The sequence below is a fragment of the Exiguobacterium sp. SH0S7 genome (assembly GCF_004337195.1).
Classification (GTDB): domain Bacteria; phylum Bacillota; class Bacilli; order Exiguobacteriales; family Exiguobacteriaceae; genus Exiguobacterium; species Exiguobacterium aurantiacum_A.
In genome coordinates, this window is sequence record NZ_SJVA01000001.1 from 1 (window position 1) to 56,713 (window position 56,713).

At 52.3% G+C, this 56,713-nt stretch carries 60 protein-coding genes and 2 pseudogenes (1 of these 62 cut by a window edge); 34 read left to right on the plus strand and 28 right to left on the minus strand.

The window, feature by feature from the left end; all coding sequences use genetic code 11:
• A partial coding sequence (locus EVJ22_RS00005) for an IS3 family transposase (protein ID WP_145963190.1) occupies positions 1-164 on the plus strand: 164 nt, incomplete at its 5' end.
• On the opposite strand, the gene EVJ22_RS00010 is transcribed toward EVJ22_RS00005, so the two are convergent.
• Positions 165-662 carry a hypothetical protein gene (locus EVJ22_RS00010; protein ID WP_131442798.1) on the minus strand — a complete coding sequence of 166 codons (498 nt, stop codon included), beginning with the start codon at positions 660-662 and terminating at the stop codon, positions 165-167.
• Between the two features lie 392 nt (positions 663-1,054).
• Here EVJ22_RS00010 and EVJ22_RS00015 point away from each other — a divergent pair, with 392 nt between their 5' ends.
• On the plus strand, positions 1,055-1,564 hold the full coding sequence (locus EVJ22_RS00015; protein ID WP_071397497.1) for a PH domain-containing protein: 510 nt from the start codon (positions 1,055-1,057) through the stop codon (positions 1,562-1,564).
• Entirely contained in the window at positions 1,561-3,054 is a 1,494-nt protein-coding gene (locus EVJ22_RS00020) for a PH domain-containing protein (RefSeq protein WP_071397498.1), read from the plus strand. The genes EVJ22_RS00015 and EVJ22_RS00020 overlap by 4 nt, the downstream gene beginning before the upstream one ends.
• A 118-nt stretch (positions 3,055-3,172) precedes the next feature.
• Here EVJ22_RS00020 and EVJ22_RS00025 read toward each other — a convergent pair whose 3' ends face one another.
• Genes EVJ22_RS00025 through EVJ22_RS00035 form a run of 3 tightly spaced genes read right to left on the minus strand, consistent with a single transcriptional unit; the run spans position 3,173 to position 5,548 of the window.
• Positions 3,173-4,237: a sensor histidine kinase gene (locus EVJ22_RS00025; RefSeq protein ID WP_233589539.1), complete on the minus strand. Its 1,065-nt coding sequence runs from the start codon at positions 4,235-4,237 to the stop codon at positions 3,173-3,175.
• Positions 4,238-4,286: 49 nt separating this feature from the next.
• Entirely contained in the window at positions 4,287-4,967 is a 681-nt protein-coding gene (locus EVJ22_RS00030) for a response regulator transcription factor (RefSeq protein WP_071397500.1), read from the minus strand.
• A gap of 20 nt (positions 4,968-4,987) precedes the next feature.
• Positions 4,988-5,548, minus strand: coding sequence for a VanZ family protein (locus EVJ22_RS00035; RefSeq protein ID WP_071397501.1), 561 nt, complete (start codon positions 5,546-5,548; stop codon positions 4,988-4,990).
• Between the two features lie 777 nt (positions 5,549-6,325).
• On the opposite strand from EVJ22_RS00035, the gene EVJ22_RS00040 reads away from it, so the two are divergent.
• The 17 genes and pseudogenes from EVJ22_RS00040 to EVJ22_RS00115 all read left to right on the plus strand — a co-directional run bounded on the left by EVJ22_RS00040 (position 6,326) and on the right by EVJ22_RS00115 (position 19,168).
• Positions 6,326-7,588, plus strand: a complete 1,263-nt coding sequence (locus tag EVJ22_RS00040) for an NCS2 family permease (protein ID WP_016508713.1) — start codon at positions 6,326-6,328, stop codon at positions 7,586-7,588.
• Positions 7,589-7,817: 229 nt separating this feature from the next.
• Positions 7,818-8,393 carry a TetR/AcrR family transcriptional regulator gene (locus EVJ22_RS00045; protein WP_071397502.1) on the plus strand — a complete coding sequence of 192 codons (576 nt, stop codon included), beginning with the start codon at positions 7,818-7,820 and terminating at the stop codon, positions 8,391-8,393.
• Between the two features lie 100 nt (positions 8,394-8,493).
• Positions 8,494-8,727, plus strand: a pseudogene (locus tag EVJ22_RS00050) (alpha/beta fold hydrolase); the annotation flags it as partial.
• A gap of 33 nt (positions 8,728-8,760) precedes the next feature.
• Positions 8,761-9,774 (plus strand): NADP-dependent oxidoreductase, encoded by a 1,014-nt coding sequence (locus EVJ22_RS00055; protein WP_071397503.1) that lies wholly within the window; start codon positions 8,761-8,763, stop codon positions 9,772-9,774.
• Positions 9,775-9,821: 47 nt separating this feature from the next.
• On the plus strand, positions 9,822-10,607 hold the full coding sequence (locus tag EVJ22_RS00060) for an SDR family NAD(P)-dependent oxidoreductase (protein ID WP_071397504.1): 786 nt from the start codon (positions 9,822-9,824) through the stop codon (positions 10,605-10,607).
• Positions 10,608-10,709: 102 nt separating this feature from the next.
• Positions 10,710-11,303, plus strand: a complete 594-nt coding sequence (locus EVJ22_RS00065; protein ID WP_071397505.1) for an Imm64 family immunity protein — start codon at positions 10,710-10,712, stop codon at positions 11,301-11,303.
• A 133-nt stretch (positions 11,304-11,436) separates the two neighbouring features.
• Complete coding sequence (locus EVJ22_RS00070) at positions 11,437-11,925, plus strand: DinB family protein (protein WP_071397506.1); 489 nt, start codon at positions 11,437-11,439, stop codon at positions 11,923-11,925.
• Between the two features lie 35 nt (positions 11,926-11,960).
• Entirely contained in the window at positions 11,961-12,413 is a 453-nt protein-coding gene (locus tag EVJ22_RS00075; RefSeq protein ID WP_158625480.1) for a DUF3916 domain-containing protein, read from the plus strand.
• A gap of 186 nt (positions 12,414-12,599) precedes the next feature.
• A complete protein-coding gene (locus EVJ22_RS00080; RefSeq protein WP_233589540.1) occupies positions 12,600-13,349 on the plus strand; it encodes a hypothetical protein in 750 nt (249 codons plus the stop codon).
• Positions 13,346-14,269, plus strand: a complete 924-nt coding sequence (locus EVJ22_RS00085; RefSeq protein ID WP_016508724.1) for an AAA family ATPase — start codon at positions 13,346-13,348, stop codon at positions 14,267-14,269. Before EVJ22_RS00080 ends, EVJ22_RS00085 begins: the two co-directional genes overlap by 4 nt.
• 2 nt (positions 14,270-14,271) lie before the next feature.
• Positions 14,272-15,339, plus strand: coding sequence for a DUF58 domain-containing protein (locus EVJ22_RS00090; protein WP_233589541.1), 1,068 nt, complete (start codon positions 14,272-14,274; stop codon positions 15,337-15,339).
• A 14-nt stretch (positions 15,340-15,353) separates the two neighbouring features.
• Entirely contained in the window at positions 15,354-16,058 is a 705-nt protein-coding gene (locus tag EVJ22_RS00095) for a hypothetical protein (RefSeq protein WP_131442806.1), read from the plus strand.
• Entirely contained in the window at positions 16,055-16,945 is an 891-nt protein-coding gene (locus EVJ22_RS15600; protein WP_233589542.1) for a barstar family protein, read from the plus strand. The genes EVJ22_RS00095 and EVJ22_RS15600 overlap by 4 nt, the downstream gene beginning before the upstream one ends.
• A 66-nt stretch (positions 16,946-17,011) precedes the next feature.
• Positions 17,012-17,425 carry a hypothetical protein gene (locus EVJ22_RS00105; protein WP_131442808.1) on the plus strand — a complete coding sequence of 138 codons (414 nt, stop codon included), beginning with the start codon at positions 17,012-17,014 and terminating at the stop codon, positions 17,423-17,425.
• 64 nt (positions 17,426-17,489) lie between these two features.
• A pseudogene (locus EVJ22_RS15680) lies at positions 17,490-17,738 on the plus strand (CPCC family cysteine-rich protein); the annotation flags it as partial.
• Between the two features lie 529 nt (positions 17,739-18,267).
• Positions 18,268-18,426 carry a hypothetical protein gene (locus tag EVJ22_RS15435; protein ID WP_158625481.1) on the plus strand — a complete coding sequence of 53 codons (159 nt, stop codon included), beginning with the start codon at positions 18,268-18,270 and terminating at the stop codon, positions 18,424-18,426.
• A gap of 187 nt (positions 18,427-18,613) precedes the next feature.
• Positions 18,614-19,168 (plus strand): suppressor of fused domain protein, encoded by a 555-nt coding sequence (locus EVJ22_RS00115; RefSeq protein ID WP_131442812.1) that lies wholly within the window; start codon positions 18,614-18,616, stop codon positions 19,166-19,168.
• Between the two features lie 46 nt (positions 19,169-19,214).
• Here the strand turns inward: EVJ22_RS00115 and EVJ22_RS00120 are convergent, their stop codons facing one another.
• Complete coding sequence (locus tag EVJ22_RS00120; RefSeq protein WP_199749305.1) at positions 19,215-19,925, minus strand: GntR family transcriptional regulator; 711 nt, start codon at positions 19,923-19,925, stop codon at positions 19,215-19,217.
• Positions 19,926-20,090: 165 nt separating this feature from the next.
• On the opposite strand from EVJ22_RS00120, the gene EVJ22_RS00125 reads away from it, so the two are divergent.
• Both EVJ22_RS00125 and bglA read left to right on the plus strand, forming a co-directional pair.
• The gene (locus EVJ22_RS00125) at positions 20,091-21,980 is read left to right on the plus strand and encodes a beta-glucoside-specific PTS transporter subunit IIABC (RefSeq protein WP_131442816.1); all 1,890 of its coding nucleotides are present in this window, start codon (positions 20,091-20,093) and stop codon (positions 21,978-21,980) included.
• 12 nt (positions 21,981-21,992) lie between these two features.
• A complete protein-coding gene (bglA, locus tag EVJ22_RS00130; RefSeq protein ID WP_131442818.1) occupies positions 21,993-23,447 on the plus strand; it encodes a 6-phospho-beta-glucosidase BglA in 1,455 nt (484 codons plus the stop codon).
• An 87-nt stretch (positions 23,448-23,534) separates the two neighbouring features.
• Here bglA and EVJ22_RS00135 read toward each other — a convergent pair whose 3' ends face one another.
• Positions 23,535-23,750 carry a hypothetical protein gene (locus EVJ22_RS00135; RefSeq protein ID WP_035386030.1) on the minus strand — a complete coding sequence of 72 codons (216 nt, stop codon included), beginning with the start codon at positions 23,748-23,750 and terminating at the stop codon, positions 23,535-23,537.
• Positions 23,751-23,868: 118 nt separating this feature from the next.
• On the opposite strand from EVJ22_RS00135, the gene EVJ22_RS00140 reads away from it, so the two are divergent.
• The gene (locus EVJ22_RS00140) at positions 23,869-24,132 is read left to right on the plus strand and encodes an excalibur calcium-binding domain-containing protein (RefSeq protein ID WP_016508727.1); all 264 of its coding nucleotides are present in this window, start codon (positions 23,869-23,871) and stop codon (positions 24,130-24,132) included.
• A 33-nt stretch (positions 24,133-24,165) separates the two neighbouring features.
• On the opposite strand, the gene EVJ22_RS00145 is transcribed toward EVJ22_RS00140, so the two are convergent.
• Positions 24,166-25,038, minus strand: a complete 873-nt coding sequence (locus EVJ22_RS00145; RefSeq protein WP_158625482.1) for an alpha/beta fold hydrolase — start codon at positions 25,036-25,038, stop codon at positions 24,166-24,168.
• A gap of 193 nt (positions 25,039-25,231) precedes the next feature.
• Between EVJ22_RS00145 and EVJ22_RS00150 the strand changes: the two genes are divergently transcribed.
• Positions 25,232-25,990, plus strand: a complete 759-nt coding sequence (locus EVJ22_RS00150; protein WP_131442822.1) for a glucose 1-dehydrogenase — start codon at positions 25,232-25,234, stop codon at positions 25,988-25,990.
• A 29-nt stretch (positions 25,991-26,019) separates the two neighbouring features.
• Positions 26,020-26,940, plus strand: a complete 921-nt coding sequence (locus EVJ22_RS00155; protein WP_071397521.1) for an NAD(P)-dependent alcohol dehydrogenase — start codon at positions 26,020-26,022, stop codon at positions 26,938-26,940.
• Between the two features lie 85 nt (positions 26,941-27,025).
• On the opposite strand, the gene EVJ22_RS00160 is transcribed toward EVJ22_RS00155, so the two are convergent.
• Both EVJ22_RS00160 and EVJ22_RS00165 read right to left on the minus strand, forming a co-directional pair.
• Positions 27,026-27,838: a helix-turn-helix domain-containing protein gene (locus EVJ22_RS00160; protein WP_158625483.1), complete on the minus strand. Its 813-nt coding sequence runs from the start codon at positions 27,836-27,838 to the stop codon at positions 27,026-27,028.
• 165 nt (positions 27,839-28,003) lie between these two features.
• Positions 28,004-28,264 (minus strand): DUF1294 domain-containing protein, encoded by a 261-nt coding sequence (locus EVJ22_RS00165; protein ID WP_071397523.1) that lies wholly within the window; start codon positions 28,262-28,264, stop codon positions 28,004-28,006.
• Positions 28,265-28,472: 208 nt separating this feature from the next.
• On the opposite strand from EVJ22_RS00165, the gene EVJ22_RS00170 reads away from it, so the two are divergent.
• Positions 28,473-29,255, plus strand: coding sequence for a LysM peptidoglycan-binding and 3D domain-containing protein (locus tag EVJ22_RS00170; RefSeq protein ID WP_035386025.1), 783 nt, complete (start codon positions 28,473-28,475; stop codon positions 29,253-29,255).
• Positions 29,256-29,425: 170 nt separating this feature from the next.
• A complete protein-coding gene (cls, locus tag EVJ22_RS00175; RefSeq protein WP_071397524.1) occupies positions 29,426-30,892 on the plus strand; it encodes a cardiolipin synthase in 1,467 nt (488 codons plus the stop codon).
• 49 nt (positions 30,893-30,941) lie between these two features.
• On the opposite strand, the gene EVJ22_RS00180 is transcribed toward cls, so the two are convergent.
• The 5 genes from EVJ22_RS00180 to EVJ22_RS00200 form a co-directional block, all read right to left on the minus strand.
• Positions 30,942-31,919, minus strand: coding sequence for a hypothetical protein (locus EVJ22_RS00180; protein ID WP_131442826.1), 978 nt, complete (start codon positions 31,917-31,919; stop codon positions 30,942-30,944).
• Positions 31,916-32,944 carry a DUF58 domain-containing protein gene (locus tag EVJ22_RS00185; RefSeq protein ID WP_131440713.1) on the minus strand — a complete coding sequence of 343 codons (1,029 nt, stop codon included), beginning with the start codon at positions 32,942-32,944 and terminating at the stop codon, positions 31,916-31,918. The genes EVJ22_RS00180 and EVJ22_RS00185 overlap by 4 nt, the downstream gene beginning before the upstream one ends.
• 1 nt (position 32,945) lies before the next feature.
• Positions 32,946-33,854 carry an AAA family ATPase gene (locus EVJ22_RS00190; RefSeq protein ID WP_131442828.1) on the minus strand — a complete coding sequence of 303 codons (909 nt, stop codon included), beginning with the start codon at positions 33,852-33,854 and terminating at the stop codon, positions 32,946-32,948.
• Between the two features lie 96 nt (positions 33,855-33,950).
• Positions 33,951-34,646, minus strand: a complete 696-nt coding sequence (locus tag EVJ22_RS00195; RefSeq protein ID WP_016508715.1) for an amino acid ABC transporter permease — start codon at positions 34,644-34,646, stop codon at positions 33,951-33,953.
• Between the two features lie 6 nt (positions 34,647-34,652).
• The gene (locus EVJ22_RS00200) at positions 34,653-35,501 is read right to left on the minus strand and encodes a transporter substrate-binding domain-containing protein (protein WP_131442830.1); all 849 of its coding nucleotides are present in this window, start codon (positions 35,499-35,501) and stop codon (positions 34,653-34,655) included.
• Between the two features lie 605 nt (positions 35,502-36,106).
• Between EVJ22_RS00200 and EVJ22_RS00205 the strand changes: the two genes are divergently transcribed.
• Both EVJ22_RS00205 and EVJ22_RS00210 read left to right on the plus strand, forming a co-directional pair.
• On the plus strand, positions 36,107-36,502 hold the full coding sequence (locus EVJ22_RS00205; protein ID WP_084812889.1) for a hypothetical protein: 396 nt from the start codon (positions 36,107-36,109) through the stop codon (positions 36,500-36,502).
• Positions 36,503-36,583: 81 nt separating this feature from the next.
• Positions 36,584-37,126 (plus strand): GNAT family N-acetyltransferase, encoded by a 543-nt coding sequence (locus tag EVJ22_RS00210; protein WP_131442832.1) that lies wholly within the window; start codon positions 36,584-36,586, stop codon positions 37,124-37,126.
• A gap of 153 nt (positions 37,127-37,279) precedes the next feature.
• On the opposite strand, the gene EVJ22_RS00215 is transcribed toward EVJ22_RS00210, so the two are convergent.
• Genes EVJ22_RS00215 through EVJ22_RS00225 form a run of 3 tightly spaced genes read right to left on the minus strand, consistent with a single transcriptional unit; the run spans position 37,280 to position 39,091 of the window.
• Positions 37,280-37,729, minus strand: a complete 450-nt coding sequence (locus tag EVJ22_RS00215; RefSeq protein ID WP_016508735.1) for a GNAT family N-acetyltransferase — start codon at positions 37,727-37,729, stop codon at positions 37,280-37,282.
• Positions 37,730-37,747: 18 nt separating this feature from the next.
• Entirely contained in the window at positions 37,748-38,464 is a 717-nt protein-coding gene (locus tag EVJ22_RS00220) for an MBL fold metallo-hydrolase (protein WP_070327246.1), read from the minus strand.
• A 15-nt stretch (positions 38,465-38,479) separates the two neighbouring features.
• Positions 38,480-39,091 (minus strand): NUDIX hydrolase, encoded by a 612-nt coding sequence (locus tag EVJ22_RS00225; protein WP_071397532.1) that lies wholly within the window; start codon positions 39,089-39,091, stop codon positions 38,480-38,482.
• A gap of 173 nt (positions 39,092-39,264) precedes the next feature.
• Here EVJ22_RS00225 and EVJ22_RS00230 point away from each other — a divergent pair, with 173 nt between their 5' ends.
• Complete coding sequence (locus tag EVJ22_RS00230) at positions 39,265-39,672, plus strand: DinB family protein (protein WP_370246296.1); 408 nt, start codon at positions 39,265-39,267, stop codon at positions 39,670-39,672.
• A 173-nt stretch (positions 39,673-39,845) separates the two neighbouring features.
• Here EVJ22_RS00230 and parC read toward each other — a convergent pair whose 3' ends face one another.
• The 3 genes from parC to EVJ22_RS00245 form a co-directional block, all read right to left on the minus strand.
• Positions 39,846-42,251, minus strand: coding sequence for a DNA topoisomerase IV subunit A (parC, locus tag EVJ22_RS00235; RefSeq protein WP_131442834.1), 2,406 nt, complete (start codon positions 42,249-42,251; stop codon positions 39,846-39,848).
• A gap of 2 nt (positions 42,252-42,253) precedes the next feature.
• On the minus strand, positions 42,254-44,221 hold the full coding sequence (gene parE / locus EVJ22_RS00240) for a DNA topoisomerase IV subunit B (protein WP_131442836.1): 1,968 nt from the start codon (positions 44,219-44,221) through the stop codon (positions 42,254-42,256).
• A 132-nt stretch (positions 44,222-44,353) separates the two neighbouring features.
• A complete protein-coding gene (locus tag EVJ22_RS00245) occupies positions 44,354-44,758 on the minus strand; it encodes a CoA-binding protein (protein WP_016508698.1) in 405 nt (134 codons plus the stop codon).
• A gap of 352 nt (positions 44,759-45,110) precedes the next feature.
• On the opposite strand from EVJ22_RS00245, the gene EVJ22_RS00250 reads away from it, so the two are divergent.
• Positions 45,111-46,163 (plus strand): GGDEF domain-containing protein, encoded by a 1,053-nt coding sequence (locus EVJ22_RS00250; protein ID WP_071397536.1) that lies wholly within the window; start codon positions 45,111-45,113, stop codon positions 46,161-46,163.
• Positions 46,164-46,177: 14 nt separating this feature from the next.
• Positions 46,178-47,188, plus strand: a complete 1,011-nt coding sequence (locus EVJ22_RS00255) for a tyrosine-type recombinase/integrase (RefSeq protein WP_071397537.1) — start codon at positions 46,178-46,180, stop codon at positions 47,186-47,188.
• Between the two features lie 58 nt (positions 47,189-47,246).
• Here EVJ22_RS00255 and EVJ22_RS00260 read toward each other — a convergent pair whose 3' ends face one another.
• The 3 genes from EVJ22_RS00260 to EVJ22_RS00270 form a co-directional block, all read right to left on the minus strand.
• Positions 47,247-48,386 (minus strand): hypothetical protein, encoded by a 1,140-nt coding sequence (locus tag EVJ22_RS00260; RefSeq protein ID WP_071397539.1) that lies wholly within the window; start codon positions 48,384-48,386, stop codon positions 47,247-47,249.
• Positions 48,383-49,594, minus strand: a complete 1,212-nt coding sequence (locus EVJ22_RS00265) for a hypothetical protein (protein WP_071397540.1) — start codon at positions 49,592-49,594, stop codon at positions 48,383-48,385. The genes EVJ22_RS00260 and EVJ22_RS00265 overlap by 4 nt, the downstream gene beginning before the upstream one ends.
• 70 nt (positions 49,595-49,664) lie before the next feature.
• Positions 49,665-50,837 (minus strand): MalY/PatB family protein, encoded by a 1,173-nt coding sequence (locus EVJ22_RS00270; protein WP_131442838.1) that lies wholly within the window; start codon positions 50,835-50,837, stop codon positions 49,665-49,667.
• Positions 50,838-50,954: 117 nt separating this feature from the next.
• On the opposite strand from EVJ22_RS00270, the gene EVJ22_RS00275 reads away from it, so the two are divergent.
• Complete coding sequence (locus EVJ22_RS00275) at positions 50,955-51,611, plus strand: M48 family metallopeptidase (protein WP_131442840.1); 657 nt, start codon at positions 50,955-50,957, stop codon at positions 51,609-51,611.
• A 49-nt stretch (positions 51,612-51,660) separates the two neighbouring features.
• Here EVJ22_RS00275 and EVJ22_RS00280 read toward each other — a convergent pair whose 3' ends face one another.
• The 4 genes from EVJ22_RS00280 to EVJ22_RS00295 all read right to left on the minus strand — a co-directional run bounded on the left by EVJ22_RS00280 (position 51,661) and on the right by EVJ22_RS00295 (position 55,984).
• Complete coding sequence (locus EVJ22_RS00280; RefSeq protein WP_173647365.1) at positions 51,661-52,566, minus strand: methyl-accepting chemotaxis protein; 906 nt, start codon at positions 52,564-52,566, stop codon at positions 51,661-51,663.
• Positions 52,567-52,934: 368 nt separating this feature from the next.
• Positions 52,935-54,185 carry a hypothetical protein gene (locus EVJ22_RS00285; RefSeq protein WP_131442842.1) on the minus strand — a complete coding sequence of 417 codons (1,251 nt, stop codon included), beginning with the start codon at positions 54,183-54,185 and terminating at the stop codon, positions 52,935-52,937.
• Positions 54,186-54,194: 9 nt separating this feature from the next.
• The gene (locus EVJ22_RS00290; RefSeq protein WP_071397544.1) at positions 54,195-55,496 is read right to left on the minus strand and encodes a hypothetical protein; all 1,302 of its coding nucleotides are present in this window, start codon (positions 55,494-55,496) and stop codon (positions 54,195-54,197) included.
• A 104-nt stretch (positions 55,497-55,600) separates the two neighbouring features.
• The gene (locus EVJ22_RS00295) at positions 55,601-55,984 is read right to left on the minus strand and encodes a DUF302 domain-containing protein (protein ID WP_070327234.1); all 384 of its coding nucleotides are present in this window, start codon (positions 55,982-55,984) and stop codon (positions 55,601-55,603) included.
• Between the two features lie 174 nt (positions 55,985-56,158).
• Between EVJ22_RS00295 and EVJ22_RS00300 the strand changes: the two genes are divergently transcribed.
• Complete coding sequence (locus EVJ22_RS00300) at positions 56,159-56,554, plus strand: Spx/MgsR family RNA polymerase-binding regulatory protein (protein ID WP_070327923.1); 396 nt, start codon at positions 56,159-56,161, stop codon at positions 56,552-56,554.
• Between the two features lie 30 nt (positions 56,555-56,584).
• Here EVJ22_RS00300 and EVJ22_RS00305 read toward each other — a convergent pair whose 3' ends face one another.
• A protein-coding gene (locus EVJ22_RS00305) for a methionine ABC transporter permease (protein ID WP_131442844.1) crosses the window boundary here: on the minus strand, positions 56,585-56,713 show its final stretch. It continues 534 nt past the right edge of the window; 129 of the gene's 663 nt are visible here — the last part of the coding sequence; the start codon falls outside the window, past its right edge — the gene reads right to left on this strand; the stop codon is at positions 56,585-56,587.

The following is a 56,713-nucleotide window of genomic DNA, read 5'->3' on the forward strand; positions in this document are numbered from 1 at the left end:
TCAAAACAGAGTTCGTCAGAAAGCGAAACTTCCCGAACCTAACGGTCCTCGACCGTGAATTACGTGATTACATACATTGGTTCAATAACATCAGAGTCCATGGAACATTGGGCTACCTAACGCCGAGGGAGTACAAACAAAGATACCTCTTCGAAATTGTCTAATTAAGTGTTGACAATCCATTTTCCAAGCTCAGTATCAGAGGCATAGAGAACGATTGGTGTGGTCGTGGACACTGTGTTCATGTTGGCTTGCGCTGACAATGGTCTCTCGTCAGCCGAGGACGGTGTCGCTTTGCGGCGCCGCTTGTCCCACCAATCCCGTACGCGCTTGTAGTACTTGAGAAATAGAATGAGCAAAAGACCTACAGCCGCCCATTTCAGGACGTCTGAAGCAGTATTTTGATTCTCACCGGTAATTTTTTTCTCAAAGCGTACTTTCGACAAAAGATCATCCCATTTCGCTATATCATTAGTGTCCTCTAGATTGTCTACTTTATCAAAGGTTGCCGACTCACCGTCGATATACCTTGGCTTCCCAGACATGTCTTGTTGGGTGGGACGATCTACAATCATTCCATATAGGAAAGTGCCTCCGATCTTAACTAAAGCGACGATGATCAAGGTCGATATGATGAAATAATACATTCTTCTTTTCTGCATAAACCCTCCTTCATTTTATTCTTCGAAAAGGTAAAAGCATAAATCAATCTTTCAAACGAGTTCAGTAGAGTAAGTTAATTTATACTTAAATATTCCATTATAAAAAAATAATGTCAATAATTGAATTTAAATACATTTAGAGGCTGTTAACCACCAACTTTTTAATTCGTCGTATAATAAAGAAATCTTAAGCGATGCGGAGAGAAGCGAATGCAGACTCATTTACAGCATATGATGAAGTTCTGGAACATCCGCGTCAGGTCCGACGAGTCAGACCTCGATTGGGACAGGTTGAACAGTTTCACAGTATCAAGGTGAAACTTTTTTCAAATAAACGACGTATACTAAAAGAGAGACGGACAACGCGTCCGAACGGATAGGGGGAAACACCAATGTCAGACATAGAAACAGTACCAGCATCACTCAGCGGAAAACTACCGATCGAAGCACGGACCGTGTTCCGGTTGTCTAGCGCCATCTTTTACTTGATCGGTCTCGTCATCACCGGCGGTCTCGTCGTCGCCTCGCTCTATTTTGACTGGCCGACGTGGCTTCAATACACGATGTACGCCTTGCTCGCCATCGATCTTATCTATAGCGCGATCGACATCATCGTGTTCCAAAAGTGGAAACAAGAACGCTTCACGTATGACGTAAAACCGCTCGAGATACGATTGCATCATGGCATCATCACGACACACGACGTGTTGATCCCGATGACGAAAGTGCAATACGTCCACGCCCAGCAAGGGCCGTTGCTCCGGAAATATGGTCTGCAGACGATCACGATTGGCACCGCGGCCGGGTCGCATGAGATCTATGCGATCGAAGAGTCGTTCGCGAAGACGCTCCGTGAACAAATCGCGGTCTACGCCCGGATTGAAGAGGAGGATGTCGTATGACGGAAGCGACGCTCACTTGGCATCGTCTACCGACTCGCGTTTTACTGTTACGTGTTTTAGAGGTCATCAAGTCGTTTATCATCCCGCTCGTACTGCTGTTTGTGATCAATAACGACTGGAGTTCGACGTTCGGCATCATTTTGCGCGTCGGGATCTTGCTTTTTCTCTTACTAGACGTGATTCAAAAATTCTTCGGCTGGCGTAATTTCCGCTACGCCTTGGACGACAAGACGATGTATATCATCGATGGGAATTGGATCAAAAAAGAGAAGTCGCTCCCGCTCTATAAAATTCAAAGCGTCCATTCGAACAGCCCGTTCCTTTATCGTCTGCTCAGTGTCGTCGAGTTGACGTTCGATACGAACGCGAACAGTGATGACGCCTCGTTCAAATTGGCCGGGGTGCTCCCACAGGAAGCGCAACGGTTAGAGGACATCCTCGACCAATCGCGGCAACGCAAGACCGAGACCGAACCGACACTCGAAGGCGAAGCAATCGAAGCCGTGACGGAAAAACCGGCCGGCGTCATGCTCTATGCCTTGTCGACACGCGAGATCATCATCGCATCACTGACATCGCTGTCGGTATTCGCCATCTTCCCGGTCGCTTCGACAGTCGTGTCCTCAATCGATGACTTCATCAACCTTGATGGAACGTTCAATCAAATCGAGGACTGGGTCGTCCATGCCTCGTTCATCGCGCTAGGATTATCTGTCCTGACGATTCTGATCATGTCTTTAATCATCGGGACTGTCATCAACTTCATGAAGTATGGAAACTTCCACCTCGAACGAAGAGGTGACCGGGTCCGCGTCGAGAAAGGACTTTTGAACCGTTCAGCGAAAGAAATCCCGTATGAGAAGATTCAAGCGATCCGCATCAAAGAAACGTTCATCCGGCGCTGGTTCAATATCGTCGGTGTCGAGCTCGTCGCAGCGGGCACGATGGACGAGTTAAAAGATGAGTCGTCGACGATTCTTCCGTTCGTAAAACGGAACAAGGCGATGGCCGTGCTGAACGAACACTTCAATCAGTTCACATGGGCCGATACGCTCCATCGTCTGCCGACACGTTCGCTTTGGATCAAGTTGATGCGCATCAGTTGGTTCGGTCTCATCATCAGTGGCGTCGTCCTTTATTTCTTCCGCGATTACGCCTGGTGGCTCGTCTTGTTGTGGGCCATCATCATTAGCGGCCGCGTGTTGAACTACATGACGACCCGCTATGCTCGGAACGATGACTTCATCGAGCTTCGGACAGGTGCGTTCAACGTCCGTTCGTTTTTAACTGATAAACCTCGGATCGAACGGGTAGAAGTGACGCAGACGCCGCTCCAACGCCGCTTTGGATTATGTAACGTCCAATTGTCGACGCGCGGCGGTCTCTTATCCGTCGAGTCGATTGAGGACATCCCGCGCCAAGAGGCGGACGCCATGCTCGCCTGGTTCTCACGCTATACAGTAGAGGCAGACATGAAAACATCGGTTTAACCTCAACTCAGACAAACTAAAAAGACGAACCAAGTCGCAATAGGCGATGTGGTTCGTCTTTTTAGTTCGAACAGCTAATAAAAAAGTATGGCGCGTCTGAGCGCTTGCGCGATGTTTTTCATAAAGAGGACTGTGTGGGGGCTTTGGGAAGCACGATCGTAAACGTCGTTTCCCCCGGTTGACTGCTCACATGAATTTCGCCCTCATGCAAATCGACGATAGACTTGGAGATGGCGAGACCTAGACCTGATCCGCCGGTGTAGTGGGCTCGTGACTTTTCGACTCGAAAAAATCGTTCGAACACGAAGGGGAGATCACGGGAGGGGATCGCCTCCTCCCCATAATTCGTCATTTTGATGAAGACCGCTCTATCCGTATCTTCAACGAACGTATCGATATACGTTCCGTCACGCCCATAACGCATCGCATTCTCGAGTATATTCTCGAACACGCGCACGAGCTTCAACGCATCGCCTTCAACGATGGGCCGTTCGGCTGAAGAACTGAATCTTGCTTCCATCTCAACTTCTAAGAGACGTAATCGGGACTGCGTGATGAGCTGATTGAGCAATTCATCGAGATGGACCTCGCTTTTTTGTAGGACGATGCGGTCGTTTTGTAGAAACGTATAGTCAAAGATATCGTTAATCAAACCTTTCAGATTGCTCGCGTTCTCATGGATCACTTGGATGTAATGACGCAATTCGACCTCGTCCCGGTAACGGTCACTATGAATCAAGTCAAGGTAGCCGGTGATGGACGTGAGCGGGGAACGTAAATCGTGCGCGACGTTCGTCACGAGTTCGTGCTTCAATCGATTTGCCTGAATCAATTCATACTCTGCTTTTGCCGCACTATTCGAGATGCTGCGGACGGTTGCCATCAACCGGTCTAGCTCTGGCGGGACATCTTGTTCAACCGCATCACAGTTGGCGTGGAGTTCTTCCACAAGTGATGTCATCCGCTCAATATGAAACTGTAAATAACGTTTATGCTCATACTGATAGATCAAGACGAAACAAACGGCGACCATTAAACTATAAAACAGGAATAACACACCTTCACGGAAATAGGAAAGGACGATGACAAGACTTTCCACAAATCGTGAAGACTCCTCAAAGTACCAGACGGCAGGCAGTAAGAGAACGCCGCTCAGTGTGGCGACCCCAAAAGTAATCAACACATATAGCAGACGTTTCCACATGGGGATGAACGTTATGACGCGCCATATATTATGTCTCAATTTTATATCCCACTCCCCACACCGTATGAATGATGACTTCATGTGGCACAACGGAATGTAATTTCTCACGGATGTTACTGATGTGAACCATCACGGTCTGGTTCGTCCCGACGCCGTGCTCTTGCCAGACAGTCTCAAAAATCTCTTCTGAACTATATACCCGGCCTTTATGTGTCGCCAGTAAATATAAAATCTCAAATTCACGTGCCGTCAATCGAATCATCTGCTCTTGCATCGTGACGGTGTGGCTGGCTCGATCAATGAGAAAAGGTCCTGCTAATACGCTTGAGGACTCACTGGGTCGATTGTAATTGGAACGGCGTAGTAATGCTTTAATACGAGCCATCAACTCGAGCGGGTTGAACGGTTTGATGATGTAGTCATCTACACCCGTCGTCAATCCCAATATTTTATCCATATCACCAACTTTGGCACTGACCATGAGGATCGGGATCTGACTCGTCTGGCGCACCCGCTTACAAAACTCAAGCCCATCCATCCGAGGCATCATCCAATCTAAAATAATTATGTCAAACGGTTCTTGGTTAAATAAAGCAAGCGCCATCTCCCCGTCGGTAGCCATCGTCGTGTGATACCCGTCATTCTTTACATACACATCAATCAGTTCTGCGATTTGGACATCGTCATCCACTAACAAGATTTTTGTCATGCCTAAAACTCCCTTGCGAATTAAAGTTGGAAATTCTGATACAAACGTCGGAACGGAGCGTATTGGACGACGAAGCGAACGAGTAGAAAGCCTAAGAGTGCGCCAAGCGCATTCGCCAATAAATCATTCACATCCGTGCTTCGTCCACTGCCTAGTATCGTACGCACCAATAATTGTGTCAGTTCAAGGATCAGACTAAACTGAAACCCTCGTTTAAGTATTTCTTGTGTCGTGATCGCCGGTTTCAAAAATGGAAGAAAACAGCCGAATGGGAGGAACATCACGATATTCAGCAAAAATGAATGCAAGTCGATGGTCAAAACCGGAATGAAATTAATCGTTCTCCACCATGGGACTTGGTTCGCGTATTTTCCTAAATTGACGTCAATCGGGAAAAAGACGAAGTGAAGGACACCTAATAAGTATATCCCGAATGATAGAAGCAAAATCGTTTGTGCGACTTTTACATTCTTTTTACGAAACGACCAGACGAGTAACGTGATCAATCCGAGAATCGCGAGCGGGATGAGGACGACCTTTGATTCGATTGTGAACATAATTGAATAATCTTGATTATACATGGTTGTAAACCTCCTAAGAATTTGAACTGCCTTTATCGTAGATGACAGTTCTAAAGATTTCTTAAAGGAGTTATAAATGAAATCTAAAAAAAGGCAAAGCGTCTCGCCTTACCCCAAGGTTTATTGAACAATGGACCAAGAAATGAACTCGGATTGCTATCGGGTGACCCAGTGGTTGTTCGTCACGTCAAATTCATCGTTTTCGTGTTTCTAATACTGAAAACCTGGAACAGATATGGTATGATGCAAGTAGAAAGAGACCGGTGCTCGATACACCGGCCTCTGGCTCACAGGCTACCACTTTAAGAGTGGCCCAGCCGCCACAATGGTTAGTGAATCAGAAAGTGACCCATCTCATTGCGCCGAGGGGGTCATTTTTTTGTGCGTTCAGACTTTGCACGATCGGATGATTGGTAGATTACCAAGTGAACAATGATCGGAGCGAGGATCGGGACGATTACGTAATCGCCGACCCAGGTCCATAGTTGTTCCATCCGCACCACCGCCTTCCTCCATTGCGGAATTGGCGGCTGACCCCACTATTGCTGTGTTAACCTGCCTCTTCATTATAGCAGATTCCGACTAAAATAGATGCTGAAAATAAGAACGCTTGTTCTTATTTTATAAAATGAACCTTTAGATGGAGTCGTCTCAACACTGGGTCCAAAGGTGGAATTGAACTACGATAGTGTTGCATGTCTGAAGTCAGACAGGATATAATGAGTCTCGTGTGTAACCACATGGGTGGGTGAGGGTGCCAACAAAGGATTGATTCCTATGGCAAAACAAACAGAATGGAAAACAGAAACATACGGGGGCGTGCTGAACTTTCTGGCGACAGCATACATCCCGGCCGTACATGCGGCAATCTTGACACAAGCCGGACTCCCGTTCGAGGGAGCGCTCGTCGGAGCGATTTTGACAAGCATCATCGGGACGTTCATCGCGGGACTGTTCAACTTACCGTTGTTGCTCCTACCTGGTATGGGCATCAATGCGTTGTTCACGTACACGCTCGTCTTGCAGATGGGGCTGAGCTGGCAGAGTGCGCTCGCCGTCTCGCTCGTCTCGGGGGCGCTTGTCGTCCTCATGACGGTGACGAAAGTGGCGAGGAAACTCGCGAACGCGTTCCCGCCGATTATTCATGACGGACTGACGGTCGGACTCGGCCTGTTCCTCATCTTGATCGGGCTCGAAGCGGCAGGGATCGTCTCGGGCGGTGGTGGGGCACTGCTCCACATCGGAGACCTTGGGGAGCGACCGGTGCAGGTCGCGTTCCTGACGCTATTCGTTGCGATTCTTTTGTTCTTGAAGATGGGACCGAGCAGCTTCCTCTGGACGATCGCGTTCGGTGTCGGCTTGAGCGCTGTCACGGGCACGCTCGACTGGACAGGTGAGTTCGCGCTCACACCGTTCTTCGAGTCGTTCGGTACCGTGTTCGGCAACGTGTCGTTCGCGCAGTCGACATCACCGATCTTCCTGATCGCGGTCGGCGTGTTGACGCTCGTCTTGTTGATCGAGAACATCAGCCTGATCCAGAATCAGACGCGGGCGATCGGCAAGGACGATCAAGCCCCGAAAGGCTTGATCGCCCAAGGGTTGTCGACGATGGCCGGTGCCATGTTCGGCTCGAGCCCGACCGTCTCGACGGTCGAGGTCGCGGCCGGCATCTCGGTCGGCGCACGCGGCGGCATCTCGTCGTTCGTGACGTCAGGTCTTTACGTCGTCTCGCTCTTGCTGTTGCCGCTGTTCGCGATCATTCCGGTGACGGCGATCGCACCGGTCTTGATCATCATCGGCATGATGATGTTCCAGAACGTGAAGCATCTGCCACTCGACAATTGGGAGCAGGCCTTCCCGGCGATCCTCGTCATTATCATGATCCCGTTCACGTACTCCATCGTCGATGGCATCGGGCTCGGCTTCATCGCCTACACGATGATCGTCTTGTTCAAGAAGGGCTATCGCTCGCTCAGTCCGGTCGTCGGTGTCTTGACCGTATTGTTCTTGGTTTTCTTTTCTTTACCAGTCTGGCTGTAAACATGCTGAACGGTCCCGTTCAGCATGTGCTCTCCAATCGACAGTAGAAACTTATTCCTAACGATTGGAGAGATAATCACGAGAAGAGGAGCGTCGTCCCGGGAGGATGATGCTCCTCTTCTTTCGTGTAATCAACTTCATTCTTTACTAATCGTTCTAGAAAGGATATAGTGAGGGTGTAGTTAGAACGTTCATTCTAAAACTGTGTGGTGACCGAAGGAGGATCGAGATGGCTAGAAGTAAAGAGTTTGACGAAACGATTGTATTAAAGAAAGCGATGGAATTGTTTTGGGAACAAGGGTATGAGAAAACATCGATGCAAGACTTGGTCGACCATATGGGGATTCATCGAAGAAGCATTTACGACACGTTCGGCGACAAACGCTCGTTGTTCTTAGCATCGCTCGGCGAGTATGAAAAATTCATCACGCATGAGATGGAGACGATTATTCATCAACATGAGTCCATCAAATCAGCCATCGAGGACGTGTTCCGCTTCATCCTGCGGTCTTCTGAAACCTATCCAAAAGGGTGCCTATCCGTCAATGCAGCCGTCGAATTGTCGCTCTTGGACCAAGAGGTAGACCGGATGGCGACGACGATGTTCCATCGGACCGAGGACATGTTCCAAGAGTTGATTCAACAAGGAAAAATCAGTGGCGAGCTGTCAACCGACATCGATTCGGAACAGACGGCGCGTTTCTTGCACAACAACTTGATCGGTCTTCGTGTCTTGATCAAAACGAACTACACGCAAAAAGAATTAGAAAGCATCATCGCGCTGGCACTCAGCGTGTTGGACTGACTTTCTTTTTTTACCTGTTTTAGAACGTTCATTCTAAAAAACGTCAACAGGTTTTTATCATACTTAGGGTGCACAGTTACAAGCCGTTGCGAAATGGGCGCAACAAAAGCCGGACGAAGACTATGCATGGCTACATGCGATCGAACAACCGGTCCTTGTGACGAATGGGATTAAAGATGTCATGGTGCCGACTGAGAACAGTTACATTTTGGCCGAAAAAATACCGAACGCACAATTGATCGTCTATCCGGATTCTGGACACGGTCATCTGTTCCAGTTCCCCGAACGATTTGCCGCACACGTCAACCTATTCCTCGATTCAGATGCGATTTGATCATCTGTCGAGACAAACAAAGGAGAGTCAATCATGAACAAAATGATGAAAGCAGCTCAAATCAGTCGATATTCGAAAGTAATCGAAGCGCAAGTGAACGAGGTACGTGTTCCGGACATCGGGGACAATGATGTGTTGATCATGGTAAAGGCCGCCGCCATCAATCCACTCGAGATGTTGATCATGACCGGTAGCGTAAAACTGATTCAAGATTATGCTTTCCCGCTGACAATCGGGAACGAACTGGCGGGTGTCGTCGAACAGGTCGGGAAACATGTGACCGGTTATTCCGTCGGGGATGACGTCTACACGCGTCTGCCGATCGAAAAAATCGGGGCCATCGCTGAATATGTAGCAGTCGATGCATCTGCCATCGCAAGGATGCCCAAAAACTTATCTTACGAAGAGGCAGCAGCTGTCGCTTTAACGGGACTCACAGCCTACCAAGGACTACATGAAGAGTTAAACGTCCAGTCCGGACAATCTGTGTTCATTCCGGGGGGATCGGGTAGTTTCGGTCAAATGGCCGTTCCGCTCGCGAAGTCGTTAGGTCTGACAGTGATCGTCAGTGGAAATGCGGAGTCACGCGAACGGACGCTGAAGCTCGGTGCCGATCAATATTTGGATTATACGACGCAAAACTATGAGGACGTCCTGAAAAACGTGGATTATGTCATCGATACGTTAGGGCCGACAGAATTCAAGAAAGAGCTGAGCATCCTCAAACGAGGCGGACGACTCCTGTCTTTGCGGACAGGACCGAATAAACGTTTCGCAAAAGACCGACAGCTCCCGTTCTGGAAACAAACGTTATTTTCGATGGCGGGTGCGAAATATGACCGGATGGCCAAAAAACATGACGTCGAATACCGCTTCATCTTCGTACGTGCGAATGGGTCACAACTCAAAGAAATCACGAGCGTCGTGGAGGCGAACCAAGTCGTTCCTGCCCTTCATCCGAAACGATTTACGATTGATGAAGTGAACGAAGCACTACAGTTAGTTGCGACGGGTCGGCCGAAAGGAAAGGTCATCATTACGTTCTGAAGTATGTGAGACTACTGCTTGTAGCAGAAAAAGAGGGAGAGACTGCCATGAAAAAAACGGTTCTCATCACAGGCGTGTCAGGTGGGATCGGCAAAGAATTGGCCGATCGCTTTGCCCGGGATGGACATGAGATGGTACTCGTGTCACGGAATGAAGCGAAACTGTTAGAAATCGCTAAAGATTATCGGATCAATCATGGTGTCGGCGTCACCGTCATCGCCAAAGACATCGCGTCACCTGGAGTGCCAGAAGCGATTTACAAGGAGCTCCAGGAGAAGGGGATCCACGTGGACTACTTGGTCAACAATGCCGGGTTCGGTCTGTACGGGACGTTCTTAGAGACAGACATGAACCAAGAGGTGAATATGATTGACGTCAACATCAAGGCGTTGACGGTGATGACCAAATTGTTTTTACCCGGTATGGTTGAACGGAATCAAGGGGGCGTCATGAATGTGTCTTCCATGGTCGGTTTTTTCCCGGGACCATTGATGTCGGTGTACCACGCGACGAAGTCATACGTGTTGTCGTTCTCAGAAGCGCTCGAAAATGAAGTGAGCGGGACGAACGTGACGGTGACCGCTTTATGTCCAGGGTTAACATCGACCGGTTTCGTCGACCGCTCCGGGATGCAGGCGTCAAAACTGTTTCAAACGGGCACGATCATGGAAGCAGGACGGGTCGCGGATATCGGGTATCGCGGTTTCATGAACGGAGAGACCTTGATCATCCCAGGGAGACGGAATCGGCTCGTTGCCTTCCTGCCCCGACTGCTGTCGCGTAAACGAATCACTCGTATGATGCGAATGATGCAGGATGGATCGAAGCAGTGAATGAATAGGGCGTCATTAGCATAAACATCTGAGGCTCAAACATAGCGCGGTACCGTTCCTAACGGTGCCGTTTTTTGTATGATTGAAAAAGGAGGTGTTCGAATGGATCAAGCAGGCGGATTCATTTCCATCGGGATGGCTTATCCGAGCCATTATCCGTTACCTAAACTTGCTCAAAATGTATGTGAGGAACTGTTAAGTAGCGGTGGAGAAATCATAAACGTGACATTCAGTCAGGATGAAGCGGGGAACGATTGGATGACAACGACAGATACCGACTTTGCTCGGATCGGGCATTACGGATCTATCCATTTACGAAGCAACTATTTTGGAGGCGTGGATATGGTGATGACCGTGTCCCTTCAAGTGATGGACACTTATGTCGGGATTCTCATCGATTTGAACTGGGGGGATGTCGTTTCACATCCTGCATCGAGATCCGCGTTCACACAGCTAATCGAACGACTGCTCGTCGACGTGTATCGTCATGTGCCATTCTCCTACGCGATTGCTGGGCACGAACTTGAACTGGATTGGGCCCCTGGGGTATTTCCGACGTCAGCGGACTGGCTAAATGCGTTTTCCCTTTCTATTGTCCCGACGCCAGAAGGCTTAACGGTCACTTACGGTTCGATTTCAATCGACGGGATAACTCCACAATTCAAAAAGAAAGTGTCCATCTCGCTAGATGTATAAGTCATCATTGTGAGAATCAATCGCTTCCGTCAAGCGTTCCTTGATTGACCAAGGATAGAAAAATATGACCGGAACAGAAGTAATCGAACATGATACAATTTCCTTACCTTATGAATTGAGGAGGGACAGATTCATGACTAATCGTTCAAACGTCATCGACGAATTTGCATCCTATACAGATTGGCTAAACACGCTAGAGAGATTGGATGAATCGATGTGGGAAAAGCCAATTGCGACCGACAAATGGTCAATCAAAGCAGTCGTCCTTCACATCGCCCATTGGGACAACCATCTGTTGAACGTCATCATCCCAGCCGTGAAGAACGGGGAAGGGATGATCTTCCCTGAGTTCGACTCGTTTAACGCGCGGGCGACCCAAAAAGCGAAACGTCTCTCGGGAGAAAACGTTCTCCAATTAGCCAAAAAGAGTCGAAGTTCACTCATAGAAGTGCTGCGGTCATTGCGTCAAGAGACGCTGACTTCGCACACGACGGCGAACGGGGTGACCCATTGCCCGCATCAGGGTGTTCCGTATACGCTTACTTATATCGTCACCGAGTTCATCGGACATGACCGGCATCACCAGCAGCAAGTCGACGCCATATTGGGAAGAACATCTTGAAGAGACGAGCGAAAGTGCGCGGTATCAGACGAAGATTGAAACGATTGCGCACGTATATCGACGAACAGACCTATTCGTTCCCGACGACGTTCCATGACGGGTATTGGCACAACAAAATCCCAATTGATCAATCGTTCTTACTGTCGGTGCAGGAGAACAGCCGGATTCAATATGCGGTCATCGAGGCGATGATGGAGGGGGCCTCCCGTCTCGTGCGTCTCCGAGAAGAGGAGCGGAACCGGGTCGTCGTCTTGTTGGACCTTCCGACGCTTTGGCAGTCCGAACTCCTCGTGTTTAAAAATGATGCACGATTGAAGGTGTTTATGAAACGTGACTCACCGGATCAGACATGGACGCCCTTGCCCTTAGATGATGTGTTTCAACAAAAGCTCGTCGCCTCAGCGGATGACGAGGTGCATCGGTTCCACGAGCGGATTCAAGATGAGGATGATATTTATACAGGAGAAGTCTGGTTGCTCGTACAATAAGCGAGCAACTTTTTTTGTTAAAAAACCGAATATTCCATTAATCCATATGCTATAATTCTTTCAAAACCATTTTCCAAAAAAAGGATTAAATGGTATTACCTAATGGAAGGAGCCGTTGAATGAGATGCAGTCCAATCTAAATAGGCATGTACGGATCATCGCATGAGAAAAGCCAAGTTTCTTTTTGTGTCAGCAGTCTTGATTTCCTTTATGCTGGTCGTTCTCTTTTCATTCTCTGGTCAATTCGCTTATACGTATTACAAAGGGTTGGATATCTCAGGGAGTGAAATCACGAGTTGGGTCACGGACTGTCACGACAAGCGAAAGTTGTTTGGGTTCATTGAGGTTGTCGATACGGATTTTTGGTGTGGAGATGGTAGTGAAGCAGATCCCGGGCCCGGTATTTCTGAAGCAGGAGCGATTGTTGGGCCATCAGATGATGAAGGCGGCACACCAAGGGAAGATGAGAATGACTCGTCTCCGTCATACGGTAAACCATCTACAAGCGATTCCGATCGTCTTTCCCTGTTACCTTACATTTCGAGCGCAATCCTTCTTTTGATTGGCATATGGATGTGGCGTAGACGTCGCTTCAACGAAAAGGAGAGGGAAGCCGTTCCGACAGACGAAAGGATCAACTCAAAGCAAGATCCAGACGTAACGTTCGAACAGGCAAAACGCCCCGCTCATCCACTGCCGGATTCTCCGTTACGGCAACATCTGATTCTATTCGAACAAGCGCTGCCGTCGCAACAACGACGACGACCTTTCGAGACGTTATCCGCCTGGGCGAGCCGCATCGAGCTCGACGCCTCACTTTTGAGCTATTTAGAGATTCGTTATGACAAAGTCGCCATCACCCCGCAACGTGAACAAACGTTTAAACAACAGCTTGATGCCTATTTACTTCGCTTAGAAAAGGAGTCTGCCCCATGACCATCAAACGCGTATTGGAACAATTAGACCAGATTTATCTCGGGAAACCTGAAATCACGCGCCTCTGTTGCACGGCGTTACTCGCGAACGGGCACATTCTACTAGAAGACGTGCCGGGTACCGGGAAGACGCTGCTCGCCAAAAGCATCGCGAAGAGCTTTGAGGCCGAGTTCACACGAATCCAGTTCACGGCCGATTTACTACCGTCAGACATCATCGGATCAGATTTCTTTAACATCCAAACACAGACGTTCGAAAATCGGACGGGACCAATCTTCACCAACATTTTGTTGATTGATGAAGTGAACCGGGCCGTACCAAGGACACAGTCGGCATTACTCGAGGCGATGGAGGAGCGTCAAGTCTCGATCGGCGGGGTCACGTATCAACTGCCGGAACCGTTCTTCGTCATCGCGACGCAAAACCCGATCGAGTCGGCAGGGACGTTCGCCTTGCCAGACGCACAACTCGACCGCTTCTTGATGTCCCTACAAGTCGGGTACCCCGAAGCGGGCGAGGAGCGTCAATTGATTTTACAGACGATTTCAAAAACTCGGCACGTCGTCCATGCGCTCATGACAAACGAAGCGTTCTTGACAGCGCAACAAGAAGTCGAGGAAATCCGACTTCATGACGATGTCGTGACATATCTACTTGCCCTCATCCAAGAGACACGGAATCATCCGCTCGTCGAAGTCGGGGCCAGTCCACGCGCGACGCTCGCCCTCGTCAAGGCGTCTCAAGCTTACGCTTATATCGAGGATCGTCAATTCGTGACCCCAGAAGATGTCCAAGCCGTCGCGCTACACGTCCTATCACACCGATTGACACTCACGCTCGAAGGGGACGTGAAATCGACAAAACGAGAAGTCCTCGCTGATGTACTAGAACGAGTCGATGTACCGGTCGAGAAGGTGTGAAGATGCGACAGGTCGAAGTTAGCACACCTTCCTTCTTAGACGATAAGCTATGGTCGGCCTATACCGGAATGCTTGTCTTGTTTGTTTGGTTCCCATACGTTTGGCCGCTCGCTTATCTATGTGGTGCCGTTCTGGGACTGATGGTTATCCGTAAATGGTTGACGAAAACGATTGTCGAGGCGACGAGTTTGTCTTTCTATCAAAAAGAACAGTTGTTGTTCGTGAATGATTGTGTCTCTCTAAGGATGGATGTGACAGCTGTCGAGCGTCTCGAAGAATTAGGGATTCCGACGTCGGTGCGATTGGTCACGGGACACGGCTTGACGTTTGATGAGGATCAGCGCGTGCGTGTCATTCAACTTTGCGATGAATCGACCTATTCGCTTCCAATCCATGCGACAAAGCGCGGGCCCGTTCAAGTCGAAGAATGCAATCTTCAATTTAGGCTCCCGTTTTGGCTCGGCACCATCTTCGTCACGGACCATGCGCTCACGCTTCCATCTTGGACCATCCTCCCGTCCATCACGAAACGGAACAGGTTGGACTCGCGCATGTTGCGGATGGGGGATCGACTCGTCAAACATTCACCGCTCCACGACCCGTTGATGATCCAAAGCTCAAAACAATATGAGCAAGAGCCGGTGAAACAAATTGACTGGGTCGCTACAGCCAAGACAGGGAAGCTACAGGCGAAAGTATATGAGCGCCAAAACCTCGATACGTTCACATTGATGCTTGACTTGAGCGGTCCGCTCGGGAATGGTCTCCACGCCCGTTACGAAGAGTTGATTCAACAGGCCGCTTATCTGGTATCCTATTTGGTGAAGGAAGAGTGTAAAGTCGAGCTGTTCATCAATCGCCTAGATGCTGATAATAAAGTCGATCACCTTCGGATGAGTGACGGTCGTAAGCAGTTGCGCCTCGCACTCGTGCGCCTGGCGTGGATTCACGAGTCGAATCGATTCGTCGCCTCAAAACGGTTTGGCCGAATCATCGAGCGCCAAAAACATCCACATGCGGAACTGATTCGGATTGATGCGTCATTCCTAAAACAAATGTCTGTCGGTTGAAAGGAGAAAGAAACATGTTCCGCCTGATCACAACATTCGCTTTAGCCGGGGTCTTCACGCTCGGTGCTACGTCGGCAGCTGCGGCGCCGACAGAACGATCCGCGGAGCGTTTCGCTGAAGAACATTTCGAGTCAATCGTCCTCGACCATATCGAAGGAGACGACCCGAGTAACTATCACTTGACGGAAAGTCGCACCGTCTCGTTCGGTCCGCTCCATGAAGTATTGATTGCCGCGCAATCCTGTTATTCGTTGGACGAAATGTGTACGTTCGTCTCGAGCAAGGAGTACGTATCAGCCGTCCTACAAGATGGGGAGCCGAGAAACGTCATCGGTACGTGGGAGCAAGAACCGGGCATTTTCGCCTTCTCCACGTTCGGGTATGGCGACGAGTTGGCCATTGCCTTAGCTGATGTGTCCGGCTCACTCGTCCATTCTGCTCAAGAGAATGCCTGGTTTGACTTAAACGGGGAGACGTTGACCGCCATGACGACCGATGCGAAACGGTTCGTCAGCGGAGACACGATCACGCTCGAGATGTATCAGAAACTCTTTGTCGAGACACGTTCAAACGATCAAGGTTCCGCGGAGGATGCCCTCACTAGTGGTTCAGGTGATGTTCAGACGACAGAGCCGACATCGTATCGGATGCTTGGCCTCGCGTTGTTGGCGGGGCTCCCGATCGGTTATCTTTTGTACCGGAGGCGAGGGAAAAGATGAATGTGAAACGTCCGTGGTTGCATGAAGTCGATGCGGCCACGGCTTTCTTTGTGCGTCAACACACGGTGCACACGAATAAATTTGAACAAAAGACGGAAAGGTTATCACGTTCGAACGATGGGACGTTATGGAAAATCGACCGTTATCAATTCGACCGAGTCTATGATCAAAGGCTTGATGAGGTGTATCGCTCGATTCGTCAACAAGACACTGATATCTTTTCGTTTCATTCGGATGATATACAAATCGATGAGGATTTCACGGATGCAACGATGCTACGTTACCTCATCTTGCATCCGTTCACTCAAGACGTCTATGTAGATGTCGCACCATCTGGGGTCGTTGAGACGGTGTATGTCTGGATGCATCCGATTGAGGTGTGTAAACAGAGAGACCAAATCACCCGTGTGACGCTAGACGTCTCAAACATCGTGACAGAAACCGAGTTGCATCACCTGTTAAAAGAACAGTTCCATTTCCCTTCGCATTATGGGGTGAACTGGAACGCATTTTGGGATGTCATCACTGATGAGATAGGATTACCGGATATCATTGAGTTCTACGGTTGGACGGAGTTAGAGCAACGTTTGCCTGAGGCGGCTTACGCGCTCGCAAAATGTTTTACGGACTACGAGAACGAGCCGGACTTGAAACCGAGTCGCATCATCTATCATAAGACAGAGATGCTCATTTTACCGCGTGCGCTGAAGGAAGGCGAGGCAAGCCGTTTGATCTACCGACATTTCACCGACGCAGCGTTCCCGTTACGCGTGGAGCGGAAAACAAAGGTACGTTTGCCAAAGAGACATCGCTTCTCGCTTGAACGTTGGGAAGAGGAATCGGTCACATCAAGGATTGTCCGCAATCGTGAGGAAATCGCCCCATAGCTGACACTTTCCCGTGACGAACATCGCCAAGACGTCGTCACGTTCTCAAATGAAACGGATTGGCTGGTGAGCTATGACCGTGAAGGGATTACACTACAAGGGACGACAATCGAATCCGTTAAGTCGATCGATACAGCGGATTATGAGACGTTCTTTCACCACGTGACAAAGGGTGTGTTTCCAATCGAGTTGACGTTCTGTCTCGGAGGAACGTTCGGCCCGAGGGAGAAAGTGTATCGATTGACGCTTCATGATGACGACTGGAAGAAATTGATTGAAGACAAGCTGCTGCCCCAGCTCGGCATTCCGAAAGCAAACGGGTTTTGGCAGTCCCGCTCATCCCCTACGTCTGTACAGACACTTGAAACGTTCATGGGAGAGTATCATCCTCATATCTTCGGAAACTTCGCACTGGCGCATGATGCGGACGATGTGTATCACTTTCTCGATCATGTGAACGGAGTGATTAAGCGGTTTTGAAATCATATTTCATGCATATAGACCCTTGAAAAGTCAGTGGAAATATCGGATTGGAGTTACATAAATGGAGCTGTATACATGCACCTATTGTGGTTATAAGACGATGGATGAAGAACCACCAGGGACGTTTTCGATTTGTCCAAAATGTTTTTGGGAAGATGATAGTGCGAGTCCGGATTCATGGGGAGGAGCTAATGGCATTTCATTGCGAACGGCGCAGCGAAATGTGATTCGATTTGGCGTATCCGATGAATGTTACGTCAACGAGTATAGTACGAAGGAATATCAAAAAAATGTGATGTGGAAACCCATATGGGAAACAGAAAACTCTCAATCGCCGTTAATTTTAATTGATGGTAATGTCTTCTGTAAGAAAAAGAACAAGAATATTGATATCAACCGGTTCAATGAACAATTTGAAAAAATGTTGAAACAAAATGGATGGACGTTTGGCGGAGAGTTTGTTCAATCTGAAGAATAAGAGACTGTTTTGAAAACTACACAACGCATCAAGCCATAAGGGTATGCCTCGCTGATTTTATTTGGCACTTAGAGTAAGAGAACATACAGAAATCAGGTGAAGTGATGTATCGATATAGAATAACCAAATACAATCCCGCCTTTCGAGACGAACCTTATGGCTATAAAAAGGATGAATGGACAGCCATTTTCGAGAACTGAAAGAACAGCTTTTGAATATCGGAATGTATCTCGAGAATCCGTCTGAGGAGGATTGACTTGAACATACTCAGACGGATTCAAATCAATCGATTGTGAAGTTTGGCGAGTACAGCGTAACGAGACTGATATCTTTCTTTTCATCAAAGATAAGAGAAGGCCGAGTGAACCCACGGCTTTCTGAACGTGAGGCGACTCTTTTTGAATCGAAGGACAGGGTGATCTATGTCAGTTATTTAATCACCCGGAACATCCAATTGAGTCCAGAATACATGGCCGAAGCATTTGAAGTCGTCGAACAACTCTTTCATCACGTCGCCTAGGCCTCGTGTGACGTCATACTCACGCCTCACATCTTTCCAAGTGTATCTGATTTCTTAAATTATATTCGGGAAATGTGCGCGGTCGATGCTAACGCGTATAACTATTTAACTCAGTCGAATGAATTGTAAAAAACTATATAGAGTCGCATATCTATCACGATCACTTAAATGAAAGTAGGAGCAACCATTGAATTATTTAGAGCACCTCGAATCCCATTGTGGAGAATTCACGAATCAATTCGAGACAGAGGAATTGTTAGAACAGACCGTCCAGTTTTTACAGTTTAATGATAGCCCTATAACCGATACGTTCACGATTTCGACGCTAGGCCTTCATTGGCATACGCTACAAAACGAGGGCGGGACTCATACACATCAAGAGTTACAGTTGAGTTTTAAGCAAAAACGTTCGTATGAAGATGTGCTTGAGTTGTTGTGGCAATTAACGACGCATGCACTCGAGACACATCACGCTTTCAAACTCGGTGAGTATTTTGAACTCCCCCCGAACGTCTTCAAACGATTGAAATTCTCCTCGATTTATGTGACGACACCGTTTTATTTTGATGAATCGTTTCTCGTCTATGAAGGAGACGAACAAACCGTTATCCCAATCTGGTTTATTCCAATCTTCCCATCCGAAGAAGCGTTCATCGAAGCGCATGGTGCAGAACGATTCAACGAATTGCTTTACAAAACGGATGATACGTTACTGGATTTGAAACGTAAACCGCTCGTCTAAACCACACAAAAACACCGCTCCACGCAAATCGCGTAGAGCGGTGTTTTCACATGTAAGGTCCGTTCGCCTGAACGACGAACTGCGAGTGCTCGTAATGATAGGTGATACGGGAGTAGTCGAACGGCTTCCCGTTCGTGAGATGAAAGATCGTCTCGATGCGAAGCGTCGGGTCGTCCGCCTGCAAGCCGAGGTATCCGGCTTCCGTCGCGTTCAACCGACCGACCTGCATGTACATGTCGGAGAAGCCGATCGTGACGCCGAGCGCGCTCTGGACATAATCGAAGATCGAGTCGGCAACGATCTCCCGGTTCAAATACGGGACGATTTGCTTCACGTAATACGACTCCTCGTGACAGAGCACCTCGCCATCGACAAAGCGGACCCGTTCGACGTGATAGACGTCGTCCGTCACGTCGATCCCGAGGTTCTGCGCAACTGTCTCGTCAGGTTTTATGACCGAGACGTCGAGCACGTCCGACGTCAAGACGCGGTCGCCAAGATTGCTCTTGAACCCTTGCGTCGAGAACAGGCTCATGTAGCCCGGGCGGTTATGACGCCGGACGAAGATGCCGCTCCCGCGAAGTTGGAAGACCACCCCACGCCGTTCGAGCAGTTCGAGCGCTTTCGTCACCGTGCTCTTACTGACGGCATATTGGCTCATCAACTGTTCGAGCACGGGAAGTTTATCGCCTTGTTTCAAATCATGTTGATTGATGTACTGTTCGATCTCTGCTGCAATCTGTTGGTATTTTAGCACGTTCATCCCTCATCTACTTGAAAATGTTGCCTTCATTATACCACACACATGTTTGCTAAACGTCCACAAACTTTTTTATTGTATCGCTATTGATTAATTGTACCGGTACAATTATAGTAAGGGTGTACAAAATGTAAGCGTTATGAAAAAAAGGAGGGTATTCACTTGAGTAAAGTTCGGGATTATTCAAAACTCGCCAAGGACATCTTGGAGGCTGTCGGCGGGGAAGACAACATCATCAACGCAGCCCGGTGTGCGACACGGCTTCGTCTCGTCTTGAAGCGGTCAAACCCGCAGGCGAAAGAGAAAGTTATGGCGATGCCAGGTGTCATCACGGTCGTCGAGACGGGTGGACAGTTCCAAGTCGTCATCGGACAGCACGTCGGAGAAGTGTTCGAGGAGTTCACGCAGCTCGTAAAAATCGAAGGCACTGAAACGGAGGCGGACCAAAAAGGAACGATACTCAACCGGATCATCGCGACGATGTCCGCGGTGTTCGCGCCGTTCATCTATATTTTAGCGGCAGCCGGGATTTTGCAAGGAGTACTCATTTTAACGACATTGTTGTTCGAAGGTTTCGCCGAGACGGGAACGTACGAAGTGTTCAGCTTCATCTCATGGGCACCGTTCACGTTTTTACCAATCTTTATCGCCATCACGGCATCAAAACACTTCAAGACGAACACGTTCATTTCCGTCGCGGCAAGTGCGGCCTTGGTCAGTCCGACATGGGCCGAGATGGCGGCACGCATCACGTCAGGGGAGACGATCAGCTTCCTTGGGATTGCCTTGTCCGGTACGACGTACACGTCATCGGTCTTGCCACCGCTCTTCCTCGTCTGGATCTTGTCGTACGTCGAGCGGTTCTTGAACCGGCATATGAATGAGGTCATTCGTCCTCTATTTGTGCCGTTCTTCAGTTTGGTGCTCATGGTGCCGCTCACGATCCTCGTCATTGGACCAATCACGACGATGGGTGCGGTCGGGATCGCCAACGGCTATAACTTCCTAGCTGAAAACGCGCCGTTGCTCGCTGGCGCCATCATCGGTGGACTCTGGCAAGTCGTCGTCATCTTCGGGGTCCATTGGGGCGTGACGCCGATGGTGCTCGCCAACTTCGACTTATACGGCCGTGACTCGTTCCAAGCGTATCAGACGATCGCCGTCATCGCCCAAGTCGGTGCCGTTCTCGGTGTCATTTTGAAAGCGAAAAGTCAGGAAATCAAAAAAGTCGGTGTCTCGGCTGGGATCACTGGGCTGTTCGGGATTACCGAGCCTGCTATCTACGGGGTGACACTCCGCTTTAAGAAACCGTTCATCTTCGGATGTATCTCGGGAGCGATTGGTGCCATCGTCGCCAGCTTCTTCAACCCATATTACTTCGCCTACGCCGGACTCCCGGGTCCACTCACTCTTGTGAACGGAATCAGTGAAGACGTGCCGACATCGATTTGGGGACTGTTGATCGGGACGGCGATTGCCATCATCCTCCCGGTCGTCTTGATTCAAATCTTCGGTTTCGGGGAAGACACTGCCAAACAGGCAAATGAAGAATTGGCGACGCCAGCGACAGCGGAAGCGAGCGCGACGGTCGTCCAAGAAGAAACGATCTCTGCACCGCTCTCAGGCCGAGTCATCGCCTTGAGTGATGTCCCGGACGACGTGTTCGGCTCTGGGGCAATGGGGAAAGGTTACGCCGTCGAACCAAACGGGAATAACATTGTGGCGCCATTAGATGGGACGGTCGTCATGGTCGCACCGACAAAACATGCGATTGGACTGCGCTCGAACTCAGGGATCGAGCTCTTGATTCACGTCGGGCTCGACACCGTGACACTTGACGGGAAACCGTTCACTGTCCACGTCAAAGATGGGGACAGCTTCAAAGCGGGCGATGTATTGATGACGTTCGATCGCGACATGATTGCCGCCCATAACTTATCAAGTATCACACCAGTCATCGTGACGAACAGCTCGACTTACGCTGATGTGCTCGTTCAACCGAGCGATGAGACTGACACGACGACACCGATGCTCACGATTGTTCATCAATAAGGAGGAATAAACATGAAGACATTACCGAAAGATTTTCTATGGGGTGGCGCCCTCGCCGCCCATCAATTTGAAGGCGGCTGGGACGCCGACGGCAAAGGCCCGAGCGTCGTCGACGTCTTGACAGCAGGCGCCCATGGCGTCGCACGCCGGATCACGGACAAGGTCGATCCGGACGAGTTTTATCCGAACCATGAGGCAATCGACTTCTACCACCGCTATAAAGAAGACGTCGCCTTGTTCGCCGAGATGGGTTTGAAGTGTCTCCGGACGTCGATCGGCTGGAGCCGCATCTTCCCGAACGGTGACGACGCCGAACCGAACGAGGCCGGGCTCAAGTTTTACGATGACTTGTTCGATGAGCTGTTGAAGCACGGCATCGAGCCGATCATCACGTTGTCCCACTTCGAGATGCCGCTCCACCTCGCCCGTGAGTACGGCGGGTTCCGCAACCGGGCCGTCGTCGACCATTTCGTCCGCTTCGCCGAGGTCTGTTTCGACCGTTACAAAGACAAGGTCAAATATTGGATGACGTTCAACGAGATCAATAACAAGATGGACGTCAACAATCCGCTCTTCCTCTGGACGAACTCAGGCGTCATCGTCGAGGAAGGCGAGAACGCCCGTGAGGTCATGTATCAGACGGGGCACCATGAGTTGATTGCGAGTGCGCTCGCCGTCGCCAAAGGGAAAGCGATCAACCCGGACTTCGAGATCGGGGCGATGGTATCGCACGTGCCGATCTATCCGTATTCGTCGAACCCGGACGACGTCATGCTCGCCGAGGAGATGATGCGCCAGCGCTACTTCTTCCCGGACGTGCAAGTACGCGGGTTCTATCCGAGCTACGCTTTGAACGAGTTCGAGCGTGAAGGCTACAACATCCCGATTCTAGACGGGGACGACGACATCTTGAAGAACGGGACTGTCGACTACCTCGGTTTCAGCTACTACATGTCGACGACCGTGAAGAGCGACGTCGTCGCTGACAACAGCGGCGACATCGTCAACGGTGGCCTGCCGAACGGTGTCGAGAACCCATATATCAAGTCGAGCGACTGGGGTTGGGCGATCGATCCGGTCGGTCTTCGCTACGTGCTGAATCGGTTGTACGACCGCTATCAGATCCCGCTCTTCATCGTCGAGAACGGATTCGGTGCCGTCGATGAGGTCGTCGACGGAAAGATTCACGACGCGGCCCGCATCGATTACTTGAAAGCCCACATCGAGCAGTTGAAACAAGCGGTCGTCTATGACGGCGTCGACTTGATCGGCTACACCCCGTGGGGCATCATCGACATCGTCTCGTTCACGACGGGCGAGATGAAGAAGCGGTATGGCATGATTTACGTCGACCGTGACAATGAAGGCAACGGCTCGATGGAGCGGATGAAGAAAGACTCGTTCGATTGGTATAAGCACGTCATCGAGACGAACGGGGAAGCGCTGGAATACGAAGCGACAAAATAATTTTCCATGAATAAACCCACCTCTTTCAAAAAAAAGAGGTGGGTTTATTCCTTCTACAGATGTTGCGGCAATAGGAATTTGCAAAAGTCACTGATTATAGCCGACGAATAACGTAAATGTGATGAGCATGACGGATGAAATCATGAGAACCACAGCGAGTGAGCTGGCGAACAGCAAAAAAAGTTTTGAGAAGTTGATCCGTTTCTTCCAAACCCCTATTAGGAATGCAAGATTCAGTACCAAGAAAAATGTGAGCACGAGCAGAGGTACTGCGCGCTCTTGCATCAATATGAATAAGTCCATAATGTAATACTTCCTTTCTTCCGTCATGACATTTCCAAAAGAGGTATATTGCTCGTAATCAACCGTATAATGATGAAAACTGCTAGACGTATCGTCTGCTAATTTGGAGGAAATAAGAATGAAGAAACTGCTTCGTGCAACTGTGGCCTGTCTCGCTTTGTTTACGCTGAGCCTCGCTCCTGCGAATCCGGCTGATGCCGCTGCCAAAAAGTTTAAAAACTGTACCGAGCTCAACAAAACCTACAAGGGTGGTGTCGCGAAAAACAAGACCATCAAAAACAAAGGTGGCAAGACGCAGTATAAGCCGCTCGTCAACGCGGCACTCTACCAAGCAAACATTGGGAAAGACCGTGATAGAGACGGAATCGCCTGTGAACGTTAAGAGATTTGGGGACTACTCCCCGAATCTCTTTTTTCATTGAGGATATCGATGCACAATGTTTCCCGCTTGATCCAGTAAAAACTGACGCACCCGCTCGAGCGGGAACTCCGGACTCCAATGAACGAAGTGACCTCCGGGAACGGACTGATAGGTGACCGGAGGTCGGTCTTGCTGAAGACTCGCAACGGCAGATTTCGTCAATTCAGCTTCTTTCGTGTCCACGCCGATAAAGTCAGCGTAGACGAGAAGCGTCGGTACGCGGAGCATACTCATGAGTCGGCTCATGTCCAAGTTATAGTAGCCGAACAGTAAGTTCATTCCACCGGGACCTAGTTTGGCAGGAGCATCCAAGGCCCGGCGTACTTCGTCCCGCTCAGGCAAACCCGTCTGCGTGCAGAACGCTTTGAACTGTTCCTCTGAAATCGGTTCTGCCGCTTTGTCCGTTATGAATTTCGCCTCGATTTTCCGGACGGCTGCCGGCCCAAGTATGCGGTAGATCACGTTCAAGAGCGGTACGACGAGTCCAAACGCGCCATATTCTTGCAGTGGGACACGCGGGAACGGCTTATGTCCTGCATCGAGCAAGACGAGCCGTTCCAGCTTTTCAGGGTAATGGGCGGCAAACGCGAGTGCGACCGCGCCCCCGAGCGAGTGACCGCTCACATGGACAAGGCCGAGTCCTGCTTCCACGATATAGCCGTTCACCCAATCCGCTAATTCCAAAGAAGTGACTCTCCCTTTGAGTCCTTCGCTGCGACCGAACCCTGGCAGATCGAGCAGATGGACCTCGAAGTCGTCGGCAAGCGCCTCGGCGAGCGTCAGTCCCTCGTTTCCTGAGAATCCCCCAGCCGGTAGGAACAACAGCGGAGACCCGCTACCGATCACTTCAGTATCATATCGTCCCAAGTCATCAATCCTTCCTCAAATCCCAATATATGTATTCCTTTCATTGTAAAGGAGATATCGTACGAAAAGAAGAACATTCTTCCATAACAGCATGCAGGTCACTTAAAATTCGGGTATAGACTACTGACACGTGTTCAGTCCGCACTTGTCGTTTTGCTGTGTCGTCTTCTACTTAGCCAAGGAGGAATGCTGTGTGAAACTATCAGGCAAGACAGCGCTCGTGACCGGTGCCGGTTCTGGAATGGGGCGGGCCATCGCCAAGCTATACGCCGCGGAAGGTGCTCGCATCGTCGCCGTCGATATGAACGGGGATACGGTCGAGGCGGTCGCAAGTGAGATCAAGTCGTCCGGCGGGGAAGCGGTCGGTATCGCCGCGAATGTGACGAAGCAAGCGGACATCGACAACATGGTCGCGACGGCGACGGGGCAGTTCGGCTCACTCGATATTTTGGTGAACAACGCCGGCATCATGGACAACTTCATGACGGTCGGTGAAGTGACCGACGACGTATGGGACCGTGTCATCGCCGTCAACTTGACCGGTCCGATGAAGATCGCCCGGGCCGCCATCAACGTGATGGAGAAACAGGAGTCGGGTGGGGTCATCATCAATATCGCCTCGGTCGGCGGCTTGTTCGGGACACGAGGCGGGGCCGCGTACGTCGCATCAAAACATGCGCTCATCGGTCTCACGAAAAATATCGCCGCGACGTATGGCACGTTCGGCAAGATTCGGGCCAACGCCATCGCACCAGGCGGGGTCAATACGAACATCGGGGCGACGATCACGGCGCCGAGCGATCTCGGAATGCGCGCCATTCAAGCGGCAGGAGAAGCACCGATTGGCGAACCGGACCAAATCGCAAGCGCCGCGCTGTTCCTCGCTTCAAGTGACTCGAGCTTCGTCAACGGGGACGTCTTGAAAGCAGACGGTGGTTGGACCGCTCGCTAAAAGACAAGCGACTTGTGAGGAGGTACGTGATGAGAGCAGTGATTTGTACCGCATATGGCCCGCCGGATGTGTTACAGCTTCAAGAAATTAAAAAGCCTGTACCGAAAGCAACCGAACTGCTGATTAGAGTACACGCATCAGCCGTTCAATCCGGGGACCGCCGGCTTCGTGCGTTAGATGTACCGGCAGCAGGTAAGTTGCCGATGCGGGTCGTCGTCGGCTTTAACGCCCCGAGACAGCCTGTCTTAGGTGTCGTCCTAGCAGGTGAAGTGGTGGAGACGGGTCGTCGCGTGGAGAACTTTAAAGTGGGAGATCGTGTCTATGCGCTGACCGGGATGCGATTTGGCGGCTACGCCGAATATGCGTGTATCAAAGAGACGAAATGTGTCGAGATCATGCCTAAACACGCAAGCTTTGCAGAAGCAGCCAGTCTTCCGTTCGGTGGAACGACAGCCCTTCATTTTTTGCGTAAGGTGAACATCGAACAGGCGAAGTCCGTATTGATTTACGGAGCTTCCGGGGCGGTCGGTTCCATCGCGGTACAGATTGCCAAACATTTCGGTGCTCACGTGACAGGTGTCTGTCGGGAACGAAACTTCGAATTGGTCAAAAGCCTTGGCGCAGACGTAGTCATCGATTATACAAAAGAGGGCTATGACAGCGAACTGACAACGTACGACGCTGTGTTTGACGCGGCAGGAAAAATCGATAAGCGGATGGCTCGTAAACATGTCGGGGAAAAAGGCCGGTTCAGTTCGGTTGCCGGACAGGGAGTAGCAAGCGAACGGAAAGAAGATCTGAGCCTGCTGAATCAGATGTTTGAAGCCGGAGACCTGAAGGCCGTCATCGATTCGATCTATCCGATGGAGGAAATCGTCGCAGCGCACCGCTATGTGGACGCCGGTCAGAAAGTTGGAAATGTCATCGTGTCGGTCGTGCATGAGGAATGACATCGTCTCTCGTCCATCGAGAACGCAAAAAGAAGGAGTCTAGCCATCGAAACTCGGCGGCCAGACTCCTGTTTTCATTTCCTCTTCACTTGGTCTTCTTGCCCTTGCGGTAGACGAGCGGGGTGACCTTATGTACTTTCTTGAACGTCTGGACGAAGTGACTGACGCTCGTGTAGCCGTAGTGACTCGCTATTGCGGCGACCGACTCCGTCGTCTCTTGTAACTGATGCGCCGCCGCTTCCATGCGGACGTCGCACGCATAGGCGAGCGGACTCTTGCCCGTCCACTTCGTGAAATAACGGCAACATTCCGCCCGGCTCAAGCCACCGGCCTCGGCAATCTGTTCGAGCGTCACGCGCTCCGTCACATGTTCATGGATATAAGCGAGCATCGCCTTCATCCGGTCTTGACCGACGAGTCTCGGTTGCTCGTTTGTCTGTTGAATCCAGTAACGCCAGACGACCGCCATCTGGAGCGTGGCATCTAAGAGGGCGAACGATGAGTCGCCATGTAAACTTCGGGATACCTTGTCGATCGTATCTAACACGGCCTTCTCCGCACGCTCGGTCGGCGTGAGGAGTTTTAGGGGCAACGTCGCCCCCGTCATGAACGGTGTGACGAACCTTTCGGCAAGCAACGGCGCGAACAAGTCGTATGGATCGACACGGACGTCGACGAACCGAGTCGCTTCTTCGGACGAAACGACTTGATACAGTTGCCCCGGCGCTAACAAAAGGCCCGACCCAGTGCGGAGACTATGACGGTCCCCGTTGACCATCAAGTCGACGCGACCTGCCCTCACTATAAAGGCGTGGAAGTGATCGGTCACGTGGATCATAGCTGTCATGACCGCGCCTGTTGACGATTCCACGCTCTGAAGTGAACTTTGTTCCAACATCTTCATACCACCTCAATATTTGAACATTTGTTTCGAGATTACACCGGGCTGACAGTCTTGAACCAGATGAATTCATGATTAATCCGACATTTATATCTCTATTGTCACGAGACGTCTTATCACGTTCCTTCTATATAATGCAGCAGAAAAGATAGCCGGCTCCACTCAGAAGATGAAAAGTGACGTGATCCCGGCGTGAACGAGAATCGCGACCGGGACCCCGATCCGAAACTTCGGCTTCAACGTCTTGTGACGGAAGAGGCGCATCGCGACATAAGCCCCAAACGCTCCCCCGATCCAGACGAGAATGAGCAACGTTTGTTCCGAAATACGCCAAGCCCCGGATTTTGCACGTCGTTTATCGAGGAAAAATGACATAAACGCTAGTAAATTAGTCACAATGTAATACAGCAGTAATAGTTCCAAAGACTAAAACCTCCTTTCTCACCTTATCAGTATAGCTGAAAACGGCTCAACAAAGCCATTTTTATCTGGATTGTAAGAATTCAGACTCCTCTCATCTCCCTGAAAGCTTCTGTAACTGAACTGATATCACTCTCATATCAGCCTGTAACGGCAGTGAAATATAGAGGTGTTACAGTAAGGGAGCGTTAGAAAAGGGAGGAATATTCTTATGAAAAAACCACTATTGACACTAACGGCACTCGCTGGCCTTAGTTTAGGAGTCGCTGCTCCAGCTTCGGCAGCATCAACACACACGGTTCAGTCTGGAGATACTTTGTACCGTATCGCCGTGAACAACGGTGTATCTGTGAACGACATCAAACAAGCAAATAGCTTAAACTCGAATATGATTTATCCTAACCAAGTGTTGAAGCTTGCGAAGTCGGAAGCAAAAGCGACAGCTTCTTCAAACACTTACACAGTTAAATCAGGCGACACGTTGTATCGGATCGCGACAAACAACGGTGTCTCTGTCAATCAATTGATGACATGGAACGGTCTTAAATCAGATCTCATTTTCCCTGGTCAACAATTCGCTGTGAAAGGTGCCAAAGCAGCATCGGTTGCGAACAGTGCACCAGCAGCTAAACCAAAAGCATCAACGTCTGCACCGGTGACAAAACAGTCTACGTCTACAACGCAAACTCAAGCTCCGGCTTCGGGTAAGACGATGACAGTTGAAGCAACGGCGTACACGCCATATTGTGCAGGTTGCTCTGGTATCACGGCAACAGGTATCGACGTTCGTTCGAACCCGAACCAAAAAGTCATCGCGGTTGACCCTTCAGTCATCCCGCTCGGCTCTAAAGTATGGGTTGAAGGCTACGGCGAAGCAATCGCTGGAGACACTGGCGGCGCTATCAAAGGGAACAAAATTGACCTCTTGATGCCGACACAACAGCAAGCGCTCAACTTCGGTCGTAAATCAATCACAATCAAAGTCTTAAACTAATCGATCGACCCCAAAAACACCGCAGGCGCGGTGTTTTTTTGCGTTCTATTCGCTCAAACCTGCAAGCTCGTATACCTTTCTCCTTCGAAATCAGGCAAACTAGATATATCAGGTCTTGTCTGGTCAGAAAAACCGGGTATGTACCAAATCGTAAAAGGAGGGAGAACCTGATGCTCACGACAGAAATCATCATCAGCGTGTTCGGCATCCTGCTCGTCATCTTGAACATGACGTTCGCCATCACGATCATCTTCTTTGAACGGCGCGACATCGGCTCGACATGGGCCTGGCTGCTCGTCCTCTTCTTTTTGCCGCTCATCGGTTTCTTCATCTATATCTTCTTCGGTCGTTTGATCAAGTCGAACAACTTCTATCAAGTCGATGAAGAGCGGCGTAGTGAGTATGCGTTGCACGTCCAACAACAGCTCGATGAGTTGGATGGGAACCAGCTGATCTTCAAGCAAGACCCGCTGTTAGCAAAATACCGGCGTCTCGCCCGGCTGAACCTGTCGTCGACGAACGCGCTCGTCACGTATCATAACGACATCCAAGTCATCCATGACGGGAAACAAAAGTTCGCGGCCTTGTTCGACGATATCGAGGCGGCCAAACAAGAAATCAATATCCAATACTACATCATCCAGAACGATTCGCTCGGCCAGGCGTTGATTGCGGCGCTGACCAAACGGGCCCAAGCCGGTGTCCGGGTCCGGTTGCTCTATGACGCCGTCGGCTCGAGAGGGCTGAGACGTAAACATTTCAAAGAGCTGCTTGAAAGCGGAGGCGAGGTCAAGTCGTTCTTCCCGTCGAGCCTCGGCATCAACTTCCGCGTCAACAATCGCAATCACCGCAAGCTGTGTGTCATCGACGGGGACATCGGCTATATCGGCGGCTTCAACGTCGGCGACGAGTACATGGGGACGAACCAGCATTTCGGCTATTGGCGTGACGTCCATCTGCGGATGAACGGGGAGGCGGTCCAAGAGTTGCTTGAACGGTTCTTGCTCGATTGGAACCGTTCCGTCCCGACGAAACGAAAAGCGTTGAAAGAAGAGTTCATTTGGCCAGGCAAGACACTCGAGGCGTTCAAGTCACCCGTCCAGATCGTCACCTCCGGTCCGAACTCGACGACGGAGCATTTAAAGAATATGCTCGTCAAGATGATCGGGGAAGCGAAAGAGACGATCTACATTCAGACGCCATACTTCATCCCGGACGCGAGTTTCCTTGACGCCTGCCGGATCGCCCTCATGTCAGGGACGAAGATTCAACTGATGATCCCGAACAAACCGGACCACATGTTTGTCTACTGGGCGACATACGCCAATGCAGCCGAGCTCGTCCGGTACGGGGCCGAGGTATATACGTACGAGGGCGGTTTCTTGCATGCGAAGACGCTCGTCATCGACGGCGAGGTCGCTTCGATCGGGACGACGAACATCGACGCCCGCAGCTTCCACCTCAACTTCGAGATTTCAGCCCTCGTCTATGATGAGGCTGTCGCCCGGTCCGTCATCGACGCGTTCGACCGTGACAAATCGTGCGCTGAGCTGTTGACGCTCGAACGTTATGAGACACGGACGAAATGGATTCGCTTCAAAGAGAGCGTGTCGCGTCTGTTGAGTCCAATCCTATAAAAAAACCAGTCAAGACGCCCGGGTTCAATCCCGAACATCTTGGCTGGTTTTATTTTTTCAACACGTGTTTGACGTGTCGTTCAAACGCCTCGACGACCGTGGTCGGCGCTTCTTTCTCACCGTACTCGGCCGCCTCGAGCCAACTTGCGAACAAGCTTCCATCGGTAAAGTCGATCCGTTCCAACCACTCGTGCGCGGTCTCCTCGCGATGGCGAGGGTGCACCTGTTCGAGCCGGCGTCCGGCCTCGAGCAAGCGGACATCACGTGGCGTCCGCGTCAAGCGACGTTCCGTCCGTGCCGTCTGATGGGCCTTTTTCGGGACCGACAGCACTTCGTGGATGTCTTTTCGCTTTTGTAAATAGAAGAACAACAGGACACCGCCGACGAGCAGGACGATGAAGAAGATGACTAGCGCGGAAGACTGATTCTTCGCCGATTCGAGCAACGTCTCGTTCGCGATCGTCTCGGCATCGAGGTTCGGGTTGTCCGGTATCATGAATCGGTTGACCCGGTCGGACGGGTCGAGCGTGATCCCATCGAACCAGCCGCCGATCCAAAGCAGGAACGGTCGGATCCAGGTGATGAGGTCGCCGAACAACAGCTCTTTGACCGTCCGGATGACAAAAGCCAGTCCGAGACCGACCGCTAGGCCGACGACGAGCGTCGACAACATCCGTTTATAGTCGCGACGGTAATATAGGCTCCGTTGCCAAAACAAAAACAGGAACGGGAACACGACCATGAGGAGCGGTTGCTCGGCCGGTGGGAACAGCCAATCCGTGATCAAGAACAACACGCTCGCGATAGCGTAACGGTCGGTCCAATCGAGCGTGCGGATGAAGGCGTGCACATACGTGAACAACAGCAACGTGATGCTCATCTCATACGAGAACCAGAGCGCACCGATACTGAGCAAAGTCTGGACGCCGAGCTGCCAGTTCCGCGGCAGACGGAGCGTCAACAGGAAGACAAGCGGATAGACGTGACCGACATAAAATGCCGCGAACAACCACCAGAGCCAATTCATTTGCCGTCACCTCCGAGCCGAAGAATCGATTGGCTGCCGCCGTATTTGGCGACTTTCCGTTCGAACAATGACCGGGCCATCGGGAAGTCTCGTTCCGACAGACAAGCGAGCGTCGTCATGACCTTGCGGAAATGGGTCTCGCCGCTCCCAGGTGCGAGGTCGTACGTGATCCCATCTTTCGTCAGCGTCGGGACGATCAGCCCGTAGCTCGCGTTCTCTTTCTCGAAGTCACGGCACAGCGCCGCGGCTTGCGAGATCACGCGTTCCATCTGATGGGTGAGGGAGCGCCCGTCTTTCGTCAACAGGTCCAAGACGACGACGTACTCGTTCGCCTGGACGGGCTGTTCGGTCCGGGCCAGCAGTTCGCCCGTCTTCGCGTAAGCCGACCAGTACAGTTGACGCATCGGTTGACCGTGATACGGGGCGACCGACTGGAACGTCTCCGGGTCACGATAGGCGCTATGACGGACCATCTCCTCGCCCGGTAGCGTCGGCGGGCGTTTCGGGATCGGATAAGGCAGGAACTCTGGGAAGACGTACCCGATCCTTGCGAGCGGTTCCTCTTTATAGAGCGAGAACATGCGGAGCGGGTCTCGGATCTCCATGCCGATCGCCTCGACACGGATCGGACCTCGCTTGATGGCTTTGAGCGGTAGGTCGTAAGAGACGACCGCCTCGCCGCCGACATAATTCTCTTGGCGCCAGAAGGCGTGGTTTTCCACTTCGACGGTCGGGTGGAGATAACCCGACAAGCGGACGACACCGAGCGGGACTTTCGCAGTCGAGATGAGGCGGATGACGTACGACTCTTCGTCACCCGGAAACAGTTTCAGTTCGTCCGTCACTTCGACACGGACGTGTTCGGCCAGGCGGAACAACAGCTCGGGCATGACGAGCGCGTAGATGCTGACGCCGAGCAAGGCGCTCGCGAGGAACACGTTCCCGTAAAGCGCCGTGAAGACCCCGACGACGAACAAGAGCCACATGTAGCCGGATTCTAGATAGCGCGGGCTGACGAGTTGCATGTTACACCTCGGATGGGACCGCGATGGTCTCTAACACAGATTTGATCAGTTTCGACGGTTTCGTCTTGAGCGATGCCTCGACCGTCAAGACGATGCGGTGCCCGAGAATCGGCAAGGCGAGCGCCCGGATGTCTTCCGGTGCGACGTAGTCCCGTCCGTCCATGTAGGCGTGGGCCCGGGCCGCCATCGTGTAGGCGAGCGTCGCCCGCGGGCTCGGCCCGACCTCGATGTCCCGGTGGTGCCGGAGCGCCTCGACGAAGTCGAGCAGATAGTCTTCCATCGCCTCGTGCAGCGTCACGTCACGGACGGCTTGCTGCATCACGGCGAGCTCTTCATGTTTCAACGTGAACGGAGCGGCGCTCAAATGCTCGTTCCGGAGCAGTCGGCGCTCTGACTCCCGTGACAGCGGGGCGAGCGAGAGCTTGAATAAGAACCGGTCAAGCTGTGCCTGCGGAAGCGGGAACGTCCCTTGTCCGTCGAACGGGTTCTGCGTCGCGATGACGAAGAACGGGTCCGGCAAACGGAGCGACACCTCACCGAGCGTCACTTGACGCTCTTGCATCGCTTCGAGCAGCGCCGACTGCGTCCGTGGCGTCGTCCGGTTGATCTCATCGACAAGTAAGATCGACGTGAAGATCGGTCCGGTCCGTCGCTCGAACGCACCCGTCGTCGGATTGAATAATTCCATCCCTAAAATATCACTCGGTAGCGTATCCGGCGTACATTGCACGCGCTGGAACGCGGCCGATACGGAGGAGGCGAGACTCCGTGCGAGCGTCGTCTTCCCGGTCCCCGGCCGGTCCTCGAGTAAGACATGTCCCCCTGAAAGCAAGGCAATCGTCGATAGCTTGATCGCTTTCGACTGCCCAATCACTAAACTATTTAAATGAGTCGTCCATTGTTGCACCATAATCAAATTTCCCCCGTCTGTTTTCTGATAATTAAGAAAATCATAGCACATTCGACGCTTACACAAAAAGGAAAACAAAAAACGATGACCGCTAAGTCATCGTTTCGGTGTATCCAAATAGCGTTCGAAATGCCGCTCGAGCCAGTCTTGGAAGAACGACATGAACGTACAGATTCCCCAGTAGATCAGAGCGACGACCAAATAGACGGTCATATAGTCGAACTCACGTCCGCCGACGATCTTCGCCTTGTTGAAGATCTCAGGGACGGTGATCATCGCGGCGAGCGAGCTCGCCTTGATCAGATCAAGGAACACGTTCGAGAGCGGGGGCAGGGCGATCCTCGTCGCTTGAGGCAACGTGACCCCTTTCAACGTCAGCCACTTGTTCATGCCGAGCGACCGGGCCGCTTCAATCTGTCCCTGATCGACGGCACGGATCGAGGCGCGGATGATCTCCGCGATATAGGCGGCCGAGTTCAAGCTGAAGCCGATGATCGCTGCCGTCAACGCCGCGAACTCGATCCCGATGAACGGGAACCCCGAGTAGAGAATGAACAAGATAATCAAGATCGGGACGCCGCGCATGAACGAGACGTAAAACGTCGACGGATAACGCACTAACCTTGACGGAGACAGCTTCCCGAGCGCGAGCACGAGCCCTAACACTAACCCGAAGAACATGCTGAGGAAGGAGATCCAGAGCGTGTTCGGCAGCCCACCTAGCAAGTATGGGAACGAGCGGATGGCGAGGTCGGCGTCAAAGATCGCTTCCCACTTCACACCTTCGAACATATCGCCTTAGTCCAATTCGACGATTGTCGCGTCGACGTCCGGTTCGACGGAGACGTCAGCACCGTTATAGAACTGTTCCGACAACGACTTCACCGTACCGTCCTCAAGCATCTCTTCAAGGACGCGGTCGATGTTCTCTTGCAAGTCGACGTTGTCTTGATTCATCAAGAGTGCGACGTCTTGCGGGTTATAGGCGATATCCGGGTGGATCGCGATATCGAATTCCGGGAAGAAGGCGAGGGCGAGCGTCTGGAGGTAGTAGTCGTTCAAGATGACGTCGGTCCGACCTGTCGACACGTCGCGAAGATACTGATCGTTCGTCGCGTTGTCGTAGATGACTTCTTCAGTCCCATACTGGCGCGCCACGTCCATGAAGACGGTCGTCGCTTCACCAGCTGCCTTTTTGCCTTTCAAGTCTTCGAGCGACTTGATGCCTGAAAGATCGCTCTTCCGGACGATTGCCGTCCCGTAAGTGTGCTTATACGGTACGGAGAAGGCGAACTTCTCTTTGCGGTCTTCCGTCACCGAGATGTCGTTCGCCACGACATCGACTTGTCCGTTCTGGACGCTCGTCAACATGTTGTCGAACGCCATTTCTTTGAATTGGACCTCGAGGTCGAGACGTTTTCCGATCTCTTTCATGACCTCGACGTCAAACCCCGTCAAATCGTCACTTTCTTCTTCGCGGAACGAGGCGGGGTAGAGTGTCCCGGCCGTACCGACCGTGAGCGTGCCTTCTTCTTTGATCTCATCCCAACGTGTCGTATCGGCCTGATCGGTGCTAGAATCACCACACGCCGCGAGCGGGACAGCGAGCAAGATGGCCGCTGCTAAACCTTTTGTCATACGTTTCATTCGTCTTCCTCCTTAAAGTATCATCTGTCTAAAAATAGCATGATGAACGTCTAGAGGCAACTACTAAGAACACGTAAACAGCAGATACGTTATATTTGAAACATAAGTCCATGAAGCGCTAACATGTTGATGAATGAAGGATTCAATTGAATGATACAGTTAATCAATTGCAGCGAAACAGATATGAACCAGTATAAAAAGGATTCGAGCGAGCGGGGGAAGAACTACGTTCACAATGAGTGAAATTGAATCACCAAACCGTTAATGTTGGCTATGACTTATTTAAAGGAAACTAAGAAAAAGGATTTCCTCATGGATATAGCAAATAATGTAAAATATGCTTTATGAACGGTATGCAGCTACCTTTGAAACCAGTTACAATAATCTAGCTACCGGAGATGGACCAACCATGACATTTACGACAATAATCGTCGTTTTAGTAATCGGACTAATCACACTTTTGATTGGACTGTTCATGAAGAAAAGATGGGTTACTATCTTATCCCTCATTCCGCTCGGGTTGTCGTTTTGGAACTTCATGGTCCTATTCACTATGGGTATGTAATTTATTCGGGAGACGATAATAAAAGAAGAAGGGGATGCAAATGGAAAAATGGGAAAGGTGGACCGTCAATCAAGAGATACCGGCTAAACTATATCTGCAGGCTCTAATTGACGATAAAGACGGATTGACGCTCGTGTTTACTGATGCGGATGAAAACAACTATACATTCTTGTTTGATGGACTTGTGCTTTCGTATCGAAATACAGACGAAGGAACGCTTTTCAAAACGCTAGAACAGTTATACAAAAATTATGGCCCTGATTTTTTTAGAAACTGGACACTCTTTAATGTGACCGATTCAAACTATGTAAAATGGCTAGCTGAAGAGTCGACAAACATTTACGAAGAGATTTATGATATTCACCATTATGTGTTCCTGACATCAAATGATGTAATCGAAGTGTTGTCGACAGATCCACCGAGTCTGATCTCCTGACCGTCACTGTATGGTTAGTTTGATGAGACTATATAGTTCTAGGATGGAGCGGTCATTACATATGGAAAGGAGAAAGATGCAATGGAGGGAGCCCCAAATATCTCGATTAAAGCGTTGGATGAGTACTCCCTCAACGTCGTAAACGAAGCAAACGAACCGTTTTCAGTCATCGGAAAGATTGTGCCGAACTTTTGTAACGAGGTTTGGACGTATGAAGAGCAGTTATACGAGAAAGCACATGAGACCAGCTTTCCGGACGACTCGTTGGACTGGTATGAATATATCGGTAGTGAGACGAAGGCTGTGTTTTTGGTTTTCGACGAAGAAAACTGTATTGGACAGATCCGTGTAGTGAAAGATTGGAACCGTTTTGCGTATATTGAAAACATCGCTGTGCAGAAAGCGTATCGAAACAGCGGGATTGGCCACTTGTTGATGGAAGTTGCGGAAACGTGGGCAAAAGAGCGCTCGTTGCTCGGTTTATCTCTAGAAGCGCAGAACGACAATGTGATTGCTTGTCGTTTTTATGCGAAGGAAGGGTTTGCGCTCGGCGGTGTGGATACAATCAAGCAAACTGGAAACCCGAACATCGACATGACGTTGTATTGGTACAAGATATTCTGATTTTACTTGAGAGGAGAGACGTCAAATCTGACATCGATTTTCTCTTTTTCTTTTAGTTTACATAACATATATTATCAGTAAAAATAAAACTCTGTCTCAATCCTTTAGTATACTTAAAGTAGTGAGACAGAATCTAGAATTATGAGATCGGGATCAAATTCGCGTAAACCGGATCAATGTGACACCTGGTTCCGGTTCGAACTCGGCGCTCGGCTCGAAGCCAAGCTTCGAATACAATCGTTTGGCCGGACCGTTATGTTTGCCGGTATGCACGTAGACAAGTTTGTCCTCGTGTAGACTGAGTACGTGTTCTAACAACGTCGTCGCGAGCCGCGCCCTGAAGTATGTCGGATCGATGCACAGCTTCGTGATTTCGACCGTGTTCTCGGCCGCCTCGATCGTCACAAACCCGATCATCCGCTCCTCGTTGTATAAGCCGTAGCTCAGACCCGGCAAGTTTTGAATGACCTCGACCGTCTCATATCGGGCCGGGATCTCGTCAAATCCGATCAGTTCGGCCTCGACCGCATAGGCGTTCCGTTGAATCTCGAGCATTTGCTCGGCTTGCCGGTAATCCGTCGTCCGAATCTCCCGTAACTCCATCTGTCATACCCCCAAAGATTATCGTGAAAAGCGACGGGCTTGCTTACGCTTAGCCCGTTTCAGTGCCAAATAGAGCCGATGTGTGCCTTCAAGCGCTTTGCCGTGGCCGACGAACGTATGACGCGGTGCCAAGTCAAGCAACCGCTCGGCATGGTCGACCGCGGCCCGCTTGTCCCATGTCGCCAGACCCGGGAGCGGGAACAACGGACGCGTGTCCCCTGCCACTGCGACTCCCCCATGTGATTGGAACGCGTCACCGGCGAACAACAGGCGATGCTGTTCATCGAAATAAGCAATCGAGCCCGGGGTGTGGCCGGCGGCGGCATAGACGCGAAGACCGAACAGCCGCTCACCCGGGTCGAGCAGCTTGTCCGGTAGCGACCGGATCGGCGGCAACGAGCCTCTTATGTTGAGTGGCCGCTCACCTGAGTCCGTCGTTCGGTCCCCTGCTAACAAGCGGGCGTCACGGCGTGAGACGTAAAGCTCGGCGTGTGGATGCGCCTTCAGGATCGTATCGACCCCACCGACGTGGTCCCCGTGGGCGTGGGTGAGCAGAATCGCGAGGAGGGGGCGGTCTTGTGCCTCGATATACGTTAAAATGTCAGCGGCGTTCTGCTTCAACCCGGTATCGATCAAGACGAGGCCGAGCTCTTTCTCGATCAATTGGACGTTGATCGGCAAGACGGGTGAATAGAACGTCAGCTGGTGGACATCTTCAATCCGTGTGACTTTCATAAGACCTCCCCTTTCCTAGTCGAACAGTGTGACCCAATCGTCCTGCCACCGGGCGTCAAAGCACATATGGAGCTGTTCGAGCGTGTTGCGGGCGAGCGACAACGGCGGCAAGGCGTCACGCGAGAAGAAGCCGATCTCGCTCGTCTCATGGCTGACTTGAGCTTCCCCGCCGATCAGCTCACACTCGATGAACAGTTTATAATAATGTTGTGACAACGGCGGGTGCGGGTGACGGTGCATATCGAACAAGGCGACGAGGCGCATCGGGGCGACATCAAAGCCTGCCTCTTCCCCGATTTCCTTGATGATATTGTCTGACGGTGACAGCCCGACCTCACAGAAGCCGCCTGGCAGCGTCCACAGCCCGTCCGACCGCTCACGCACGAGCAGCAACTCGTCGTCTCGGAAGACGACACCGCGTACGTCGAGCTTCGGTGTCGGGTAGCCGTTGACGTGTGTCAGTTCAGTGATCTCATGCAAGGCGAGGTTCGACTGTCGTTCGAACATATCGGTCGCAATCTCCTGGAGCTCGAGATAACGCTCGCGGTCGAACTCGTCCTTCGTGAACGTCAAGCCCGCTTGCGATAATGCTTGTAGCCGTTTGGCCCATGTGAGCCAGTCTGACATAGAAATCCCTCCATCGTTTGTCCTGCTTATCCCATTCGCCATCGGGCTTGATTGTTCCTTTTCATAATACCCGCTCCCACAAGAAAGTATTTGTCGCGCCAGTCTGGAGTTTACGACACCCGGCTCATGGTATACTCGACGGAAACATCCGTAGCAGTAGAAGGAGGAGGCATATGACCGCTATCGAATTGTTGTCCCGGTTCAAGCAAGACCTCGACCAATACTCATCTAATCAACTCCGCTATAAGGAGAAGACGGATGTTTGGTCGATCGGGCAGATGTATGACCATATCATCGTCGTCGCCCATGAGTATCTAGACGAGATGGAAGCATGTCTGACGAATGCTGAGCACCAACCGCTCGGGAAGACCGAGTTTGGGGAGCTGTTGTTTAGCGACGGTGGATTCCCCCCTATTAAAATCAAACTACCGGACGAAATGAACGGCCCGCCCGACAATACCGATAGCCGTGAAGCTTTGAAACGCCGTCTTGACGACCTCATCACACGGTTGGAGAAGTGTGAGCCGATGATTCACGCGGCCGACCCGAACTGTAAAGCGCTACATGGCGGCTTCGGCTGATTGAACGCGCAAGAGTGGTACACGCTCATCGAGATGCACACGCGCCATCATCTACGGCAACAGACGGACTTGGAACAGTATCTTAGAGCGTTCCATGACTGACAAAGACGAATAGAGACAAAAAAAGCCTGCAGACGCGACAGTATATGTCATGTGTGCAGGCTTTTGCTGAATCAATCGAGATAGACGTCCTCGATGTCACCGAACGTCTCCTCGTCGAAGACGAATGAGCCATTGGCGTAGCGGTCGAGCAGTGTCAGTTGTTTCGCGTTGACCGTCTTCGCGGTCTCTTTGCCGACGATGTGAATCGTTTCATCCCCATGTACAGGAAGCACGCGGCGAATCTGGTGCGGTTTTGATTTGACCTCACGGATGAGCATCGTGCCACGCAAGTTGCGGTTCGTGCAGTCGAATTGGTCTTCGAGTTTCATCTTCTTGACCGCTCCGCGTTGCGTCACGAGGACGAACAGCGGCGGTGTGAAGAAGGCGAACGCGTCGGCGACGACGTCACCGTCTTTCAAGTTCATCGCTTTGACACCGGCGGCACGCTGTCCGACGACCGGGACGTCGTCTTCTTTGAACCAAAGCCCGTATCCACGCTCAGAGACGAGGAAGAGTTGGCCTGGACCGTCACTGATGCCGGCGAAGACGACCTCGTCGTCCCCTTTCAGTTTCAGCGCCATGAGCGCCTTCGACTTGCGCTGGGCGTCATAGTCACGGAGCGGTGTCCGTTTGACCATGCCGTCTTTCGTGACGAACAGGCAGTGCGCGTCCGTCTCGAACGTCGAGACGACGTCCGCCGAGACGACTTGCTCGCCTTCAATTGGCACGAGGTTGGCCACGTGTTGACCGGCATCTTTCCACTTCGTCTCCGGGATCTGGTGGACCGGGATGAGCAGGTAGCTGCCTTTGTTCGTCCAGACGAGCAGGTGGTCGGTCGTCATCGCCTGGGTGAGGAGGACGGGCCGGTCTTTTTGTTTCATCTCCGGCATCTCGCCGCTCGTCGCCCCGTAAGAACGCATCGACGACCGCTTGACGTAGCCGTCGCGGCTGACGAACACCATCGTCTCTTCGACGGCGATCATGACCTCGGTCTTCAGTTTCAATTCTTCGACTTCGGCCTCGATGACCGAACGCCGCTCATCACCGAATTCGTCGCGGAGGGCCGTCAACTCTTTTGAGATGAGTTTCCGCTTCGTCGCGTCGACGTTCAAGATGTTGGCGAGGCGCGCGATCTCTTTTTGCAACACTTTCGCTTCTTTTTGGAGCTCGACGATGTCTGTGTTCGTCAAACGATACAATTGAAGCATGACGACCGCTTCGGCTTGACGGTCCGTGAACGAGAAGCGATCCATGAGCTTCTGCTTCGCCTCGGACTTGTCCTTGGCCGAACGGATCAGTTCGAGCGTCTCGTCAAGCACTGAGATGGCTTGTTCGAGCGCGTCGACGATCTCGGCGCGTTTCTTCGCCTGTTCGAGCTCGAACGTCGTCCGGCGGGTGACGACTTCCTCGACATGTTTCAAATAGGCATCGATGATCGGTAACAGACCGAGCTGTTTCGGTGTCCGCTGCACGATCGCGACCATGTTGTAGTTATAGGCGAGCTGCAGGTCGGTATGCTTCAAGAAGAAGTGAAGCACACCTTCCGCATCCGCTTCTTTCTTCAATTCGATGACGACGCGGACTCCGGTCCGGTCGGTCTCGTCACGGACTTCGGCGACGCCTTCGACTTTCTTGTCGAGACGGAGCTCTTCCATCTTCTTGACGAGATTGGCTTTGTTCACCTCATACGGGAGCTCGGTGATCGTGATCTGTTCACGGCCGCCCTTGAGCGGCTCGATGACCGATTTGGCGCGGATGATGATCTTGCCTTTACCGGTCTCGAACGCTTTCAAGATGCCGTCTTTGCCCATGACCGTGCCACCGGACGGGAAGTCGGGACCTTGCATGTAACGGAAGGCGTCATTCGGTGTCTCGACTTCGCCGGCGAGTCGGGCGATGGCGAGATTGAGCACTTCGGTCAAGTTGTGCGGTGGGATCTCGGTCGCATACCCCGCCGAGATCCCGGTCGTCCCGTTCATGAGCAGGTTCGGCAGGAGTGACGGCAAGACGAGCGGTTCCTCGGTCGAATCGTCAAAGTTCGGCGTGTAGTCGACCGTGTTCTTGGCGATCGACGTCAGCATGACACCGGCGATCTTCGACAGCCGTGCCTCGGTATACCGCATCGCGGCAGCCGAGTCGCCGTCCATCGAGCCGTTGTTCCCGTGCATGTCGATGAGCGGGTAGCGGAGCTTCCAGTCTTGCGACAGACGCACCATCGCCTCATAGACAGAAGAGTCACCGTGCGGGTGGTAGTTCCCGATGACGTTCCCGACCGTCTTGGCTGATTTCCGGTACGCCTTGTCGTTCGTGTTGCCTTCATGGTGCATCGCATACAAGATCCGGCGCTGAACGGGCTTGAGCCCGTCGCGCGCGTCCGGGAGCGCCCGGTCTTGAATGATATATTTCGAGTAACGCCCGAAACGGTCTCCGACGACCTGTTCGAGCGACAAGTTTAAAATATGTTGAATCGTCGACATCGTTACATCACTTCCTCAATCGCTTTAGTCACATGTTCATTGGCGATGATCGAATCATCTTCTTGGAGCCCGAAGGCGACGTTCTCCTCGATCCATTCGCGGCGGTGGGCAACGTTGTCCCCCATGAGCACCGAGACGCGCTTGTCAGCGACGGCAGCGTCATCGATCGTCACACGGATAAGTGTCCGTGTGTCCGGGTTCATCGTCGTCTCCCACAGTTGATCGGCGTTCATCTCACCGAGACCTTTGTAGCGCTGGATGATATAGCCTTTTTTGTACACTTTGACGAGTTTCTCGAGCGCTTCCTCGTCCCAGGCGTATTCGAACTGCTCCGACTTGCCTTTCCCTTTCGAGATGCGATAGAGCGGCGGCAAGGCGACGAACACTTTGCCTGCTTCGACGAGCGGTCGCATGTAACGGAAGAAGAACGTCAACAAGAGCACTTGGATGTGGGCCCCGTCCGTATCGGCATCGGTCATGATGATGACTTTGTCGAAGTTGCAGTCACTGAGATCGAAATCGTGTCCGACCCCGGCGCCAATCGCGTGGATGATCGTGTTGATCTCCTCATTTTTCATGATGTCAGTGAGTTTCGACTTCTCCGAGTTGATGACCTTCCCGCGGAGCGGCAAGATCGCCTGGATCGTCCGGTCACGGCCTTGTTTGGCCGAACCGCCGGCCGAGTCCCCCTCGACGAGGAATAGCTCGTTCTTGGCGGCGTTTTTTGATGTCGCCGGCGTCAGTTTCCCGTTCAGAATGCTCGAACGTTTCTTTTTCTTGCCGTTACGCGCCTCTTCACGCGCTTTTCGGGCCGCTTCACGGGCCTGGGCCGCGCGGATTGCTTTCTTGATTAGCATTGTCGCCATCTGCGGGTTCTCCTCGAGGAAGATCGTCAGCTGCTTGGCCATGACGGCGTCTGCGCTGGCACGGGCTTCAGGCGAGCCGAGTTTCGACTTCGTCTGTCCCTCGAACTGGAGGAACTCCTCCGGGATCCGGACCGAGACGATGAGCGTCAAGCCTTCGCGGACGTCGCCGCCGTCGAGGTTCTTGTCTTTTTCTTTCAACAAGCCGTTTTTGCGGGCGTACTCGTTCATGATCCGGGTCATCGCCGTCTTAGCGCCGACTTCATGCGTCCCGCCGTCCCGGGTGCGGACGTTGTTGACGAACGACAACACGTTCTCCGAGTAGGCGTCCGTGAACTGGAAGGCGAGTTCGAGCTCGATGTCGTTCTCGGTCCCTTCGAAGTAGACGGTCGGGTGGAGCGTCGCCTTGTCGTCATTCAAATAGTGGACGAACTCGGCGATCCCGTTCTCGTAATGGAACGTCTCTTGCTTGTCCGAGCGTTCGTCGGTCAACGTGATCGTCAACCCTTTCAATAGGAAAGCCGACTCCCGGAGCCGTTCGGCGAGCGTGTCGTAGTTATACGTCGTCGTCGAGAAGATGGTCGTGTCCGGCTTGAAGTAGACGCTCGTCCCGGTCTGGCGGGCTTTCCCCGTCTCGAGGAGCGTCGTCTGTGGCACACCGCCGTCAGCGAACGTCTGCTCGAACACTTTGCCATCGCGATAGATCGTGACGAGTAGTTTGCTCGAGAGCGCGTTGACGACCGAGGCACCGACCCCGTGCAGTCCGCCTGACGTCTTGTAGCCGCCTTGGCCGAACTTTCCGCCGGCATGGAGGACCGTGAAGATGACCTCCGGCGTCGGTTTTCCCGAGGCGTGCATCCCGGTCGGCATACCACGCCCGTGGTCACGGACCGTGATGGCATCGTCTTTATGGATTGTCACATCGATCTGGTCGCCGAACCCACCGAGCGCCTCGTCGATCGCGTTGTCGACGATCTCGTAGACGAGATGGTGCAGCCCGCGATGGTCGGTCGAGCCGATATACATCCCTGGTCGTTTCCGAACGGCAGCGAGCCCTTCGAGCACTTGGATGGCATCTTCATTATAATTAAATAGTTTTGTTGACATGTCAGTCACCTCATCTTCGAACACATGTTCGTTTTTCATACCTAATTGTATAGCTGTTTCGGGATTCTGGCAAGCCTTCCTCTCCGCGCCGTTGACGCGTGAAAAAAAGTAGACCTGCCGCAGGGGCAGGTCTCAGCCGAGGAGTCGAGCGTGCTCGACGTAAATACACCGGTTCTCGATGTAGTCAAGTCCGGCAGCGTGAACGATTCGTTCGGCGTCCTTGCTCGACAGACCGAGCTGGTTAAAGACGAGTCCGACATCCCCATGACGGACCGCGTCCTCGGCGACGCCGGCCAAATATTCGTTCCGGCGAAACACGTCGACGATATCGATTCGTCCCGGGATGCTCTCGACCGTCGGATACACCTTGCGGCCGTTCCACGTCTCGAGCGTCGGATTGACAGGGATGACCGTATACCCTTGCAGGAGCAAATACTCCGCAATCTGGTTGGCGGTCTTGTTCGGGTTCGATGACACACCGACGACAGCGATCGTCTTCGCTTCAGCGAGATGTTGTTTCAAACGTTGGTCGTCCATCCTGAAATCCCCCTTTTGTTTACGTTCTCAGTGTAACGTTACCTCGTTCCCCGTTTCAAGCTTTATTTTCGCTTAACGGATGAACGGCTGTCGAAACAAAAGTTTATATCCCTCATAGCGGTTTACATAATAATGTATTGTCACCCTGTTGACTCGCTTTTAAATCGAACGATGCCACCGTGTCTGTTTTAACGAATCAAATGACGCTTCTATAAACATTGCGTGAAATATCTATTTCACGCAATTATAACGTCCTGAAATCAACGTTTACAGAGAGTGGATTGACTCGATTCTCGAACAGGCGTAGGCAAATCCTTACAGTTTCGGTATACTGGAACGAGGAGGTGTTCACGTGGGGACTGCCTATGAGGAACGTCGCGGTACACTGTATAATTACCGCATCACTTTTTACGGGAACGCGCTCGCCTGGCTCATCCATGTCGTGTTCTTGGTCACGTTTTGGCGTCTCGACGTCACGGTGCTCGCCTGGTCGAACGTGTTCAGCGTTCTTTATTACACGCTCTCATTTTATTTCGTACATAAACGGTACTACCGGACGTTCTTTATCGGACTGTTCGTCGAAGTCGTCTATAACGCCATCATCTCGACGATCGTCCTCGGGTGGGGCGCGAACGTTCATTACTTCATCATCATGGTGGCGTACGGTGTGTTCTTCATGCCGAACGTCAGTCGCTTGGTCCGCGTCATGTCGACCGGGCTCGCGATGGCGATCTACGGGTTCCTTTACTTGAACGTCACGGTCGGGACACAGCCGCTCGCCCCCGTGTTCGAGCAAGTGATCGGGCTGACTTGTCTGCTGTCGACGATCGCACTCATCGCCGGGCTGACGTTCGTGTTCGAGAGTTCGGTCGTCGAGGTGACGACCGAGTTAGAACGGTCGAACGAACGATTGAACGTCCTCGCTTCACGGGACGGATTGACCGGGCTGTATAACCGAATGACCGGCTATCAACGAATCGAACAAGCCATCAAAGAGGCAGTGGAAGACGGTAGACCTTACGCCGTCGCACTCGCCGATATCGACCACTTCAAAGCGTTCAACGAGCGCCACGGCCATGATTGTGGCGATCTCGTCCTCAAACAAGTCGCCGCCGCCCTCGAGCGGACCGACGGGATCTGTGTCCGTTGGGGTGGAGAAGAGTTTTTGCTGTTCATGAGCAATCAGACAGCAGATGAGGTCGCAGAGACGCTCGACTGCCTCCGGGAACGGATCAAGACGACCGAGACGATCTATGACGGGCGTCGCCTCAGCGTCACGATGACGTTCGGCGTCTCGTGCCGCGACGGGTTAGAGGCCGTCGACACACTCGTCAAAGAAGCAGACGACCGCCTCAGGGCCGGAAAACAGGCCGGCAAGGACCGGATCGTCACATCGATCAGTTAAAAAGGAGAGATTTTTTGAGTATATTCCGCCAGCTCGGGCAAGCGCCGGCACGTGTCACGACGCAGCGTTTCAAGCTGAACGGATACGAGCGCATGCCCGGCTTCATCCAACGTTTCTTGAACCATTTGGCCGCGAAACACTATTCAGAACAGACCGCGCAGCGGTACTTATACGATTTCTTCGACTTCTTCCGGTGGGTCGAGGCCGCGAGCGCATCCGAGGTCGACCCAACCACGGTCGACCTCGCCTCGTTCGTCGAACTCGATTATGCGGGCGCGGATGCCTACGCGTCCTATCTCGCGCTCGAGCTCGATAACGCCCCGAGCGTCATCAACCGAAAGTTGTCGACGATGCAGTCGTTGTTCAACTTCTTGATCGAGTCCGGGATCGCGTCACACAACCCGTTCCAAGCGGTCGAGCGTCCAAAGCGCGCCAAACGGAACCCGGTCTATTTGACGGAACACGAGTGGCTCGACTTCTCGACGCTCGTCCGCAGCAACGTCGGCATGTCCGACCGCGAGGCGAGCTGGTACGAACGGAACCGCGACCGTGATTTTCTGATCATTCAGCTGCTCGGACTGACCGGGATGCGCGTCTCCGAACTCGTCGGTCTCGACTGGAGTGACATCGACCTCGCGACCGGGACGATCCGTGTCATCGGGAAAGGGAACAAAGAGCGGGTCATCCCGCTCGCCTCCCCGCTCGAGCCGTTGCTGCTTGACCATCGCCAAGACGGGACCGGGCCGCTGTTCCGTTCCGATAAAGGAAGACGCATCTCGGTCAGGACGGTGCAACATCTGCTCAAAGGACACATCGACCGGTTGAAACCGTATCTCCCGTTCTTGACCCACAAGCAGGTCACGCCACACAAACTTCGCCACACGTTCGCTTCCCGGTTGGCGATGAGCGGGGTCGACGTCTTGACGATCCAACAACTTCTCGGTCACGAGTCGGTGGCGACGACGCAAGTCTATGCCCATATCGGTGACGAGAAGAAAAAACAAGCGTTATCCGGTTTACGATAATATGTTATGTAAACCATACTGTAAAAGCACGGCCCTCGATTCGTAGAGGGCCGTGCTTTTACAGTTGTTTCGTCGACAAGATGACGATCGTCTCGTCGAGTACCGTATAATAGGCGTCTTCGAACGCCTGTCGCTCGTTCGCCTCCAAGTTGAAGATGCTGACCCCGCCGTTGCGCCCATCGGCCGATTCGTGGATGAAGTAGTTCGCGTCGAGCACCCGTTCGAACGGTGCCGTGTCCAAAAATCTCGCCCCGGTCGTCGCATCGATCAACTCGGTATGCTCCATCGATTCTTCGACCTTGATGAAGATGGTCGAACTGACGTCGTCATACGTGAAATCGATCGGCTCATAGGCACCCCAGTCGACGACGGCGAGCTCGTGCAGAACGTCCGGTGCCGCCAGTTCGTACACCGTCTCCTCATTGGCTGCGTCGATGAACGCCGCAAACCGGAGTTTTTTGTCACGCTCCCCGAGATACTGGACCGTGTCCCCCTCCCCTTGCAACCGGATCAAATCATCGAACGGGATCTCGTCCGCTTTCGACCAAACGGCCTCGACCGCTTCGTCGAGCGGACAGATGAGAATCGCTTCGGAATGGTCGATCGGGTCATCGGGTGAGATGCGTCCCGATTCGAGCGCGTCATAGTAATCAAACTCGTCCAACCGTGCGTTACATACGATGTAAGACACGCCTTCGAGCTCCGTCGTGAACAAATACAGTTCACGGAAGCGCCCGGCATGTCCGACGAGCCGCTCGTCACGGATGCGTTCTTCGCGGGACGTCTCGGCGTCGAACAACCACGCTTCGTCTGTCGTGTCATAACTCGTCAAAAAGAGGAAGTAACGGTCGGCGAGCACCCAATATAACGTGCTGTTGCCCCGTTTCTCGAACGTCGTCAACACTTCTTCATCACCTGTACGGTAGTCGAACGCAATCAGTTCCGTGCTCACGACCCCGGTCCGGTCCGGGGTCTCGTTCAAAAAGTAGACACGGTCGGTGCTGATGAACAGTTTTGATAGGCCATAGTCTTCGAAGACGCGGCGATTCATTTGCGTGATGGTGCCATCCGCTTCATCGTACCGAAAGATGGAAAAGCTCGTCTCCCCCGTCTTCTCACGGTAGTACACAGACGACTCAGTGACGGCGATCAAGTCTTCGTGGCTGATTGACATGGCGCGTGCATCGACGATTCTCATAGAGCACCTCTTTCATAAGTGGATTCGATCGGTTCGACTGTGACGATACCGGGAGGACGTTTCGGGAACGAGATCCGAAGATGGGCGTACTCGATGATCGACTGGTGAGAGTCTGTCTTCTCGACCCAGCGGATCCGTTGCTGGTTCGAGAGCGCGTGGCCGATCTTCTCTTCGATTTGAAACTTGGAGATGCCGCGATAAGCGACTTCTTGAATGTAGGTCGACTCATCGGACTCGAACTGCTGCCACACTCCCATGACGAGCTGTCCGAGGGCCGAGACCCGGTTCTCGGGCAAACGGACCGTGCGCAACGTCTGCTCGACTTCTTTCAGACAGACGACCGGGTCGTCGGCGACCGCGAACAACCGCTTCGCCGAGTTGTTCATGACCCGATAACGGCGCTTCCCGCTCTCGAGCCGAAGCACTTGGGCGTACGGTTCGACCGGTACGCCGTGAAAGAACGTGTCCGTCCCGCCCCAGGCGAACCCGAACGACGGGTCAAACTTCCGGATCGTTCGCATGAACGCGAGCATGAAGTCTTCGACTTCCCTGCGCTCGAGCCGGAGCCATTCGGCGAGCGCCAACGGTCCGTGCTGTTTCGAGATCCGGTCGACCGGAAAGAACAGGTCCCCTTCGGCGAGACGGTGGGGGCGCAATTCGACCCCATCGGCCCGGTAGTCGGTCGCTTGACGGCCGCTGCGCCCCGCATAGATGATCCACTCGTCATCAGTGCTCTCGATGGCGTACGCCTGATGCGCCCAAGGAGGTGTCACGTACAGCGCCGGGAACTCCTCATACGTCTCGAGATGCAAGTACGAGCGGTCGTTCCAGATTTGGGCGAGCAATCGGACGATTTCCCCCGTATCCGAGTCTTTCGGGGCGATATAGTTGCCGGTGTTTCCGATATAGGTCAAGACGTGGAAGTCGTAGGCGTGGTAGAGGTGCCGGACGATCCGTTCGAACACCGCTGCGATCATCCGCTCGAACAACGGGTGGTCCTCGCTCCGGTCGACCGTCGTCGCATCGACGGTACACATGAGCCAGCCCATGCGCACATACAGCCGGATGCGGAGCGGATAAGAGATCAACGGCGACGAGGACGCGTGGATCTCCGTCATTCCGATGTTGGCCATATTCTCAACCTCTAGCGTAAACCCGCTACGCCTCAGCTGCTCCTCCATCTTCTTCTTCCAATTGATCGTCTCCATCTGCCTCACTCGCTTTCTGTCGCCACGTCATCTTGACTGACTCGTTCTGAAATTTTTCCCGTTTCTCGTTTCATACAAACGCTTTTCCATCGGAATGGGTCTTGATCCGTCCGAGCGCCTCGTCAACGATCGTCCGGGATGTACCGAAGTTGAGACGCTCGAACGTCGACGCCGACGCCCCGAACGGAACACCCGGTGACAAGAAGACCCGCACCTCCTCGTGGAGCCATTTCTTCCGAGCTTCGGGCTCAAGGCCGAGCGCGGCGAAATCGATCCATAACAAGTAACTCGCCTCCGGCATGAAGCACGTCAGCCGGGGTAACTCGGCATTCAGGCGCTCGACGACATAGGTGGCTTGTTCCTCGAGCTCGGCCGTCAGCTGGTCGAGCCATCGTTCCGCCCGGACGTCTGTGTAGGCGGCGATGATGGCCGTATTGGCGAACGGTGTCGGTAGGACGTGGTGTTTGTTTTGGACTTGGATGATCCGTTTGCGCCAGGCGTCATCCGGACAGATGATGTACGACGCGAACAGGCCGGCGATGTTGAACGCCTTCGACGGGGCGCTCACCGTGATGACCCGGTCGTCGAGTCGGTTGATCGCCGTATGATGCTGCGACGGATACGTCAAATCGGCATGGATCTCGTCGGCGACGATGATGACGTCGTACGTTCTCGCCAACTCGACGACGCGCGCGAGCTCGGACTCTGTCCAGACGCGACCGACCGGATTATGCGGTGAACAGAGCAAAAACAGTTTCGCCTGTCGCATTGCGTGTTCGAGGGCGTCAAAATCCATCTCATACTTGCCATCGACTTGTTTGAGCGGGGCGTCACGCACAACGCGTTTCAATCCGGTCACGAGTTCATGGAATGGTGGATAGACCGGTGATTGGATGACGATCCCGTCCCCTTCCTTCGTCAACGCCTCGACGATGTGGGTCAGTCCGGGCACGACCCCGCTCGAGAACAATACATGTTCGGGGGTGATGTCGAGTCCGTGTCTCCGTCCGTACCAAGAGCTGACGGCTTCCTGGGCTTCTTTCGCGAACATCGTATAGCCGAACTCTCCGGTCGCCGCACGCGCCGCGAGCGCTTCCGAGATCGAAGGTGCCGTCCGGATATCGATATCGGCCACCCAGAGCGGCAGTACGTCAGACTTCACATGGAACCAGCGCTCGAGGCCGTCCCATTTCACCGAGTCGGTGCCGACTCGGTCAAGCGGTTGATGTAAGATTGATTTCATAGTGATCCCTCCTGTCCCTACTGTAACAAAAATTGAAGCCACTGGTCGTCAAAAGCGTGGCGGATTTTCGAGACGTCGGCTATAATCGACCGAGAACAGTGTTTGGAGGTGACAACGATGAGCGTACGCATTATCCGCCATAAACGGCGGAAGAAAGCGGCTTTCTACATAACGGCCGAAGGGATCGAGCTCCGCATCCCGGCCCGACTGTCGAACCGGGTCGTCGAGACGATCTTAAAACAGCATGCGGACTGGATCGAAGACCGGCTCGCGGCATTACCTAAAGCCCCGTCATTGCCGAACGACCGGCTCCGTTATCGAGGTGAGACCGTGTCGCTCGTGCGCACGAACACCGTTGACGCCTTCGACTACGACGGTACAGCTTTCCGGTGCCCGGACCGGTGGGACGAGTCTAGGATAGGGGCTGCCTACGAGGCGTGGCTCCGCGACGAGGCGCTCACTTATGTCACCGGGCGGGCGCCCCACTATGAACGTCTGCTCGGGGTGAGCGCCGCGCGCATCCGCATCGGCCATCAAAAGACGCGCTGGGGCTCGTGCAGCTCGCGCGGGACGATCTCGATCAACGTCCGGCTCATGCTCGCGCCGGTTGAGGTGATGGATTACGTCATCGCCCATGAATGGACGCATCTCGTCCATTTCGACCATTCCAAATTGTTTTGGTCGACTTTATCCTCTGTTTATCCGGACGTCGATGGTGCGATGGCCTGGTTGAAACAATACGGCCATACGCTCGTCGTCAAAAAAACCAATTGAGCGGACTCGCCACCGACGACGGTGGCGGTTCCTTCAATTGGTTTTTTCGTCAGATCGCCGAAGTGAACTGTTCGGCCGTCCCGTTCAATGACTGGGCCGACTGCTCGATCTTCCCGAAGCGTTCGAGCGTCGCTTCCATGATGTTGACACTCGCATGAATGTCTTCGTTCGATCGTGAGACGCCGTCGACGATCGAGGCGAGCTCTTTGTTCATCCCCTCGGTGTTGGCCCTGACCTCGATGACGGCGCGCTCGACGAGACGAGACAAATTACGGACCTCGGTCGCGACGACGTTGAAGCCGAGGCCGTGTTCACCTGCCCGCGCCGCCTCGATGGCGGCGTTCAGTGACAACAGGTTCGTCTGGGCCGCGATCTCTTTGATCGTGCTGGCGATTTTCGTGATCTCTGCCGCTTGGTCTTGAAGGTTGCCGAGCGTCTTCAAGTTTACCGATGCGTCCGACTCGAGCCGCTCGATCGTCTGCTTCAAATGTAGGCTCTCCTCCATGCCACGGCGGGCCCGGTCATCAAGATTCTCGGCCATATCACGGAACGTGCGGGCGTATCGTTCGATCGTCTGTTGCCGCTCGGTGATGTCCGAGGCGATCTTGACGACACCGATGACGTCATCCCCCTCATAGATTGGCATATACGTCGCCTCGAGCCAAATCGAGTCGCCCCGGGCGTCGACGCGCTCGATCTTGTCGGCCGAGCTGAACCCGTCGAACAACTTGTTCCAAAACGCTTGATAGTCCGTACTGTTGACGAAGCTCGGCGTACAGAACAGATGGTGCTGCATCCCGACCATCTCATCGCGTTTGTATTTCATCGCCTTGGCGAAGGCGTCGTTCACATCGACGACACGGCGCTGGCGGTCAAATCGAATCATCGCCATGTTCGCTTCGATGGCGCGAAGCACGTCTGGTGACGATAGGCTGACATCTCTTGTTTCAATCATTCCGATAATTCCCACCTTTATAATTTGAGTTATTTTAGGACATTTTTCCTTTGTTAGTACAATCGAATTCAAGTGTAACTTGTGACAAAAGTCCTGACTAGCGCCGTTTTTAATAGTAAGTCAATATCTTGAGTTTGAAGTATTTACCAACTTCATCACAGGTTATCAGACAATGAATCGCAAAAAAAGAACTCCTCGTTTACAGGAGTCCCATTCGGACCTTTTCGTGAAACTGACGGTGCTGATCTTGTAAAAAGATTTGCTTCTACATAGTTGTCGATTCTTCGGTCAGTTGCGCGCGTCTGGCGGATTCATCGACACCGCCAATCGTCGCTGCAGCCGAAGTCTCATCAAACCAAACGCTCTGCTTACTCCACTGCACTGGGAAAAAGTTCATGGAATATTTTCGCACCTTCACTCGACAACTTGAACTGTTCGTCCGTGTTCATATCTTTCACAAAGACATCAACTTTCTGCGAACGTTTGTGGTAACTCAACTCGAACTGTTGACCACGATTTCCTTTCAGCAGCGTCAAATACATGTACTCTCCTGCTTCCCCATTCTTGGTCGAAGGTGTCCCCGTCTCGAGCGCCTCGGTCAATCGTTCATAGCCTTGCCCCTCGATGCTGACCGCGTCCGGATAGTAAAACGGGACACTGGGATGGTACGGGTATTTATGGACATAACCGATCGAGACGGCATCGGTATCGGTCGGCTCCGTGATGAATGGATTCGGTTTGAATCGGATCGAGATCGTCTTCGTCATCTTTTGACCGTTTGACTCGTAGGTTAATTCGTATAACGGAAACGGTTCGAGCGGTTCGAGCGTACCGCCTTCAAGAAGCGTCCGGACATTTAAGTTGTCGACTCCGTCCAGTAATTCGCCATCGTTCAACGAATACTGTCCATAGTGAATCCCGTCATCCGACATTAACATGTATGGCGTCTTCGTCTTCGTGCCATATCCTAGCGCCACATGAGTGTCCTCCCTGACCACGTAAGGAGCAAAATTTAAATACGGTGTGAAGACCCCGTCGTCCCCGATTCCAAACTCGATGGACCCGTTGAAACCGGGCAAGATCGTATAAAGACTATCCAAGAATGGACGAATGGTCAGGTCTTGCCCGTAAGGATGGATCGCTTCTTCCCGTGATAACCTTTCCCGAATTTCTTCTGTCCCGCTTACTACGCTAGGTAGCAACGAGATCTCGCGTGCGGTCTCGTCTTTCAAAAACTCCGGTCTTGCATCCAGCTTGACCGCCCGATATCCCTCAACGTGGTCCGACTTACACAGCGCGTAAACGGCATCACCTTCGACGAACGATGTCTCATTGAAGGCGTATGTTTCAGTATCGGGCTCAGTGAAAGGCATTCGGCTTGCAAACGTCACGCCAAGTAAGGATAGATGGTCCTCCTCGATATCGTTGAGTAACTCGCCTTGTTCACAATAGGTCAACATGTCCTTGGCCTTGATTGCCTGCACTTCAAGGTCATGTGTGATGTGCTCTGCCGTCCAATGGGCCTCGACAACATCATATCGGACTACTTCTTGGTCCCGGGCGCATCCTGCAGCCAAAACGAATAGCGATAGACAGATTCCTAATCCGAACTTTTTCATCAGTTCACCTCAATTCTTCGGTTTCTTCTTCAAGTCGGGGAAGTAGGACAAGAACGTCTCCGCCCCTTCGCTCGTCAGTTTATACGTTTCCTCAGTAGATTGGTCCGTCACGTAGATATCCAGTTTCTTCGATCGCTGTTTATAAGTCACCTTGAATTCCTGACCTTTGAGCCCGTCGACGATCGTTAGAAGCGGATAGTCGCCCTGATCGCCTACACGTTTCGTCGGCTCGGCGGAATCGATTGCTTGAATCAGATCATCCATCTCGTTGCCGGCCGCACGCAACACAGCGGGATAGGATACTGTCGATTCGTTGTCAAACGGTTCCTGATGGAGATACACGAGCGGCCCGGTCACAATCGGCATATACTCCTCGTTAGGATGTGTCTCGAGCGTCTTTCGTTCATCAGTGGACAACAGCTTTGCGGCACGATATGTGATGCTTGCTGTCTCGGTCACCGCTTCTCCGTCGCGGGTGTAACTGAACTCATATAACGGATAGGTCTTATTCGGCACGAGTTCCGTGTCAAGCGGGAGTCTCTTGACGACGAGGTCGTCATACGTCGGTTCTTCTTTCGTTGGATCATTGATTGTATGTAACGGACTGACCGAAACGTAAAGGTCAGCAAGTAGTAATAACACGTATGGTTTGGCGTCACGCGAATCATAGCCAATGGCTAATTTGACATCTTCCACATCCGCCATCATCGGTTCGAACGCGAACAAAGGGAATTGGCTCGGCCGATCCCCGACGGTCAATTCGATCTCTCCGTGGATCGCAGGAGAAAACGCCATGACCGTATCGGGAAACGGCTCGATTTCATTCCCGGCCTCTGTCAATTCATCAGCATTTTGCACGGCGAGGCGAGCGGCTTCGTCTGCTGGACGGACAGACGGATAGTGCCGAATCGAATGACCCGCAGTCAAATCGACGAACTCCGGGAATGCATCGACCATTTCCACTGAATAATGTGGTGAGGCCATATCCCGACACATCGCATAATTTTCGTCCCCTTGTATGTATGTCACGGCTTTAAATCCATATTCCCAACCCGTGTCCGTCATCGGATGGCGGCTCGCCACGACCGTATCGAACACAGTCAGGTCGCCCTTCAACTCGGTCGTCAAGTCCCCAGTGCAGGCCGCGAGCGTCTCACCGGCCGATTCGAGCACCACTGGTTGTTCTAGTGAATATTTGCTGACGGTCCAATGGGCGTCGACATACGACAAGTTCACGACGTCTTGTTTCTCTTCACCACACCCGGCCAACAAGCTCGTGGATATTACAAGTAAACCGACTAACTTTTTCAAATTATCCGCCCCTTGAATTTTATTATCTCCAATTTTACCATTATATTACTTTGGAGAGGGTATGAAAAACCCGCCCATGAAATTGGACGGGTGCGATGAATCGATTAGATGCTGTTATCGATGGCGCGTGTCAGTCTCGTCTCGACATCCAGTGCGATGGACTGGAGCGACTCGTCCTCGATCAATTCGATCAGTTTCGTCGGTTTCGGCATGCCGACGTGGGTCGCCCCGTCTTTCGTGAAGACGGCGAGCTTGCACGGCAGGAAGTAGCCGCCCTCACGGTGCGCCGTGATGACTTTCTTGGCCTCTTTCGGGTTGCACACTTCGAGGATACGATAGTCCCCGTCGATGGCTTCACCTTTCTCTTTGAGCGTATCACTCAAGTCGAAATCCCACAGCACGCCGAACGCTTCGTCCTTGAGCGTCGCTTTCAACTTCTCGACCACTGCTTCGACCGACTGATCCGTCTTCACCGTATAATCAAACATGTAAGCCCCTCCTTGTTTGTTGTCTCTCTCGTCATGTACCCGAACTCGCTTGAAACGAATCGTTCCGACGATTTCGAAAAAAGTATATGTGATTTGAAACATATTCTACGCCGAACCCGTATAATCGAGAGACAATAAAGTAATCCAACCTTAGGAAAAGGAGAAGTGGTTGTCGTGACGGTCACCGTATTCACGCATACAAGCTGCAGTTCTTCCCGCAAGACGCTCGATTGGTTACGCGAACAGAATATCCCGTTCATCGAGAAGAAATTGACCGACCAAGGAATGTCGTTCACCGAGTTCAAGGAGATGCTCCGGCTCACCGAAAACGGGACGACCGATCTCTTGTCTGTCCAAAAAAGTGTCTACAAACAAGCGGCCGACCAGCTCGACGAGATGTCGCTCCGCGAACTGTACAGTTTTGTCGCGACGCATCCGCAGATCTTGAAGAGTCCGATCGTCGTCGATGACAACCGGATCCAGATCGGGTTCAGCGAGAAAGAGATCCGGACGTTCATCCCCCGGCATAACCGGATCGCCGACTTGAAACGACTATTAGACAAACAGTAAGAGCGCCGCAAATTTTGCGACGCTCTTTTGTCAGGCTTTCTTTAGCCGGGCCGCCAAGCGGTTGCCGAACGATTGGATCGACTGCACGAGCAGGATCAAGACGAAGATCGTCACGTACATGACTTCCGGCTCGAACCGGAGATGCCCGTACTGATAGGC

What these genes read in the sequence shown, in the direction of transcription:
- EVJ22_RS00010 (WP_131442798.1), bottom strand. Translation starts at nt 662, where the DNA reads ATGCAGAAAAGAAGAATGTATTATTTCATCATATCGACCTTGATCATC.
- EVJ22_RS00015 (WP_071397497.1), top strand. Translation starts at nt 1,055, where the DNA reads ATGTCAGACATAGAAACAGTACCAGCATCACTCAGCGGAAAACTACCG.
- EVJ22_RS00020 (WP_071397498.1), top strand. Translation starts at nt 1,561, where the DNA reads ATGACGGAAGCGACGCTCACTTGGCATCGTCTACCGACTCGCGTTTTA.
- EVJ22_RS00030 (WP_071397500.1), bottom strand. Translation starts at nt 4,967, where the DNA reads ATGACAAAAATCTTGTTAGTGGATGACGATGTCCAAATCGCAGAACTG.
- EVJ22_RS00035 (WP_071397501.1), bottom strand. Translation starts at nt 5,548, where the DNA reads ATGTATAATCAAGATTATTCAATTATGTTCACAATCGAATCAAAGGTC.
- EVJ22_RS00040 (WP_016508713.1), top strand. Translation starts at nt 6,326, where the DNA reads ATGGCAAAACAAACAGAATGGAAAACAGAAACATACGGGGGCGTGCTG.
- EVJ22_RS00045 (WP_071397502.1), top strand. Translation starts at nt 7,818, where the DNA reads ATGGCTAGAAGTAAAGAGTTTGACGAAACGATTGTATTAAAGAAAGCG.
- EVJ22_RS00055 (WP_071397503.1), top strand. Translation starts at nt 8,761, where the DNA reads ATGAACAAAATGATGAAAGCAGCTCAAATCAGTCGATATTCGAAAGTA.
- EVJ22_RS00060 (WP_071397504.1), top strand. Translation starts at nt 9,822, where the DNA reads ATGAAAAAAACGGTTCTCATCACAGGCGTGTCAGGTGGGATCGGCAAA.
- EVJ22_RS00065 (WP_071397505.1), top strand. Translation starts at nt 10,710, where the DNA reads ATGGATCAAGCAGGCGGATTCATTTCCATCGGGATGGCTTATCCGAGC.
- EVJ22_RS00070 (WP_071397506.1), top strand. Translation starts at nt 11,437, where the DNA reads ATGACTAATCGTTCAAACGTCATCGACGAATTTGCATCCTATACAGAT.
- EVJ22_RS00085 (WP_016508724.1), top strand. Translation starts at nt 13,346, where the DNA reads ATGACCATCAAACGCGTATTGGAACAATTAGACCAGATTTATCTCGGG.
- EVJ22_RS00090 (WP_233589541.1), top strand. Translation starts at nt 14,272, where the DNA reads ATGCGACAGGTCGAAGTTAGCACACCTTCCTTCTTAGACGATAAGCTA.
- EVJ22_RS00095 (WP_131442806.1), top strand. Translation starts at nt 15,354, where the DNA reads ATGTTCCGCCTGATCACAACATTCGCTTTAGCCGGGGTCTTCACGCTC.
- EVJ22_RS15600 (WP_233589542.1), top strand. Translation starts at nt 16,055, where the DNA reads ATGAATGTGAAACGTCCGTGGTTGCATGAAGTCGATGCGGCCACGGCT.
- bglA (WP_131442818.1), top strand. Translation starts at nt 21,993, where the DNA reads ATGAAGACATTACCGAAAGATTTTCTATGGGGTGGCGCCCTCGCCGCC.
- EVJ22_RS00135 (WP_035386030.1), bottom strand. Translation starts at nt 23,750, where the DNA reads ATGGACTTATTCATATTGATGCAAGAGCGCGCAGTACCTCTGCTCGTG.
- EVJ22_RS00140 (WP_016508727.1), top strand. Translation starts at nt 23,869, where the DNA reads ATGAAGAAACTGCTTCGTGCAACTGTGGCCTGTCTCGCTTTGTTTACG.
- EVJ22_RS00155 (WP_071397521.1), top strand. Translation starts at nt 26,020, where the DNA reads ATGAGAGCAGTGATTTGTACCGCATATGGCCCGCCGGATGTGTTACAG.
- EVJ22_RS00160 (WP_158625483.1), bottom strand. Translation starts at nt 27,838, where the DNA reads ATGTTGGAACAAAGTTCACTTCAGAGCGTGGAATCGTCAACAGGCGCG.
- EVJ22_RS00170 (WP_035386025.1), top strand. Translation starts at nt 28,473, where the DNA reads ATGAAAAAACCACTATTGACACTAACGGCACTCGCTGGCCTTAGTTTA.
- cls (WP_071397524.1), top strand. Translation starts at nt 29,426, where the DNA reads ATGCTCACGACAGAAATCATCATCAGCGTGTTCGGCATCCTGCTCGTC.
- EVJ22_RS00180 (WP_131442826.1), bottom strand. Translation starts at nt 31,919, where the DNA reads ATGAATTGGCTCTGGTGGTTGTTCGCGGCATTTTATGTCGGTCACGTC.
- EVJ22_RS00185 (WP_131440713.1), bottom strand. Translation starts at nt 32,944, where the DNA reads ATGCAACTCGTCAGCCCGCGCTATCTAGAATCCGGCTACATGTGGCTC.
- EVJ22_RS00190 (WP_131442828.1), bottom strand. Translation starts at nt 33,854, where the DNA reads ATGGTGCAACAATGGACGACTCATTTAAATAGTTTAGTGATTGGGCAG.
- EVJ22_RS00195 (WP_016508715.1), bottom strand. Translation starts at nt 34,646, where the DNA reads ATGTTCGAAGGTGTGAAGTGGGAAGCGATCTTTGACGCCGACCTCGCC.
- EVJ22_RS00200 (WP_131442830.1), bottom strand. Translation starts at nt 35,501, where the DNA reads ATGAAACGTATGACAAAAGGTTTAGCAGCGGCCATCTTGCTCGCTGTC.
- EVJ22_RS00205 (WP_084812889.1), top strand. Translation starts at nt 36,107, where the DNA reads ATGGAAAAATGGGAAAGGTGGACCGTCAATCAAGAGATACCGGCTAAA.
- EVJ22_RS00210 (WP_131442832.1), top strand. Translation starts at nt 36,584, where the DNA reads ATGGAGGGAGCCCCAAATATCTCGATTAAAGCGTTGGATGAGTACTCC.
- EVJ22_RS00215 (WP_016508735.1), bottom strand. Translation starts at nt 37,729, where the DNA reads ATGGAGTTACGGGAGATTCGGACGACGGATTACCGGCAAGCCGAGCAA.
- EVJ22_RS00220 (WP_070327246.1), bottom strand. Translation starts at nt 38,464, where the DNA reads ATGAAAGTCACACGGATTGAAGATGTCCACCAGCTGACGTTCTATTCA.
- EVJ22_RS00225 (WP_071397532.1), bottom strand. Translation starts at nt 39,091, where the DNA reads ATGTCAGACTGGCTCACATGGGCCAAACGGCTACAAGCATTATCGCAA.
- EVJ22_RS00230 (WP_370246296.1), top strand. Translation starts at nt 39,265, where the DNA reads ATGACCGCTATCGAATTGTTGTCCCGGTTCAAGCAAGACCTCGACCAA.
- parC (WP_131442834.1), bottom strand. Translation starts at nt 42,251, where the DNA reads ATGTCGACGATTCAACATATTTTAAACTTGTCGCTCGAACAGGTCGTC.
- parE (WP_131442836.1), bottom strand. Translation starts at nt 44,221, where the DNA reads ATGTCAACAAAACTATTTAATTATAATGAAGATGCCATCCAAGTGCTC.
- EVJ22_RS00245 (WP_016508698.1), bottom strand. Translation starts at nt 44,758, where the DNA reads ATGGACGACCAACGTTTGAAACAACATCTCGCTGAAGCGAAGACGATC.
- EVJ22_RS00260 (WP_071397539.1), bottom strand. Translation starts at nt 48,386, where the DNA reads ATGAGAATCGTCGATGCACGCGCCATGTCAATCAGCCACGAAGACTTG.
- EVJ22_RS00265 (WP_071397540.1), bottom strand. Translation starts at nt 49,594, where the DNA reads ATGGAGACGATCAATTGGAAGAAGAAGATGGAGGAGCAGCTGAGGCGT.
- EVJ22_RS00270 (WP_131442838.1), bottom strand. Translation starts at nt 50,837, where the DNA reads ATGAAATCAATCTTACATCAACCGCTTGACCGAGTCGGCACCGACTCG.
- EVJ22_RS00275 (WP_131442840.1), top strand. Translation starts at nt 50,955, where the DNA reads ATGAGCGTACGCATTATCCGCCATAAACGGCGGAAGAAAGCGGCTTTC.
- EVJ22_RS00280 (WP_173647365.1), bottom strand. Translation starts at nt 52,566, where the DNA reads ATGATTGAAACAAGAGATGTCAGCCTATCGTCACCAGACGTGCTTCGC.
- EVJ22_RS00285 (WP_131442842.1), bottom strand. Translation starts at nt 54,185, where the DNA reads ATGAAAAAGTTCGGATTAGGAATCTGTCTATCGCTATTCGTTTTGGCT.
- EVJ22_RS00295 (WP_070327234.1), bottom strand. Translation starts at nt 55,984, where the DNA reads ATGTTTGATTATACGGTGAAGACGGATCAGTCGGTCGAAGCAGTGGTC.